At 39.5% G+C, this 49,539-nt stretch carries 69 protein-coding genes, 1 other RNA gene and 1 pseudogene; 61 read left to right on the top strand and 10 right to left on the bottom strand.

What is annotated here, in order from left to right; translation table 11 throughout:
- Positions 1 to 379 precede the first annotated feature (379 nt).
- Positions 380 to 1,108, bottom strand: coding sequence for a 23S rRNA (guanosine(2251)-2'-O)-methyltransferase RlmB (rlmB, locus tag FGQ53_RS03115; protein ID WP_000855742.1), 729 nt, complete (start codon positions 1,106 to 1,108; stop codon positions 380 to 382).
- Positions 1,109 to 1,152: 44 nt separating this feature from the next.
- A complete protein-coding gene (gene def / locus FGQ53_RS03120; protein WP_138335677.1) occupies positions 1,153 to 1,764 on the bottom strand; it encodes a peptide deformylase in 612 nt (203 codons plus the stop codon).
- A 326-nt stretch (positions 1,765 to 2,090) separates the two neighbouring features.
- Between def and FGQ53_RS03125 the strand changes: the two genes are divergently transcribed.
- The 4 genes from FGQ53_RS03125 to ssrA all read left to right on the top strand — a co-directional run bounded on the left by FGQ53_RS03125 (position 2,091) and on the right by ssrA (position 5,305).
- Positions 2,091 to 3,410, top strand: coding sequence for a CapA family protein (locus FGQ53_RS03125; RefSeq protein WP_138335679.1), 1,320 nt, complete (start codon positions 2,091 to 2,093; stop codon positions 3,408 to 3,410).
- A gap of 21 nt (positions 3,411 to 3,431) precedes the next feature.
- Entirely contained in the window at positions 3,432 to 4,259 is an 828-nt protein-coding gene (locus tag FGQ53_RS03130; RefSeq protein ID WP_138335681.1) for an HAD family hydrolase, read from the top strand.
- A gap of 1 nt (position 4,260) precedes the next feature.
- Positions 4,261 to 4,896, top strand: coding sequence for an SGNH/GDSL hydrolase family protein (locus tag FGQ53_RS03135; RefSeq protein ID WP_138335682.1), 636 nt, complete (start codon positions 4,261 to 4,263; stop codon positions 4,894 to 4,896).
- Between the two features lie 61 nt (positions 4,897 to 4,957).
- Positions 4,958 to 5,305: a transfer-messenger RNA gene (ssrA, locus tag FGQ53_RS03140) on the top strand.
- 152 nt (positions 5,306 to 5,457) lie between these two features.
- Here ssrA and FGQ53_RS03145 read toward each other — a convergent pair.
- On the bottom strand, positions 5,458 to 6,540 hold the full coding sequence (locus FGQ53_RS03145; protein ID WP_138335684.1) for a tyrosine-type recombinase/integrase: 1,083 nt from the start codon (positions 6,538 to 6,540) through the stop codon (positions 5,458 to 5,460).
- Positions 6,541 to 6,736: 196 nt separating this feature from the next.
- Between FGQ53_RS03145 and FGQ53_RS03150 the strand changes: the two genes are divergently transcribed.
- Both FGQ53_RS03150 and FGQ53_RS03155 read left to right on the top strand, forming a co-directional pair.
- On the top strand, positions 6,737 to 6,931 hold the full coding sequence (locus FGQ53_RS03150; protein WP_138335686.1) for a hypothetical protein: 195 nt from the start codon (positions 6,737 to 6,739) through the stop codon (positions 6,929 to 6,931).
- A 95-nt stretch (positions 6,932 to 7,026) separates the two neighbouring features.
- Positions 7,027 to 7,218 carry a hypothetical protein gene (locus FGQ53_RS03155; protein WP_138335688.1) on the top strand — a complete coding sequence of 64 codons (192 nt, stop codon included), beginning with the start codon at positions 7,027 to 7,029 and terminating at the stop codon, positions 7,216 to 7,218.
- Positions 7,219 to 7,395: 177 nt separating this feature from the next.
- On the opposite strand, the gene FGQ53_RS03160 is transcribed toward FGQ53_RS03155, so the two are convergent.
- Positions 7,396 to 8,184: a helix-turn-helix domain-containing protein gene (locus FGQ53_RS03160; RefSeq protein WP_138335690.1), complete on the bottom strand. Its 789-nt coding sequence runs from the start codon at positions 8,182 to 8,184 to the stop codon at positions 7,396 to 7,398.
- A 141-nt stretch (positions 8,185 to 8,325) separates the two neighbouring features.
- Here FGQ53_RS03160 and FGQ53_RS03165 point away from each other — a divergent pair, with 141 nt between their 5' ends.
- Positions 8,326 to 8,469, top strand: coding sequence for a hypothetical protein (locus tag FGQ53_RS03165; protein ID WP_138335692.1), 144 nt, complete (start codon positions 8,326 to 8,328; stop codon positions 8,467 to 8,469).
- 297 nt (positions 8,470 to 8,766) lie between these two features.
- Here the strand turns inward: FGQ53_RS03165 and FGQ53_RS03175 are convergent, their stop codons facing one another.
- Positions 8,767 to 9,009: a hypothetical protein gene (locus tag FGQ53_RS03175; protein ID WP_138335696.1), complete on the bottom strand. Its 243-nt coding sequence runs from the start codon at positions 9,007 to 9,009 to the stop codon at positions 8,767 to 8,769.
- Between the two features lie 146 nt (positions 9,010 to 9,155).
- On the opposite strand from FGQ53_RS03175, the gene FGQ53_RS03180 reads away from it, so the two are divergent.
- The 5 genes from FGQ53_RS03180 to FGQ53_RS03200 are packed head-to-tail and all read left to right on the top strand — an operon-like array spanning position 9,156 to position 11,146.
- Entirely contained in the window at positions 9,156 to 9,341 is a 186-nt protein-coding gene (locus FGQ53_RS03180; protein ID WP_138335698.1) for a helix-turn-helix domain-containing protein, read from the top strand.
- A 12-nt stretch (positions 9,342 to 9,353) separates the two neighbouring features.
- Entirely contained in the window at positions 9,354 to 9,542 is a 189-nt protein-coding gene (locus tag FGQ53_RS03185) for a helix-turn-helix transcriptional regulator (RefSeq protein WP_001161207.1), read from the top strand.
- Positions 9,543 to 9,583: 41 nt separating this feature from the next.
- A complete protein-coding gene (locus FGQ53_RS03190; RefSeq protein ID WP_138335700.1) occupies positions 9,584 to 10,459 on the top strand; it encodes a DUF3102 domain-containing protein in 876 nt (291 codons plus the stop codon).
- Complete coding sequence (locus tag FGQ53_RS03195) at positions 10,456 to 10,866, top strand: ORF6C domain-containing protein (protein WP_138335702.1); 411 nt, start codon at positions 10,456 to 10,458, stop codon at positions 10,864 to 10,866. Before FGQ53_RS03190 ends, FGQ53_RS03195 begins: the two co-directional genes overlap by 4 nt.
- A gap of 28 nt (positions 10,867 to 10,894) precedes the next feature.
- A complete protein-coding gene (locus tag FGQ53_RS03200) occupies positions 10,895 to 11,146 on the top strand; it encodes a hypothetical protein (protein WP_125852338.1) in 252 nt (83 codons plus the stop codon).
- On the opposite strand, the gene FGQ53_RS03205 is transcribed toward FGQ53_RS03200, so the two are convergent.
- Complete coding sequence (locus tag FGQ53_RS03205) at positions 11,081 to 11,881, bottom strand: TIGR02391 family protein (protein ID WP_125852336.1); 801 nt, start codon at positions 11,879 to 11,881, stop codon at positions 11,081 to 11,083. The two genes, FGQ53_RS03200 and FGQ53_RS03205, sit on opposite strands and share 66 nt — an antisense overlap.
- Before the next feature lie 99 nt (positions 11,882 to 11,980).
- Here FGQ53_RS03205 and FGQ53_RS03210 point away from each other — a divergent pair, with 99 nt between their 5' ends.
- The 27 genes from FGQ53_RS03210 (at position 11,981) to FGQ53_RS03330 (ending at position 23,413) form a co-directional block, all read left to right on the top strand.
- Positions 11,981 to 12,343: an ArsR/SmtB family transcription factor gene (locus tag FGQ53_RS03210; protein ID WP_138335704.1), complete on the top strand. Its 363-nt coding sequence runs from the start codon at positions 11,981 to 11,983 to the stop codon at positions 12,341 to 12,343.
- Between the two features lie 235 nt (positions 12,344 to 12,578).
- Positions 12,579 to 12,866: a hypothetical protein gene (locus FGQ53_RS03215; protein WP_138335706.1), complete on the top strand. Its 288-nt coding sequence runs from the start codon at positions 12,579 to 12,581 to the stop codon at positions 12,864 to 12,866.
- Between the two features lie 88 nt (positions 12,867 to 12,954).
- A complete protein-coding gene (locus tag FGQ53_RS03220; RefSeq protein WP_138335708.1) occupies positions 12,955 to 13,233 on the top strand; it encodes a hypothetical protein in 279 nt (92 codons plus the stop codon).
- A gap of 14 nt (positions 13,234 to 13,247) precedes the next feature.
- Positions 13,248 to 13,574 carry a hypothetical protein gene (locus FGQ53_RS03225; protein ID WP_138335710.1) on the top strand — a complete coding sequence of 109 codons (327 nt, stop codon included), beginning with the start codon at positions 13,248 to 13,250 and terminating at the stop codon, positions 13,572 to 13,574.
- A 16-nt stretch (positions 13,575 to 13,590) separates the two neighbouring features.
- A complete protein-coding gene (locus FGQ53_RS11715) occupies positions 13,591 to 13,734 on the top strand; it encodes a hypothetical protein (protein ID WP_171019066.1) in 144 nt (47 codons plus the stop codon).
- 105 nt (positions 13,735 to 13,839) lie between these two features.
- The gene (locus tag FGQ53_RS03230) at positions 13,840 to 14,019 is read left to right on the top strand and encodes a hypothetical protein (RefSeq protein ID WP_138335712.1); all 180 of its coding nucleotides are present in this window, start codon (positions 13,840 to 13,842) and stop codon (positions 14,017 to 14,019) included.
- Complete coding sequence (bet, locus tag FGQ53_RS03235; protein ID WP_138335714.1) at positions 14,016 to 14,768, top strand: phage recombination protein Bet; 753 nt, start codon at positions 14,016 to 14,018, stop codon at positions 14,766 to 14,768. The genes FGQ53_RS03230 and bet overlap by 4 nt, the downstream gene beginning before the upstream one ends.
- Before the next feature lie 9 nt (positions 14,769 to 14,777).
- Complete coding sequence (locus tag FGQ53_RS03240) at positions 14,778 to 15,830, top strand: DUF1351 domain-containing protein (protein ID WP_138335716.1); 1,053 nt, start codon at positions 14,778 to 14,780, stop codon at positions 15,828 to 15,830.
- Positions 15,831 to 15,832: 2 nt separating this feature from the next.
- Positions 15,833 to 16,102, top strand: a complete 270-nt coding sequence (locus FGQ53_RS03245; RefSeq protein WP_138335718.1) for a hypothetical protein — start codon at positions 15,833 to 15,835, stop codon at positions 16,100 to 16,102.
- Positions 16,103 to 16,113: 11 nt separating this feature from the next.
- Complete coding sequence (locus FGQ53_RS03250) at positions 16,114 to 16,437, top strand: hypothetical protein (protein WP_138335719.1); 324 nt, start codon at positions 16,114 to 16,116, stop codon at positions 16,435 to 16,437.
- Positions 16,430 to 16,765: a sporulation protein Cse60 gene (locus tag FGQ53_RS03255; RefSeq protein ID WP_138335721.1), complete on the top strand. Its 336-nt coding sequence runs from the start codon at positions 16,430 to 16,432 to the stop codon at positions 16,763 to 16,765. Before FGQ53_RS03250 ends, FGQ53_RS03255 begins: the two co-directional genes overlap by 8 nt.
- 93 nt (positions 16,766 to 16,858) lie before the next feature.
- Positions 16,859 to 17,281 (top strand): single-stranded DNA-binding protein, encoded by a 423-nt coding sequence (ssb, locus tag FGQ53_RS03260; RefSeq protein ID WP_138335723.1) that lies wholly within the window; start codon positions 16,859 to 16,861, stop codon positions 17,279 to 17,281.
- A gap of 9 nt (positions 17,282 to 17,290) precedes the next feature.
- Positions 17,291 to 18,091, top strand: a complete 801-nt coding sequence (locus FGQ53_RS03265) for a DNA methyltransferase (RefSeq protein WP_138335725.1) — start codon at positions 17,291 to 17,293, stop codon at positions 18,089 to 18,091.
- Complete coding sequence (locus tag FGQ53_RS03270; RefSeq protein ID WP_138335727.1) at positions 18,081 to 18,410, top strand: hypothetical protein; 330 nt, start codon at positions 18,081 to 18,083, stop codon at positions 18,408 to 18,410. Before FGQ53_RS03265 ends, FGQ53_RS03270 begins: the two co-directional genes overlap by 11 nt.
- Positions 18,407 to 18,856, top strand: coding sequence for a RusA family crossover junction endodeoxyribonuclease (locus tag FGQ53_RS03275; protein ID WP_138335729.1), 450 nt, complete (start codon positions 18,407 to 18,409; stop codon positions 18,854 to 18,856). The genes FGQ53_RS03270 and FGQ53_RS03275 overlap by 4 nt, the downstream gene beginning before the upstream one ends.
- Positions 18,834 to 19,337: a DUF1642 domain-containing protein gene (locus FGQ53_RS03280; RefSeq protein ID WP_138335731.1), complete on the top strand. Its 504-nt coding sequence runs from the start codon at positions 18,834 to 18,836 to the stop codon at positions 19,335 to 19,337. The genes FGQ53_RS03275 and FGQ53_RS03280 overlap by 23 nt, the downstream gene beginning before the upstream one ends.
- On the top strand, positions 19,337 to 19,594 hold the full coding sequence (locus tag FGQ53_RS03285; RefSeq protein ID WP_138335733.1) for a hypothetical protein: 258 nt from the start codon (positions 19,337 to 19,339) through the stop codon (positions 19,592 to 19,594). The genes FGQ53_RS03280 and FGQ53_RS03285 overlap by 1 nt, the downstream gene beginning before the upstream one ends.
- The gene (locus FGQ53_RS03290) at positions 19,594 to 19,881 is read left to right on the top strand and encodes a hypothetical protein (protein ID WP_138335735.1); all 288 of its coding nucleotides are present in this window, start codon (positions 19,594 to 19,596) and stop codon (positions 19,879 to 19,881) included. The genes FGQ53_RS03285 and FGQ53_RS03290 overlap by 1 nt, the downstream gene beginning before the upstream one ends.
- Positions 19,881 to 20,069 (top strand): topoisomerase, encoded by a 189-nt coding sequence (locus FGQ53_RS03295; protein ID WP_138335737.1) that lies wholly within the window; start codon positions 19,881 to 19,883, stop codon positions 20,067 to 20,069. Before FGQ53_RS03290 ends, FGQ53_RS03295 begins: the two co-directional genes overlap by 1 nt.
- Positions 20,066 to 20,239 (top strand): hypothetical protein, encoded by a 174-nt coding sequence (locus FGQ53_RS11720; RefSeq protein ID WP_171019067.1) that lies wholly within the window; start codon positions 20,066 to 20,068, stop codon positions 20,237 to 20,239. The genes FGQ53_RS03295 and FGQ53_RS11720 overlap by 4 nt, the downstream gene beginning before the upstream one ends.
- A gap of 166 nt (positions 20,240 to 20,405) precedes the next feature.
- A complete protein-coding gene (locus tag FGQ53_RS03300; protein ID WP_138335739.1) occupies positions 20,406 to 21,101 on the top strand; it encodes a DNA-methyltransferase in 696 nt (231 codons plus the stop codon).
- Between the two features lie 9 nt (positions 21,102 to 21,110).
- Complete coding sequence (locus FGQ53_RS03305) at positions 21,111 to 21,371, top strand: DUF1372 family protein (protein ID WP_138335741.1); 261 nt, start codon at positions 21,111 to 21,113, stop codon at positions 21,369 to 21,371.
- Positions 21,368 to 21,694 (top strand): hypothetical protein, encoded by a 327-nt coding sequence (locus tag FGQ53_RS03310; RefSeq protein WP_138335743.1) that lies wholly within the window; start codon positions 21,368 to 21,370, stop codon positions 21,692 to 21,694. Before FGQ53_RS03305 ends, FGQ53_RS03310 begins: the two co-directional genes overlap by 4 nt.
- The gene (locus FGQ53_RS03315) at positions 21,694 to 22,242 is read left to right on the top strand and encodes a hypothetical protein (protein WP_138335745.1); all 549 of its coding nucleotides are present in this window, start codon (positions 21,694 to 21,696) and stop codon (positions 22,240 to 22,242) included. Before FGQ53_RS03310 ends, FGQ53_RS03315 begins: the two co-directional genes overlap by 1 nt.
- 30 nt (positions 22,243 to 22,272) lie before the next feature.
- Entirely contained in the window at positions 22,273 to 22,671 is a 399-nt protein-coding gene (locus FGQ53_RS03320; RefSeq protein ID WP_138335747.1) for a YopX family protein, read from the top strand.
- Positions 22,668 to 22,916 carry a hypothetical protein gene (locus FGQ53_RS03325; protein WP_138335749.1) on the top strand — a complete coding sequence of 83 codons (249 nt, stop codon included), beginning with the start codon at positions 22,668 to 22,670 and terminating at the stop codon, positions 22,914 to 22,916. The genes FGQ53_RS03320 and FGQ53_RS03325 overlap by 4 nt, the downstream gene beginning before the upstream one ends.
- 74 nt (positions 22,917 to 22,990) lie before the next feature.
- Complete coding sequence (locus FGQ53_RS03330) at positions 22,991 to 23,413, top strand: DUF1492 domain-containing protein (RefSeq protein ID WP_138335751.1); 423 nt, start codon at positions 22,991 to 22,993, stop codon at positions 23,411 to 23,413.
- A gap of 465 nt (positions 23,414 to 23,878) precedes the next feature.
- On the opposite strand, the gene FGQ53_RS03335 is transcribed toward FGQ53_RS03330, so the two are convergent.
- Together FGQ53_RS03335 and FGQ53_RS03340 are read right to left on the bottom strand one after the other, a co-directional pair.
- Complete coding sequence (locus FGQ53_RS03335; RefSeq protein WP_138335753.1) at positions 23,879 to 24,256, bottom strand: type II toxin-antitoxin system HicB family antitoxin; 378 nt, start codon at positions 24,254 to 24,256, stop codon at positions 23,879 to 23,881.
- Positions 24,257 to 24,308: 52 nt separating this feature from the next.
- A complete protein-coding gene (locus tag FGQ53_RS03340; RefSeq protein WP_138335755.1) occupies positions 24,309 to 24,494 on the bottom strand; it encodes a type II toxin-antitoxin system HicA family toxin in 186 nt (61 codons plus the stop codon).
- Between the two features lie 99 nt (positions 24,495 to 24,593).
- On the opposite strand from FGQ53_RS03340, the gene FGQ53_RS03345 reads away from it, so the two are divergent.
- The 21 genes from FGQ53_RS03345 (at position 24,594) to FGQ53_RS03450 (ending at position 45,838) form a co-directional block, all read left to right on the top strand.
- Positions 24,594 to 24,929, top strand: a complete 336-nt coding sequence (locus tag FGQ53_RS03345) for an HNH endonuclease (protein WP_138335757.1) — start codon at positions 24,594 to 24,596, stop codon at positions 24,927 to 24,929.
- Between the two features lie 235 nt (positions 24,930 to 25,164).
- Positions 25,165 to 25,632 (top strand): phage terminase small subunit P27 family, encoded by a 468-nt coding sequence (locus FGQ53_RS03350; protein ID WP_138335759.1) that lies wholly within the window; start codon positions 25,165 to 25,167, stop codon positions 25,630 to 25,632.
- Positions 25,633 to 25,643: 11 nt separating this feature from the next.
- Positions 25,644 to 27,359 (top strand): terminase large subunit, encoded by a 1,716-nt coding sequence (locus tag FGQ53_RS03355; RefSeq protein WP_138335761.1) that lies wholly within the window; start codon positions 25,644 to 25,646, stop codon positions 27,357 to 27,359.
- Between the two features lie 205 nt (positions 27,360 to 27,564).
- The gene (locus FGQ53_RS03365) at positions 27,565 to 28,206 is read left to right on the top strand and encodes a DUF4352 domain-containing protein (protein ID WP_138335765.1); all 642 of its coding nucleotides are present in this window, start codon (positions 27,565 to 27,567) and stop codon (positions 28,204 to 28,206) included.
- A 59-nt stretch (positions 28,207 to 28,265) separates the two neighbouring features.
- Positions 28,266 to 29,495: a phage portal protein gene (locus FGQ53_RS03370; protein ID WP_138335767.1), complete on the top strand. Its 1,230-nt coding sequence runs from the start codon at positions 28,266 to 28,268 to the stop codon at positions 29,493 to 29,495.
- Positions 29,452 to 30,126, top strand: a complete 675-nt coding sequence (locus FGQ53_RS03375; RefSeq protein WP_138335769.1) for a head maturation protease, ClpP-related — start codon at positions 29,452 to 29,454, stop codon at positions 30,124 to 30,126. Before FGQ53_RS03370 ends, FGQ53_RS03375 begins: the two co-directional genes overlap by 44 nt.
- A gap of 36 nt (positions 30,127 to 30,162) precedes the next feature.
- Positions 30,163 to 31,332, top strand: coding sequence for a phage major capsid protein (locus tag FGQ53_RS03380; protein WP_138335770.1), 1,170 nt, complete (start codon positions 30,163 to 30,165; stop codon positions 31,330 to 31,332).
- 167 nt (positions 31,333 to 31,499) lie between these two features.
- Positions 31,500 to 31,814, top strand: coding sequence for a head-tail connector protein (locus tag FGQ53_RS03385; protein WP_138335772.1), 315 nt, complete (start codon positions 31,500 to 31,502; stop codon positions 31,812 to 31,814).
- Complete coding sequence (locus FGQ53_RS03390; protein ID WP_138335774.1) at positions 31,801 to 32,148, top strand: head-tail adaptor protein; 348 nt, start codon at positions 31,801 to 31,803, stop codon at positions 32,146 to 32,148. Before FGQ53_RS03385 ends, FGQ53_RS03390 begins: the two co-directional genes overlap by 14 nt.
- Positions 32,145 to 32,516, top strand: a complete 372-nt coding sequence (locus FGQ53_RS03395; RefSeq protein ID WP_138335776.1) for an HK97-gp10 family putative phage morphogenesis protein — start codon at positions 32,145 to 32,147, stop codon at positions 32,514 to 32,516. Before FGQ53_RS03390 ends, FGQ53_RS03395 begins: the two co-directional genes overlap by 4 nt.
- Positions 32,517 to 32,975, top strand: coding sequence for a hypothetical protein (locus FGQ53_RS03400; RefSeq protein ID WP_138335778.1), 459 nt, complete (start codon positions 32,517 to 32,519; stop codon positions 32,973 to 32,975). It begins immediately after the preceding gene.
- Positions 32,968 to 33,522 carry a major tail protein gene (locus FGQ53_RS03405; protein WP_138335780.1) on the top strand — a complete coding sequence of 185 codons (555 nt, stop codon included), beginning with the start codon at positions 32,968 to 32,970 and terminating at the stop codon, positions 33,520 to 33,522. Before FGQ53_RS03400 ends, FGQ53_RS03405 begins: the two co-directional genes overlap by 8 nt.
- 102 nt (positions 33,523 to 33,624) lie before the next feature.
- Positions 33,625 to 33,963, top strand: coding sequence for a hypothetical protein (locus FGQ53_RS03410; RefSeq protein ID WP_138335782.1), 339 nt, complete (start codon positions 33,625 to 33,627; stop codon positions 33,961 to 33,963).
- 203 nt (positions 33,964 to 34,166) lie between these two features.
- On the top strand, positions 34,167 to 38,555 hold the full coding sequence (locus FGQ53_RS03415) for a phage tail tape measure protein (RefSeq protein ID WP_138335784.1): 4,389 nt from the start codon (positions 34,167 to 34,169) through the stop codon (positions 38,553 to 38,555).
- Positions 38,555 to 39,256: a phage tail protein gene (locus FGQ53_RS03420; RefSeq protein WP_138335786.1), complete on the top strand. Its 702-nt coding sequence runs from the start codon at positions 38,555 to 38,557 to the stop codon at positions 39,254 to 39,256. The genes FGQ53_RS03415 and FGQ53_RS03420 overlap by 1 nt, the downstream gene beginning before the upstream one ends.
- On the top strand, positions 39,253 to 43,533 hold the full coding sequence (locus FGQ53_RS03425; RefSeq protein WP_138335788.1) for a phage tail spike protein: 4,281 nt from the start codon (positions 39,253 to 39,255) through the stop codon (positions 43,531 to 43,533). Before FGQ53_RS03420 ends, FGQ53_RS03425 begins: the two co-directional genes overlap by 4 nt.
- Positions 43,514 to 43,717 (top strand): hypothetical protein, encoded by a 204-nt coding sequence (locus FGQ53_RS03430; protein ID WP_138335789.1) that lies wholly within the window; start codon positions 43,514 to 43,516, stop codon positions 43,715 to 43,717. Before FGQ53_RS03425 ends, FGQ53_RS03430 begins: the two co-directional genes overlap by 20 nt.
- Before the next feature lie 2 nt (positions 43,718 to 43,719).
- Entirely contained in the window at positions 43,720 to 44,070 is a 351-nt protein-coding gene (locus FGQ53_RS03435; protein ID WP_138335791.1) for a hypothetical protein, read from the top strand.
- 9 nt (positions 44,071 to 44,079) lie between these two features.
- Entirely contained in the window at positions 44,080 to 44,496 is a 417-nt protein-coding gene (locus FGQ53_RS03440; protein ID WP_138335793.1) for a phage holin family protein, read from the top strand.
- A 3-nt stretch (positions 44,497 to 44,499) separates the two neighbouring features.
- Complete coding sequence (locus FGQ53_RS03445) at positions 44,500 to 44,832, top strand: phage holin (protein ID WP_138335795.1); 333 nt, start codon at positions 44,500 to 44,502, stop codon at positions 44,830 to 44,832.
- A gap of 4 nt (positions 44,833 to 44,836) precedes the next feature.
- Positions 44,837 to 45,838 (top strand): GH25 family lysozyme, encoded by a 1,002-nt coding sequence (locus FGQ53_RS03450; protein WP_138335797.1) that lies wholly within the window; start codon positions 44,837 to 44,839, stop codon positions 45,836 to 45,838.
- Between the two features lie 922 nt (positions 45,839 to 46,760).
- Here the strand turns inward: FGQ53_RS03450 and FGQ53_RS03460 are convergent.
- Both FGQ53_RS03460 and FGQ53_RS03465 read right to left on the bottom strand, forming a co-directional pair.
- Positions 46,761 to 47,108, bottom strand: a complete 348-nt coding sequence (locus FGQ53_RS03460; RefSeq protein ID WP_033685148.1) for a thiol reductase thioredoxin — start codon at positions 47,106 to 47,108, stop codon at positions 46,761 to 46,763.
- 110 nt (positions 47,109 to 47,218) lie between these two features.
- Positions 47,219 to 48,937 carry a phospho-sugar mutase gene (locus tag FGQ53_RS03465; protein WP_138335799.1) on the bottom strand — a complete coding sequence of 573 codons (1,719 nt, stop codon included), beginning with the start codon at positions 48,935 to 48,937 and terminating at the stop codon, positions 47,219 to 47,221.
- A gap of 255 nt (positions 48,938 to 49,192) precedes the next feature.
- Between FGQ53_RS03465 and FGQ53_RS03470 the strand changes: the two are divergent.
- Positions 49,193 to 49,539 (top strand): annotated as a pseudogene (locus tag FGQ53_RS03470) (IS5-like element IS1381A family transposase); the annotation flags it as partial.

Genomic DNA, 49,539 nt, shown 5'->3' on the forward strand with positions numbered 1-49,539 from the left:
AGAACTTTTTTACGAAAATCTATTGAATATGCCATAAGAATATTATACCACATTGTGTACTATTTTTGGTTCATTTTGCATATATTGAAGAAAAAATCTAGAATCTATGCAAAATGTAAGATGGCAACTGATCTCGTTTTTCGTAAATTAGAGAATATTTTTGGTGAACTCAGAGTGTGTGTTAGAGACAAGTAGGCCAGCGTAGTAGAGTTAGGATTCATCTTAATGAGCATGATGAGCATGGGGGTTACAAAATTGTCCAAGAATTCAATCTACAAATCAGCTATTTAAAAAGTACACAATGATTTCAGCTTGATTGTGAGAAAAGCTGGAATCATTGCGTGCTTTTAATTAGAAGTTGGTTTTTGCCCAGCCTCTTTTATAGTCTATTTCGGAAAACTTCATACATAAGAATGGCTGCAGCAACACTGGCATTGAGGCTTTGAACATGTCCATTCATCGGAATGGTAATCATTTCATCGACCTGTTTTTTGATGTTGCTAGAAATGCCTTTTCCTTCATTTCCGATGATGAGGGCGATTTTCCCTTTTGTATTCCACTTGTGGCAAGGAGTACCGTTCATATCCGTTCCAAAGGTCCAGAAGCCTTCATCCTTGAGTTTGTCCAGAGTTTGGCTCAGATTGGTCACTCGAGCGATTGGAACGTGCTCAATAGCACCTGTGGCCGTTTTGGCAACGACAGGAGTAACACCGACAGCACGGTGCTTGGGAATGATGACACCTGAAACATTGGTTGCATCGGCTGTTCTCAGGATGGATCCTAGGTTGTGAGGGTCAGTTAAGCCATCCAGAATCAATAGAAGTGGATTTTCTTCTTGGCGTGTTTTGGCAAGGATGTGATCCAGCTCACTATAGGCAAATTCGGATACTCGTAAAACAAAACCTTGGTGAACAGCACCTTCAGTCATCTCAGAGAGGGATTTTTTTGAAGTCCAAGAAATGGAGACTTTCTTTTCTGTAGCCAGTTCCTTGACTTTTTCAACATTCTTACCTCGGAGGTCTTCTTGGAGGTAGAGTTTGTTTCCTGTGTTTGCAAGTAGGGCTTCGGTAACGGCGTGGACGCCATAGACAATATCATTTGTTTTCATGCCTCTATTATAACACAAAACCCCGTCTTGCAACGGGATTTTCTTTATTCAAGAATTAGTAAACCATCTTTAACTTCAAATGGGTCTTTTTCATTGATACGATCGTAAAACATGATTCCGTTGATGTGGTCAATTTCATGCTGAACAACGATGGAGTTGTAACCTTTGAGCTTAATACGGTGTTTTTCGCCGTTCTTGTCAAAGTAGTCAACAGTAACGCGGGCATGGCGAACAACATAGCCAGGTACGTTGCGGTCAACAGAGAGGCAACCTTCTCCTTCGCCAAGAGCAGCGTCTTGAACAGAGTGAGAGACGATTTTTGGATTATACATAATAGCTTGTAAGTCGTAAGCTTCCTCTGGAGTTTCACCTTCTTCAACAATATTTGGTACTAAAACAGCGATAATGCGTTTTGAGATATCCAATTGGGGAGCAGCAAGTCCAACCCCACCTCGTAGCCCCATTTTTTCAGCCATGACAGGATCTTGGGAATGTTTGAGGAATTGCATCATCTTTTCACCAAGGATGATTTCCTGGTCAGACAAGGGGAAAGTGACTTCCTCAGCAACTGCGCGTAGAGTTGGATTCCCCTCGCGGATAATATCTTTCATATCAATTAAGTGAGCAGCTTTTGTAATACGTTCTATAGCAGACATTTTCTCTCCTTTCATTACCTCTACATGATATCACAAAATGACAAGAATTGAAAGTATTACAGCCTTTAGGATTTATAGAAAATAGATAGGAAGTTTAATTCATACTCAATGAAAATCAAAGAGCAAACTAGGAAGCTAGCCGTAGGTTGCTCAAAGCACTGCTTTGAGGTTGTAGATAGAACTGACGAAGTCGGTAACATATATACGGTAAGGCGACGCTGACGTGGTTTGAATTTGATTTTCGAAGAGTATCAATTGTGAAAGAATTACTTATCTGTGATATAATAAAAAGAAAAGGCTTGCATTAGAAAGTAGGGAGAATGAAGATGCAAAGAAGACAAGATAGACATAAACGTGGACCAGTTTTTCGCTTTGTGAAAGGTTTGGTCAACTTTTTTAGACGTTATCGTAAGTGGAGTAACAAGGGATTTGTGGCTATACTCTTGCTAGCGGTTACTTTATCAATGGGCTTGGTCCTATTCTTTGAAAGTTTCCAAGGAATTCCCTTAACCAGTCAAAAACGAGAAGCTATTTCTCAAGAAGGAACTAAGCAAAAGTCTCAGGAGCAGGAAGAGGAAAAAACTGCTAGAATTATGGCTCATGGTGATTTGCTTTATCATGATATTCTTTACTTTTCAGCAAAAAAGGATGATGGAACGTATGATTTTCATGAGAATTTTGAGTATGTTACTCCTTGGCTTAAGCAAGCAGACTTAGCTATTGGTGACTTTGAAGGAACCATTAATAAGGATCATTATTTAGCAGGTTATCCTCTCTTTAATGCTCCTGCTGAAGTTATGGATGCCATTAAGGATGCAGGTTATCATGTTCTAGATTTGGCTCATAATCATATTTTGGATTCGCAAATTGAGGGGGTTATTTCAACGGCAAATGCTATCGAAAAAGCTGGAATCACTCCAATCGGAGTTTATACGCACGAGCCACGTGATCAGGCTCCGCTGGTCATTAAGGAAGTGAATGGTATCAAGGTTGCGCTTTTGGCTTATTCTTATGGATTTAATGGAATTGAGCAAAATATTTCTCAAGAGGATTATAATCACTATCTTTCAGATTTAGATGAGAATAAAATGAAGTCTGAAATTGAACGGGCGGAAAAGGAAGCAGATATCACCATTATCATGCCACAAATGGGTGTTGAGTATCGCATAGAACCGACTGAAGAGCAAAAAGCTTTGTATCACAAGATGATTGATTGGGGAGCAGATATTATCTTTGGAGGGCATCCACACGTAGTTGAACCGTCTGAAATTGTTGAAAAAGATGGGGACAAGAAACTCATTATCTATTCAATGGGGAACTTCATTTCTAATCAACGAATTGAGACCATGCAAGGGGTAGAGAATGCTAAGTGGACTGAACGTGGCGTTCTCATGGATGTAACCATTAAGAAGAAGGATGGAAAAACAACTATCGGAACAGCTAAAGCTCATCCTACTTGGGTCAATCGAACACCAAAGGGAACCTTTTCACCAGAAGGCTATCCTTTATATCATTATCAAACCTATATCTTGGAAGATTTCATAGAGGGTGGCAGTCATCGTGATCAATTAGATGAAGCGACTAAGGAACGAATTGATACAGCCTACAAAGAAATGAATGAACATGTGGGATTGAAGTGGGATTAGCTTGAATCCAGAGGGAAGTAAATGGCTATTAAGGTAATTGCGACAGATATGGATGGGACCTTGCTGGATGCTAGAGGCCAGCTTGATCTCCCACGATTGGAAAAGATTTTAGATCAGTTGGATCAAAGGGGTGTTCGTTTTGTCATCGCGACGGGCAATGAAATTCACCGCATGAGGCAACTACTGGAGCACTTGGTGAATCGAGTGGTTATGGTTGTTGCCAATGGTGCTCGTATTTTTGAAAATAATGAACTGATTCAGGCCCAGACTTGGGATGATGCCATTGTCGATAAGGCTTTGGCTCATTTCAATTGTCGAGCGTGTCAGGACCAATTTGTTGTAACGGGGATGAAGGGTGGTTTTGTCAAAGAAGGTACGATTTTTACAGACCTTGAAAGTTTTATGACTCCAGAAATGATTGAAAAATTCTACCAACGGATGCAATTTGTGGACGAATTAACCTCTGACCTCTTTGGTGGTGTGCTCAAGATGAGCATGGTTGTTGGCGAGGAGCGTTTGAGTTCGGTCTTGGAAGAGATTAATGACCTCTTTGATGGCCGTGTCCGGGCTGTATCCAGTGGCTATGGTTGCATTGATATTCTCCAATCTGGGATTCATAAAGCATGGGGCTTGGAAAAATTACTCAAGCGCTGGGAATTAACCCCCCAACAAATTATGGCTTTTGGTGACAGTGAAAATGATGTTGAAATGCTTGAAATGGCTGGAATTGCCTATGCGATGGAAAATGCTGATGATAAGGCCAAAGCTGTGGCGACTGTTCTAGCGCCAGCCAATAGCCAAGGAGGAGTTTATCAAGTCTTGGAAAACTGGTTAGAAAAAGGAGAATGAAGTGGCAGTACAGTTATTAGAAAATTGGTTACTAAAGGAACAAGAAAAAATCCAAACCAAGTATCGTCACTTAAATCAGGTTTCCATTGTAGAGCCCGATATTCTCTTTATTGGGGACTCCATTGTTGAGTATTACCCTCTGCAGGAGCTGTTTGGGACTGCAAAGACGATTGTCAATCGAGGCATTCGAGGATATCAGACAGGGCTGTTGCTAGATAACCTTGATGCTCATCTTTATGGTGGGGCGTTAGATAAAATTGTCCTTTTAATTGGGACGAACGATATCGGAAAAGATGTGCCTTTGAATGATGCTCTCAATAATCTCGAAGCAATCATTCAATTCATTGCTCGCGATTACCCACTGACAGAGATTAAATTGCTTTCCATTTTGCCAGTCAATGAGGGAGAGGAGTACAAGCAGACAGTTTATATCCGCACGAATGAAAAAATTCAGAACTGGAATCAAGCCTATCAAGAGTTTGCTTCTGCCTATATGCAGGTGGAATTTGTGCCAGTTTTTGATAGTTTGACAGACCAAGCAGGCCAACTCAAAAAAGACTACACTACTGACGGACTGCACCTCAGTATTGCGGGTTATCAGGTTTTGTCAAAAGCCTTGAAAGACTATCTTTTTTAGTTAGTTGATTTCCTTTTTGCATTTTTGACTTAGATAAGGTATAATTGTTTTATTGTCTTTTGGGGTCGTTACGGATTCGACAGGCATTATGAGGCATATTTTGCGACTCGTGTGGCGACGTAAACGCTCAGTTAAATATAACTGCAAAAAATAACACTTCTTACGCTCTAGCTGCCTAAAAAACAGCAGGCGTGACCCGATTTGGATTGCTCGTGTTCAATGACAGGTCTTATTATTAGCGAGATACGATTAAGTCTTGTTTAGCGACTTGATAAGAGATTGATAGACTCGCAGTTTCTAGGCTTGAGTTATGTGTCGAGGGACTGTTAAAATAATACATAACCTATGGTTGTAGACAAATATGTTGGCAGGTGTTTGGACGTGGGTTCGACTCCCACCGGCTCCATTATTCCTTTGCATTCCTTTGCATTCTTTTGCATTCCTTGGTAAAACGTTGTTAAATCAACGTTTTTTGTTTTTGTCTTTGGTATTCCTTGGTATTCTTTTGCGAAAAAGACAGACCCTAAAACAGACCCTCTTTTTGAAGAAGGTCTGTCGTGTTTAAAAATCAATATAATTGGCAAAGCGTTCTCCGATGTCGTCCTTCGCTTGCTTGGTTATGTGAGTATAAACGTTCATGGTTGTCTTCAAGTCGGAATGCCCTAACCGATGTTGGACTTGCTTCAAAGTCATACCAGCGTCAAAACAAAGGCTAGCATGTGTATGTCTGAAACCGTGGATTTTAATTGGACGCAAGTCGCTGCCTTCCACAATTTTGATAAGCCACTTTCTGGGCAATGTGCTTGGAATTGGCTTTTTAAATTCATTTTCAAAAATGTATTTGGTGTTTGGATTTTGCTTTTTCCATTTTTTCAAAATACTTTTTGTCTTCTTGTCCAGACTGATTAGTCGATTACTGCTTACCGTTTTGGTGTTGCCTATCTCTTCGCCTGCAAAACCTCTTGTAATGGCCTTATTTATGTCCAGAGTATCATCTGTCCAGTCTTTCCATTCAAGGGCTAAAATTTCCCCTTTTCGTGCCCCTGTGAAGGCCAGAAGACGGAATAGAGTTATCTTCTCTAGATCCTTTGTCTTACTGACAAGTTTTAAGAATTCTTGAAGTTCGTCTTTGTTGTAAAAGTCGCTCTTGTTATCTGATTTCTTTCTTGTCGAGGTAATCACGCTATCAACTGGATTGGTTTCAATGTAGCCATGCCTGATTGCGTATTTAAAAACATTATTCATCAATCCTTTTAACTTACGACCATAGACTAATTTTCTAGACCATTCATTGGCCTGCTCTTGCATTTGAAGAGGAGTGATACTAGCTATTTTCCTATTGCCGAAAGCTGGATAGATGTGATTCTTAAAATTCCTAGATGTCTTGATGTATGTGCTTTCTTGCACTGTCTCAGAATAATCTTTAAGCCATTTTTTTGCGATTTCCTCAACCGTGATTTCTTTCCTTCTTTGCTCGCCACTCTCAATATCATCCTGAAGTTGAAGTAGTGCTGCCCTTGCTTTTGCCTTTGTGGCAAATCCTCTTCGTTTAATATACTTGTCTTTTCCATTTTCTTTTCCGACGTAAATTCTAAAACCAAAAGCCGTCTCTCCGTTTTTCTTTTTATAAGACTTAATTTCCATTGATTTTCACCTCATTTCTTGTTAAAATGGGTATAGTAAAGAGGGCTTTTTAATGCCTTTTACTATACAGAATTTCCTCACACTCAAAATTTGGCGATGGCGAGTGTGGGGATTTTTTTGAGTTGTTTCCAAAATGGAAACAGTTGCTTTTTGTTACTGTTAGTTGTACAATAGTGTTGAAAGGTGGGGCAATGATATGTTTTCTTTTTTTACTCACATCAATCAAAAGTGTCAAAAGATGGAGCAATCTAAAAAAGAAATGGAATTGCGCCACAATGAATTTGCTGATAGAGTCCGCATGGATATTAAAACAGGCGAGGGAGAACTCGATTTAAAAAGAGAGTGTTTTAATCAGCGCTACGGGCATCTATTTAGTCCTCGAAATAAATAGTAATAGGTCTTACTAGGTGGTCAGCCTTGCCTACCTTTACTAAACAGTTTGTTTTTGCTAAAATCAAATTAAGAAAGCAAAGAGGAGGAGTTAGTATGAAAAACATTCAAATCCTTTGGGGATATTTATTGTTGTATTCTATTTTTTCCCTCACTCTTTCTTTTTTAGACAGGAGTATTATTTTAATAACCTTTGTGATTTTTATTCTAGTCGTAAAAATCATCCCTCACTCTGATTCTCATCGGAATCCATTTGCGTTTGGGCTACGTTTTCGTAAGAGACATTAGGAGAGTCAACGCTTATTTTTTCGCTTTAGTCTGTAAAATTGGTTTTCTATTTGTCATTTTCCCCTGTTTTTGCACAATAGACCATGAAAAGATGGTTGCTATTGACATATTTAGCTTAAAAGTTTAGAATAGCTTTATAGGATTAGGTCAGGAAGCACACGTTGCCCTGACCTTTTTTTAATTCTCTCTGTATATACCCACGACTTCGCCGATGGTGCGAATATCGTTGCTTTCATCTAGATGTATATCAGCACATTCAGGGTTAAGGCTTTCTAAATACCCTTGACGCAGTTTCTTAACATAGTTAGCACCGTCTACTTGGAAGATGCCGATTGTGTTATAGTCAACTTGAGGTGTATTCTTTATAAATAGATAGTCGCCATTCTTTATCTTTGGCTCCATAGAGTTGCCGACGACATAAGCGATAGCGTCGTAGTCGTCTGGTATTTCATCTTCATAGAATGAAACTTCCATATCTAAATCGTCATCCTGCATCGAACCACTACCAGCAGAGACAACCCCAGTAACACGTCGGTAAGTCGTCTGTCTGTAGTCGTCCAGTCTGATGATAACTTCCGATACTTCGTTTATCTTCGTTTCTTCTTCGTTTTTTTGCTCATTCAGTTGCCTCTCGGCATAGGTCAGGACTTTGACCTGTCTTGGAGGTTTTAGTTGGTCGTAGATGGTTTGGATGGGGGATTTTGAGAGAAGATCTGGAGTAGCGTTGATTTGAATTTCTTGATCATCATCAAGCATATCAATTAAATCTTCTGCGGAAATTTGCATTCCTTTAGCAATTTTTTCTATTGTGTCATAAGATGGGACAATGGGCTTTTTCGATTTTGGATGTTCATTTTTTTCAAGCATAGAAATATATCCTTTTGTTAAATCAGATAATTCACAAAAAGCATCCATTGATAATTTATGCTCTGTTCTATATGATTTTAGCAATTCTCCTAACTTCATTTAAAAACCCCTTTCTATATATTGTTTAATCTATTATACATCTTTAAATAAAAAAAGTAAATTTTTTTGTTTAACACACTTGACATTTTATGTTTAACGTGTTAAACTATAATCAAGCTTAAGGAAAAGGAGGTAAGGCAAATGATGGAACACATCATAAAAAGCCTAGTAACCAAGGACACCACAACCGTCATCTTGGCACTAGGCTTAATCAGAGAAGCTCGTCTTTGGCATAAGCAGTACTTAGCTTACAAGCTCAAAGACAAAGAGCTTAAGAAAAAGTAGAGAAAGGGGCAGAAGCCCCAACCTCTACTTGATAGTGTACCATCATTTGCCGTGAAAAGCAATGGATGAAAATGTTGGATTGATAATCCTAGCAGGATTTGTGATTGTATCTTTCACTATTCGTAAGATAATGGAATACCGATGTGATAAAAAAGATAAGGAGTAGAAAAATGAAACCAAACCGATATCCGTATAGTGGAAAAAAAGGCCATACCTTAATAAAGGCAGACCCTGAGTTAGTTCAAAAAAAACTGATAGATTCAAAAAGTCTGACAACAACTTGGGATACAAATAAAATTAGTTGTCGCTCTTTAGAAGCCCAAGTTCTAGCATGGAATTTACCAAAGCAATAATGGCGCTTTTAGAAGTTGATTTTGACACATATTCAATAATGTTGACAATATGTTGAGCTTGTTCAGTATTAAGATTTAAATCTAACGAACTTAATTCAGATACAACGTATTCTACTAGTTGATTGTTTGAATCAAAATTTTGATCTATGTGTTTTGTTACAACTTCCATAAATTTATTAGAATCCATATTAAATCTCCTTTCTATTGAAATTTTGACTAAAACGGTGAGAGGTCCTAGTCAAGAATGATTATAACATAGATAGCAGAAAAACACAACATGTTGTTGATTAAATATATTTGTTTAACAACATATAGTGTTTTGGGGTGGTAAAAATGTGGGAACAATTAAACAGAATCATGCAAGAAAGAAATTTGAACGGACATCAATTATCTAAGATGTCTGGAGTCAATCGTAGTTTCTTTTCTGATTTGAAAAGCGGAAAGGTAAAATACCTTTCATGGCCTAATATATGCAAAATAGCTGATGCACTGGAAATCAGCATAGATGAATTAAGATAAGGGGGTGAGTGCGTGCAAGGAGAACGTTTAAGAAAATGGCGTGAAAAAGAGAAAATGTCTCAAGAGGAACTTGCAGAGAAGTCAAATGTTTCTCGAACAACAATACACTTGATTGAATCAGGTCAATCGTCAACAGTTAAAATTCGAACACTTCAAAAATTAGCAGTAGTTTTTAATAAGCAAGTGAAAGATTTTTTTTAAAGAAAATGTTTAACAAATTAAACAAAAAGAAAGGAGAACGAATGAATGAAATATCTTTATCAAACAATCTCAATCAGATTGAACTAGAAATCAATCATCACAAACAAATTGCAGGTCAGTCAATTTGGGAAATCGGAAGACGCCTAAATCATGTTAAGGAACATAATTTGGTACATGGACAGTTCGGACAATGGCTTGATAACATCAATATTTCACATAGTGAAGCTAGAAAGATGATGACCATAGCAAAACAACTTTCAAATCGTTCAACGTTGAACGATTTGGGAACATCAGCCCTTTATCTCATCGCAACACTTCCAGCGGAAGAGAAACAGGCTCAAATTAACAGGATTGAGCAAGGAGATAACCCAACGGTCAGAGAATTGCAAGATTTGAAGTTAAAATTTTCTGCAGCTAAAAGAAAAATACTGGAACTGCAAAAGGGGCAAGAACAGACTAAGGAAATCGTGAAAGAAGTTCCTGTTATGCCAGCAGACTACCAAGAAGCACTCCAGAATCACCAAAAACTAGAAGCCCGAGCCAAGTCGGCAGAGGAAAGGAATGCTTTTCTTGAAGCTCAATTAAAAGACCTCTACGACCAACGCGCAGAAGTGGATGAAAAATCAAATAAGTACGACGAATTGACAAAAGCCATCCAGCAATCCCAAGGGCAGTTGGACGACTACCAGAAAAAAATCGCTTCCTACAAGAATATCCTTAGCCTTATCCAGAAAGGGAATGATTTTCTTGCCAATATGGGCGGTCTTATCTACGCCGATGAAGAAAAAGTCTTACATACGGACGGTGTTGCTGGTCAGGAGTTCGACAGTTTCGTAAATCGAGGCATCCGATTCTTTACGGATTTACAAAAAATCAGAAATAAAGACAATCAAATCTTGGAAGGAGAAATTTTATGACGCATGAAATAGTTAAAAGCCAACCTAGCGAACTAACCCAAGAAGATATCTTGATTCAAGTTCTACAAACTCAAAAAGAATTGAAGCAAAATCAGGAAGTTTTAGCAGGGGATGTTGATTATTTAAAAAACGAGCAACCCGTCAATCCATCAATTTGTTTAGAGCTTGAAAATTTACGAAGAGTGAAAGTTATCAGGGCTCTTGGTGGTAAGGATAGTCAAGCTTATAAAGATCGCTCTTTTGCCAGCAAGGTCTTTCGTCAGGCTGCTAAAGACTTTAAAGAATTCTTTAGGATTCCACGGTATGACCTGCTGAAGAAAAAAGACGAAGAGAGGGCTTTTGATTACTGGAAGTCATGGGAACCATCACATAATACCAAGATGGAAATCAAGACCATGAATGGGTAAATGATAAGCAACTTAGAAGGGAGTAACCATGAACGAACTAGACGAAATTAAATTACTAAATCCAGTCACATTGCTTCAAAAATCGATTTTTAGACAAACTGAACACTTGTCAGACCAGTTAACAAAAAAGCTTCATCATTTAGAGGACTATAACAGTCCAATAGATGACGAAGCGCTGAAATTGGCGGCAGTGACAGCGGATTTCTATAAGTTACTAATCCAATCTCCGAGCATTGGAGCAGCCGTCAAGGAGATTGTGAGCGAGGGACATAAGAGTTAGAGCGGTTATGGCATCGTTTAAATCGTTAGGATTATAAAGTTTTAAACTATGAGCGTTTGTGTTTCGGTATAACTGTGCTATGGATAAAAGTAGGTGCTTTAAACCTTGATAAGCGCTTAGTTCTTCATCAGATTGTAATTTATTGCCATTTATGACAATAACGGGATTGTTCTTTTTGAAGCATTCTTCGATAAGTTTTCCAGAATCTAATGTAGAGCCTGTCATTTCTCTTATCCGATAAAATATTCCCTTGCTAGCCTCTAAGATTGCATGGAAATAGTTTTCTTGTAGTAATTCTTTGGAGCAATATTTTGAAACGAGAGGGTGTATGTCGCTGTCTTTCAATCGTTCTTCAAGGGTTTGGAGTCGCAACTTAGCATCTTTGAATGTTTGGACTTTTGTTATTTTTTGAACTTTTCCAGAATCGTCAAGTTCAAAACCTCTAAAAATCAGCGTTTTATTTATATTTTTCTTGAGAATTTCCCAATTTTCTGGTGCGTCAATATATTTACTCGGAACACAGATATACTCAACTGAGTCGAAGATTGGACGTAGGCTCCTTTGTTGGGAACAAGCAGCAATCAAGATAGCGCTTAGTCTGCGCCATTTAGTATATGTTGTATCTCCTACGGGCAAACCAAGAGTAGTTAACATGGTGGTGATTTGACTGCCTGTTATTTCATTACATAGAACCTGACAAATCAATTCAATATCTTGACTTTTTAACGATGACATAATTACTCTCCAATCGTTTTTATTTTGATTATACCACATTTGAAAAGGAGGAAGATGAATGTGCAAGCAAGGTTACAGAAAGGGGCTTAAATATGAGGTATGCAGTATATTCTAAGAAACACTCACGAAAATTACACGGCTATCAATAACACTTTCACTCAAGATAAGCAACTGAAACCAGCCACAATAGGGATTTTGGCAGTCATACTGACTAACAAGTCTGATTGGGTTGTGTATCCTGACGAGATTGCACGACGTCTAGGGATAAGTAGGCGCACGGTAGATGAGCACTTTAAACTTTTAGAGAAAGCTGGTTATCTCAAAGTATACCGCTTAGGACTAGGCAGAGGTAAAGGTGTCACAGTACACAGATTTTTTTCAGATATGCCTATCTCAGATGATTGCTTTGAGTATCTAAAAACTAATCTTGAAAAAGAGTTATCCACAGATGACGAAGTTTAAAAATACAGTTGGAAAATATTGCCATGTGTAAAATTGCCATGTGTAAAATTGCCATGTGTAAAATTGCCCTCTAATAAATACTAACTATACAACAAGTACTAACTTAATAATAATCTAAGCCTAACGGCACTAACTTAGTAATAAATACTAACTTACAACCAACTAATACTTCTCTAAATAAATAAAAGAGAGAAATTTAAAATTTAGGACTTTGCAAAATGGGAAAGGAGTACTCATGAAGCAATTAAAACTAAGCATTAAACCAAAGCAGGAACCTGCTGAAGGTCAATGTTTGCATTCGTCAGGCTACTCAATAAAAATCAATGACTGGGAGCTTGGTCGTGGAGTTACTAGCTTTAGACTAGAAATGCCTGCGAACGAAAAACCAAAAATCACTATTGATTTTACACCAGATGTTATTGAAACTAATGGCGTGGTTGTGGTTCCTCAAGTTTTAGAAGCGTTTGAGCAAGCTTACTCAGACTTTATTGCCAAAACTCAAAAACGAGAAGGAAAAATCTGATTAGAAGACAACAAAAAGCACCTGACGGCAATCAGGCGCATACTTAAATATTCAACATGATTATAACACGAAAGAGAGGAAATTGCCAATGGCTTTGGAATTGTTTGGAGAAGATTTCAAAAATGAATTGCTGGAAGAACTTGTCCAGTTGAATGTGAAAGCTATGACTGAAGCTAAACTACGAGTGGCAAGAGGCACGGACTGGGCTTCAATCAAAAAGGTCCAGGAACGAACAGGCTGGGGTCGCAAGAAAATCGAAGATTTCAGAGACGCAGGGAAATTCCGCTACCAGCAAAATGCTAAAGGCGGTAAATATTTATATGACTTGAACGACGTACTACGGTTTCAAAGTCAGTTAGCGAAATAAAGGAGAAAGAAAAAATGTTTGAACCACCATTAGTTAGCCAACTTTTAGGAACTGGCGCAGTGATTTTGGGATTTATCAGCGCAGGGATTCTAGCTCATCAGTTAGAAAAGCAAAAAGAGGAAGAAAGACGATTACAAGAAGAGTATGATACGCAAGTGGTTAGAGCTTGTAATGAATTGCTTGAAATGGGTCGTGAGATTGAAAGAGAACAAATCCGCAAGAATATCCGTCGGGAGTTCAAAGGTTTTACGTTTGATAATGAACCGCCTGTAGGATTGCGTCCTGAGCCGTTAGCTTTGCCAGAACCACGAAGAGTACGCTGTGCAAAGTATTTGGGATAGAGCAAAGGAGACGCTAATGACTAGAATTGAACTTGAAAACCGTGTGTGGCTTTTGGCCAATCATGAAGAAAAAAACGAATTGCTGAATCTCGGACTGACATCCAAAGCTAGATATGTGAAACGAGTTCTGGAACTCGGAAAGGTGTATGCTCATGTTTGATTATGACAGAGATATAATGCAACCGCCTGAAGAACGTGAAGAACTTGACCCAAGCGAGTATGTGGATATCGGATGCGGTCGACGTCGATATGTGGGTGATGAAATATGATTCAGGAACTGCACGCAGAAATCGATAACTGGCGAGCTGAATATATTCATCTTGGCCAAGAGCTGGGGCGAATCATCAACGAACAACAAGACGTTATTTTGAAATTACAAAACGAAAACAAGCGCTTAAAGCGTGAAAATTGGAATCTGAAGAAGACGAAAGGAAGAAAGAAATGACGAATAATCAATTAGCAACGAAGACAAAACGTGACATCACTATTGACCCAAGTTTACTGACCGGAGCAGACATCAAAAAGTATTTTGACCCACAAAACCTACTGACTGACAAACAAGTAGGTCGGGCGCTAGCCTTGTGTAAAGGTCGCAATCTTAACCCGTTTACTAACGAGGTCTACATTGTAGCTTGCAAAAACCGTAATGGAGGCACAGAGTTTAGCTTGATTGTCTCTAAAGAGGCGTTCTTAAAGCGTGCTGCTCAATGTAAAGATTATGAGGGCTTTGAGGCTGGAGTAGTGGCGGTAGATAGCGAGGGTGTTATGCATGAACGCAAAGGGGCAATCATGCTCCCAGGAGATACACTGATAGGTGGATGGGCCAGAGTGTACCGCAAAAATTTCAAGGTACCTGTGGAAATCTTTGTTAGTCGTGAGGAATATGACAAGAAACAAAGTACCTGGAACGCTATGCCAGCTACCATGATTAGAAAAACAGCTCTAGTAAATGCTCTTAGAGAGGCTTTCCCTGAGGATTTGGGAAACATGTACACAGAGGATGACGGTGGAGAAACATTTGACCGTATCAAAGACGTCACACCTCAAGAAAGCCGTGAGGATGTCGTAGCACGCAAGATGGCTCAGATTGAGCAATTTAACAAAGAGCAAGAGGCAAATCATGCAGGTCCCGAACCTGCTCAAACTGAGGAACCAATCCAGGGCGAGTTGCTAGACGGTGAACTTGAATATTAGGAGGACAACATGCAAGAATTACAGGTTATTGATGATAAGAAAATCAATAAAATTTATGAAATGATTACAACGGATGAGCTTACTAGAGAGTCTTTTGAAAAAGACCTCATAGAGGCTACTGAAAAGTACAAGGACTATATTCCTACAGCTAGTACTCTCAAAGATGACAAGGCAAAGCGAGCTGAATTTAATAAGCTAATTGAGTCTAAAAATCGTATCCGTATCGATACTAAAAACTTGCTATCAGAGACGGCTAACACATGGGATAGTTATGCAAAGTCAATTATTGAACCATTTGCAACCGTAGTTAGTGAATTTGATAAAGGTATCAAGGAAATCGAAGAACATCAAAGACAACTAAAAATAGATACGGTTAAGAGTTACATAGCCAACAAATCAGCTGAGTATATGCTGGACCCTCGTCTATTTGACGAGAAAGCCCTTGAGTACATCAAGGCAGGCGGTTTCATGGCTGACGGTGTGACACTCAAGAAAGTTACGATGAAGTCGCTTGATGACATGATTACATTTGAGTATCAGAAGCAAGAAGAGTACAAGAAAACTATCTCAGCAATCTCAGGACAATGTGCCGAGTACGGAATGACAGACCAGCCATATATTCGGATGTTGAAAGACATGACTTTGGTTGAAGTGTTGGAACAAATCAAGGCAGACTACGCTTTTGAAAAGCAAAAGGAAGAAGTGAGATTGGCTCAAGAGCGAGCTGAACGAGAACGTGAGGAACTTTTAGCTAAGCAACAAGAGCAAGCGTTAGAATCAACGGAGACCGCAAATTTTGACCCAGAGACGGGCGAAATCTTAGACGGTGGGCAATTATCCCAAAACAAACAAGAAGCTGTCAAAGGGGCTGAAAATGGCTTAAAACGATATACCCAAAAAATGACTTTGGAAGTGTATTTTGTAGACACAGCCGAAAAAGACCGTTTCAAGGCTGGTCTAAGTCAACTCGGATTTGATTTTAAAAAGAACTATCAAGTCAGTGGTTATCAACGTATTGAGCCATTGACTCAGGCTGAACTCAATGAGCAATGTGGGTGGTAAGTATGAGTAAACAAGTAAAAGATATACTAGAAACTCATGACACAGGCTGCCCACATGGTATTACATTCGCTATACATCAAGATAAAGATGAGTGTATTGCTTTGTTTGGTCGTTCTGGATGGCCTGGACTCAAACCTCGTTTTATTCGTTGGAATGAAAGTGTTGAAAACAGAACAATGTATCACACAGAAGAAGAGGTACAGAATGCGTATGTTGATAAAGTCAAAGTAGTTGAGGACGATTTTATCATAATTGAATTGTTGCCATTTTAGGAGATGAAACCATGGACATTAGAGAAATATCTGACAGCGTAGCCATCTACTCGGACGGCAAGAGATTACAGGTTATCCACAACCTAGGGGATGAGTTTATCCTAGATTTTAAGGTGGGAGAGGATAGCGTCTGGAACCTTGATGGCCAAGTCGTAGAAATTATTGACATGATTGAGCCTGTCTTTAAAGTTTGCGGTTTTTGCTCAAAAGCTGGAGAGGGTATGCAGCGCTTAAAACATGCTATGTACCACTTTGAAAGATTTGAGCAGTACATCAGAGACAATCAGGATGACCTGATTGTCTGGTGGCACAATCCAGGAGGGGAATATGATTAAAACCGTGTTTCTTTCATGTGATTATCCACATGATGAGGCGATTGATAATCAAATAAATAGCTGGCTTGCCGAAAATCCAGGCATTAAGTTGATTGACATCAAATTTCAATCAAATGTGTCTGCTGTCGCTGACAGTGGAGTAAGTGCTGAATATTGGCACACATCCGCCTTGATTATTTACAAAGTTCCCTCAGAGAACAATATAAGCAGTATCAATTCAAATGGTTTAGGTTTTATAATCAGCTGTGAGAAATGTGGCAGCTTATCAATAATCAAGGCAAAAGATGTAGGCCAAAATGTATGTTATGAATGCAAAGGAGAGAAATAATGAATGATTTTATCAAAGAGATTGGAATAGCTATCCTATGGATGTTTTTAGGCTATCTCTTGGGAGAGCGTAGCGCTAGAGGGGATAAGTCAGATGATTAACAACGTTACACTGGTTGGGAGGCTTGTAGCACCTCCTGATCTACGAAAAACGCCTAACAATGTATCTAGATTGCAGGGCACGCTTGCAGTCAATCGCAATTTCAAGAATGAAAATGGAGATCGTGAGGCTGATTTTATCAATTTTCAAGCGTGGAGAGGCACAGCTGACGTCATTGCTCAGTATTGCAGCAAGGGTTCACTTATCGGGATCATTGGACGTATACAAGTCAGAAGTTACGAGAAAGATGGTCAGCGTCGATATGTGACCGAGGTAGTAGCTGAGAGTGTCGCTCTACTAGAGAGTCGCAACAGTCAGCAGTCTCAAGGTCAAGGCAACACTTTCCAAAATGGAAACAGCTCACCTTTTGCCAATCCTAACCCATTTGACCTACCAGATGACGGCTTACCGTTTTAGGAGGTATAAATGTCAGATAAAAAAATGACCGTTTGGGCATTGTTTGACAGTGGGAATGGTAGCTATACAAAAGGCGTGAAAGCCCTGAATAGTTCGGGGGGGGCGAATATTGACATCTATCCAATCGGAATAGACATAGAAAACAAGAACGATCATTTTATAAATTTGAACCTTGCTGACTATGGGCGATTATTTGGAGACAACACGCTCTTTGATACGCTTGACAAGTTGCCAAAGCCTGATTTGATAATAGCTAGCCCACCATGTGAAAGCTGGAGTAATGCTAGTGCCATGTGCGAGGGTAACGCTTGCTGGAAACAAGAAGACCTCTCAGATAGCCTCTTTGCTCCACAAAGGGAGCCTAGCATGTTTACCATCAGGAACGCCTCTGACTATGAGAAAGTCTATATAAATTATCAGTATGACCGTCAATTTATGAAAAGGGTAAATGGGGAGCTTTGCGCTTTCAATACCATTGAGATCATCAAGCGGTATAACCCTAAATATTTCATCATAGAGAACCCAGCAAGTGGGCGCTTGTGGGAATACATTGAGGATGTTATGGATTTCAAACTCCCACACCTCAACCTCACACGCTACAACAATTATGACTACCCTTTGCAGAAACCTACAAAGTTTGCTAGTAATCTTGATTTGGGTCTTAAAAATGACATTATTAAGCCAGAAGTAGAGTGGGGAAAATTCTCTAAGTCATATAACGAACGGTCAAACATTCCACAAAACCTAGTAATAGAGATTTTTACTAAGGTTTACAATGAATTTTTACAGGAGAAAGAACATGGCAAGTAAAATCAATGTGACAGAACGTATTGCTATCATCATTGAGAAACAAAAAATAGAGGTCGTTACGACCCTAAACTATGATATGAGCATTAGCTTTGATAACAAAGACGCCGCACCCACACTAGATGAGAATGGTGACCTTTTTGAACCAGTCTACAAGTGCAAAGTTCAGGCAATTCCCAAAAATGATGTATTTTTCACCTCATTAACACGAGTCAAGAGCAACATCAAGACACTACAAGAGGTTAAGAAATTCTTTGAGTTCGTAAATGAAAACAGAGAAAATCTCTTTGAGATGGCAGGATTTAAGGGGGCTCTTGAATGAAATTGACCCTAAACATTGAGCCTAAACCTCAATCACGGCCAAGATTTGCAAGGCGTGGGAGTTTTACCACGACTTATGAAGACAAGGATATGAAATCCTGGCGCAATAACTGCCAGTTGCTGATTGCTAATCAGTACATGGGCCAGCCTGTTCTTGAGGGAGCTTTGAGGTCAAAGGTTAGATTTTATATCAAACCGCCTCAGTATATTTCTAAAGTCAAGAAGAACCAGCAAGCGTTACTGGATGAAGTTATTCCAGTAGACAAGAAGCCTGACATTGATAATTATGAAAAAGCGCTATATGACAGCATGTCAGGGATCGTATTCCAGGACGACGGTCAGATAGCTCTGCATGATGTAGGCAAGTTCTACAGCCTGAAGCCTAGAATTGAAGTAGAAATTGAGGAAATAAAGGAGTTGGAAGATGAATGTACAGCGATTAATTGAGAAGTATAAAAAACTTGAGGGTGTATGGGATGCTGAAGGAGCAGAATTAGCCCGTCAAATTTTTCTACAAGACTTGGAACAACTAGACGAACCGAAACCGGTCGAAGTTCCGCAGTTTGTGGCGGATTGGATTGAGGAAGCTAGAAAAGCCTGTAAAGACGTGGGAGACTTCTTCGAATTTAATTTCACGAACGATGAAGTCGGGAAATGGTTTATGCAAGAACAACCATTTGATTTAGTAGCTCGAGCTTGGCTTGACGGCTACGAGGTCGAGGAAGAGAAGCGGTATTATGTAAGGTTTAAATGGATTGAAGAATCATATAGTTACTTAACCTTGATTAAGCACCTTGACACTTGGACGTTAACGAATATAAAACTAGATAAAAAATTTCGTTCAGAACACACCCGAAAACAACTAGAAGACGCAGGCTTCGGCTGGGTGTTCGATTGTGAAGGAGTGGAAGTTGAGGAGGTGGAGTGATGATTATCAAGAATTATAAATATGATTTTTCGAGTGGCAGAATACGCTACACAATTGATGTAGATGGCTATGAAACAGCTATGGAGCATACAAAGACAGAATACGGAAGTGTCCAAAGAAATGATATTGATGATTTCTTAGTTTCAGTCGAGAATTACGACTTTCAAGAAGCTGAAGCGGTTGAAGAATTTGTTGATTTTCAAAGCCATTTGCTTATGTATGGAATTGATTTTGAATTGAGAAATGAGGTGGAGTGATGGTACAAACACTTGAAGAAGCAATAAAAACTGAAAACAAACGCATAAAAATCCCTGCGAAAATCAGACCGTTTGATGTAGGTTATCGAGTAGTAAACAAACACGGTCAAACGCTTGCCTTAAGAAATGGAGCAAGTATATTCGCTTTACCTTTGCTTGCTGAAAAAGCCATAAAGAAAGAGTTTGGGAAAAACGATCCAAACTTTGACATTGAAAAACATTTTGTTGAAGAGGTTGCTATTATCAATTTAAGTAAATTTCATAGTTATTTTGAGGAGGTGGAGTGATGTCATGTAGTGAAAATTTAAAAAAAGAAAAAGAATTGTCTGCTGCTATTTTTAATCTCAAGATGGAAGTCTTACAAAATGATGATAAATTGAGCAGTCAATCATTTAGCAACATCAAAAGGCAAGCAAGGGATCTATATCAATGCCTAGTATGGTTGCAGGATAATGCAGAGGAGTCAGGTAGATGAGTTATGATTTGGAAATCTTAGCGAAAATAGAGAGTGGAGATTATATTTGCATAGATGAACCTGAAAATAGATGGGGAACGGTTAGCGATGCTTTAGAAGTTTTAAAGTCGTTGAAAGAGTGTATTTTAGAACAGGATATTGATACGAAATATTTATATATGAGGTGGTAATATGAAACGACCAAACAGATACCCTTACACACGAAGTCAATGGGCTGAAGAAATCACAGTATTTCATACAAGTTACAATGGTTGCTTTAAGCTTAGGGTTTTAGAAAATCAAATAACAGGAGAAAGGGTGTAGCATGAAACGATTCATATTTAGGAGGTATAGCCAGTGGAAGTAGATAAAATTATAAAAAAAGATGTCTTAGAATTTATGGCAACAATCCCTGATAATAAAATTGATTTAATCGTAACAGACCCGCCTTATTTGATAAATTACAAAACAAATCGGAGGAAAGAAAAACATAAATTTTCAAACGTTATTGAAAATGATAACAATCCTGAATTGATAAAAGAGTATATAAAAGCGTGTTATCGAATTTTAAAAGATGATACGGCTATTTATATATTTTGTTCATTTGATAAAGTTGATTTTTTTAAAAAAGAAATTGAGAAATATTTCACGGTAAAAAATATTATTATTTGGAGAAAAAATAATCACACTGCAGGCGATTTGGAAGCGCAATTTGGAAAGCAGTACGAAATGATAATACTGGCGAACAAAGGACGAAAGAAATTTAATGGCGAGCGCCTAACAGATGTTTGGGATTTCAAGCGAGTCAGCTCAGATAAACTACTCCATCAAAATCAAAAACCTATCGAATTGATAAAAAGGTGCATTATAAAACACTCAAACATTGGAGATATTGTATTTGATGGATTTATGGGAAGTGGAACGACAGCGCTGGCAGCGTTAGAGCTAGATAGGCATTTTATAGGAACTGAAATAGATGACTATTATTTTGATATAGCAGAGGAGCGGATAAAAAACCACAACGCTCAATTAAGTTTATTTGATGAGGTATGAGGTGGAGTATTGAAACGATTCATAGCTATCTGGATTCTGGTCTCTGCTGGATTGAATATCTGGCAGATGGACAGGATTCGAGATTTGGAAGAGAAGAAGCCGATGGTTGTCTACAAAGCAGATAATCAAGGCGCTGAGATATTCGGTAAGGTCGTGGAAAAAGGACGACATGGGAAGTTGTATACTGTCACAATTCGTGATTACGGGGTGTTCGTGGTTACTAAGGAGCAGTATGAAAAGATTAGAGTTGGGGATGAAATAATGTTGTGAAGATTGCTGTTGAATTACCGAAACGACCAGCGATTTTGAAAGGTTTGAAACCAGACGAACGTATCAAACTGGACACGATGCATTTTAAACGTGCAGACGCTTATGTGGTAGATGATGCTCTATTTATCTACTGGCAAGCGACTTTTAAAACTTTTAAAAGTATCTGGTTTTATTTAGAGAATTTTAAGGCATATACGGCTTTTCAAGTCATACATGATTTGAATAGTTTTAACAATCCGACTTTTTCAGATATGATTTTCAAAATCTGGAAGGGACATGGCTTGCAGACTGGATATGTTGAAAATATTTTAAAGGAGTTGTAGTGGATATTGTAGATTTATATTTGGAGCATGGAGATTTTAGAACAGCTGTACGCTTGAGTGGTCTACCAATGCACGTTGCCCATATCAAATTACGTAAAGCTGGTGTCTTGAAGATTGCTGATAAAATCCAATTCGGCAGTAAAGGTGCTAAGTTAGGTGGACAAGCAGAACAGTTGTTTCAGACTCTAGTACCGGATGCTGTTGATGCCAATGCGCTTTTCAAGAAAAATAATCCTGTCTATGATTTTGTTTTTAAAAATATGACGATTGATGTGAAATATAGTTCGTTATATTCAGGCGGAAAGTCAAATCATTGGGGGATTAGGTGTAAAGGTGAGCAGGATTTCATAGTTGCATTTTTGGAAAGAGAACAAGGAGCAGGTATTGACAGTCCTTATTGCCTCTTGATTCCAATGGATTTTGTAGATATGAAGCAGATGCATATATCGCCTAATGGCAGTTGGTTCAAAGAGTTTCAAGTAGAACCAGAAGAGTTACGAGGAATTTTAAATGACTATGCAGAACTGAGAGAAATAGGACAATTTTGAGGATGAATACAAAGATAATGAGGTGAGATTATGAAACCAAAATTTAGAGCTTGGGATAAAGAGCGAAACGAAATGAATTATAAGGTCATGGTAGGCAATTGTGATACAGATGACGAAAACTGGACTTGTCCTATCATTTGGATTGAGGAGAGACAAGATTGGTTACATTTTGATGATTATGACTCTATCATGCAATCAACAGGCCTTTTGGATAAAAATGGCAAGGAGGTCTTTATCGGAGATATTATCAAATGCACAAGAGGGTGCCTTCACGAAGTCTATATAGAAAAAGAATATGGTGGTACGTATTTTGGAGGAATGCCAGCTGTATACCTCAAAGGATTGAGAGAAGGATATGCGTGGACTGAGCATGAAGAAATCGTCGGCAACATCTATGAAAACCCGGAGCTTTTGGAGGAGCAGAAATGAGACCAAAAAGATACCCGTATTCAGGAAGACAAGGATTGACCAGGACTGGCCTGCCAAGGTTTATACAACTTGGCAATATCGCCATTGATAGCAAATTCATTAACAATATTGAAACGTTTGAATGGGTAGGACCAAATGAAACGGTAATTCATCTAAGAATCCCTAAATTCTTTGCTTACGAAGAAAAACAAATTACGGTACAGTTGAAACTCGGGCAAGTGTTAAAAATCCTGAACCGTTACTAATACAAAAAAGCCAAGGCACTCTCTGCCTCAGCAATAATCTCAATAATATTATTATATCACAAAGGAGATAGAGAGTGAACAAGGCTAAAGAGCTCTTGAAAGAGTTGCAGGATCTGGATATGGACATTCAAAGCCGTATAGATGAAATCAAAGAACTTGAGGCTGGTTTGCTCTCAAGTCCGAAGTGGTCAGATGTTAAAGTCCAAGGTGGACAGACTAGAAAAGTTGATGATGTCTATACTCAGCTTGTCGTGATGAAAGAGGCTATAGAGCAAGATGCCAAGGAAGTTATTAATAGGAAAATTGAATTAGGTAGAATGATCAATAGGCTTAAAAATCCAAAAAGTAGGTCCGTCCTTAGAATGACTTACATTACTAAGATGTATGTTGATGATATTTGTGACAAAATGGAAATCAGCAGAACAACTTTCTATACTTGGCGGAATATGGCCATCTCTGAACTGAATGAGGTTTTGGAGAGAATGGAACTAAATTGAACTTTACAAAACTGTACGGGAAAAAATGATACTTGTTAGCACAGTTTTGTAATTCTGATAGAATGGTAGTATCAAGAATTGAAAAGAGAGGTCTCAGAATTGGTAGATGGTTACCTGTAATGCCAGGGGGCTGTGATGGCCTTGGAGGTTCGACCCCTCCCCTCTCCTTTGAGTGTTTGTGTCCCAGAATGGGGTAGGCAGTAGGCTTAGCATTCACATATTACTCATTAACTTAAAAATGGTTGCAGAAGCGACTGAACCTCGCATGGTTGCGTAGCTACTTATATCCTAGGTAAGTTATAAGCTAGGCGGTTTGATTCCGCTAGAGGTTGTAAAGACTACAAAAAATAAATCAGAAAATTGATTTCTAATTAACACGCAAGGTAGTAGTCGCCTTGTAAGAAGGTCACACATCGTGTGGCTTTTTTGATTGTTGAAATAAAAAAAGAGCTGCAAGAGCAACTCTTAAACTTGAAGTTTAGATTCGAGGGCCTCGGTGAGAACCTGAGAAAAATTGAGCTTCCTTTTTTCTGCAAGGTTATTCAACCATTCAGGGATAGTCACATTCTTACGAACTTTTTTGGAGTGATACTTACGTAGATAGGCATTCATATCAATACTAATCAAAGCGACCTCTGCGTCTGGGTTGTCAGCCTGAACTTGAGAAGTAGAACTTGCTCGAGGATATTCTTGATAGTCCTCAAGAACAAATCCAAGAACCTCAATAGCCATTTGATAGGCTTCGTTCATATCTTTTCCTTGCGTAATAGCTTCAGGAATATCTGGGAAAGTAACAGTGATGGCTGTATCGCCGTGTTTAAAAATAGCAGGGTAGAGTAACATAATGCATTCCTTTCTTATGTTTGGAGGTAAAGCAAGTCAAGAGACAAGCAGATTATTTCAAACCCGCTTGTTTCAAGATAGCATCTTCGGTACCTTTGTCTATGTCTTTGTTGTGCATTGGAACTGTTGTTTGGTGTCCTTTACCGTCTCGCATTTTTATGTGACTTCCACGTTGAGACACTTTGTAAAAACCGTTCTTCTTTAACAACTTAACCATTTGTTTAGGCGTCATCGGCATTTGCTTTACCTCACTTTCTATACTTATATTATACACAAAACAAAGATAGATGTCAAGGATAAATGCGCATAAAGTACACCGTTTTTTAGAAAGAGAAAGATGAAACCACAAAAACTTACAATACTTGGAGGGAGAAGAACCTCAGTAGACTATGATCAACGCAACGAAGAATATACTGAGTACAATCGCACTCGTTGGAAGTATGATAAGGATGTTAAGAGGTTTTATAATTCATCTATCTGGAAGCGAACAAGTAAGCAAGTGTTGCTTGAGTCTGATTATGTTTGTGCGATGTGTGGAGATGAAGCGACAATGACTGATCACATCATCAGCGTAAAGCAGGATTGGTCTAAGAGGTTAGATAGGAACAACCTACAAGCTAGTTGCAAGAAATGTAATGATAAGAAAGCAATCAAAGAGAAGTATTCTTTGTAAATTCGTTGTCAATTATATGTAAATCAAGCAGATTTTGAATGTCAGAAGACGGAAGAAAGTGAAGATTATACTAGATAATCAACAAACAATACGCTCTGTTTTATACGGAAATACCCCCTTTATTTTTAAACGGGGCTGTATAATGTTCGGGAATAGGAACGCCGCCCTCTTCTGTGCAAAAAATTCCCTTTTTAAAACTATGATAGCTGTAAAATTATGTGTAAAGGAGGAAGAAATGGGACGGAAAATGAAGGTTGTCGAAAGCAACAAAAAGCACATGACTAAAGAAGAGAAAATCGCTCGTAAAAGTATACAGGACAAGGCTTCTGACGGTTTGGATGCTTTGCAATTAACACCGCCAAAACACTTTGATCCGATTGCTAAAGCTGAGTACAAACGAGTCATTAACGATCTGCGAAAGCTACCCCTAAGAAATCTAGACAGAGCCGTTTTAGAGAGCTACTGCACTTGGTATGCAGTCTACAAAGAAATATCTCGTGGATTGCAGAAAGAGGGATATGTGGTTGAAACAGATAATGGTAAAGTCCTACCTAATAAAATGTTGTATAGTTTGGAACGTGCGACAACTAACTTAATAAAAGCAGCATCGCAGTTAGGTTTGACGGTGGATAGTCGTATGAAATTATATGTTCCACAAGTTGAAGAAAAGAAAGAGAGTATTTTTGATAAATTTGGTAGTTAGGAGGTGATTATGTGGAAGATGTAGCTTATCAATATGCTTTAAAAGTAGTAAATGGTGAAATAATAGCTAGTAAAAAGGTTTTAAGAGCTTGTAAGCGTCACTTGAGGGACTTGGAGCGTATGGATGACGAAGACTTTCCATATATTTATTTACCTGACAAAGCTAAAAATCCTATTGATTTTATCGAAATGCTACCTGATGTTAAGACAGGAAAGCCTTATCCGTTGGCTGATTTTCAAAAATTCATCTTGTCGAGTTTGTACGGATGGCGGAAAAAGTCCGATACATCGATAAGGAGATTTAAAAAAGCCTTAATCAGTTTGGCCAGAAAGAACGGAAAGACTATTCTCGTTGCAGGGATTGCCCTGTACGAGTTTTTATTTGGTCGGAACCCTGCAATGAGCCGTCAGCTGTTTTGTACAGCAAATGACCGTTCTCAGGCTCGTATAGCCTATGATATGATTCGTAAGCAGTTAGACGCTCTTAGGGCTCAGGATGAGGATATCAGGAAGGCTACGAAGATAGTTCGTGATGAACTCAGGAATTTAAACGACGAAAGCTATGTGCGAGCGTTAAGTCGTGAAACTGGGGCAGTCGATGGGTTTGAACCGTATGTTGGTATTTTAGATGAGTTCGCAGCATCAAAAACCAATGAGATGATTGAACTTCTCGAATCTGGTCAAGGTCAGTTGGATAACCCTTTGATTTTGATTATCTCAACAGCTGGAATGAACCTGAACGCTCCGATGCACACTATCGAATATCCATATATCGAGAAGATTTTAGATGGAGATGTGATAGATGATGGCTACTTTGCTTTTATCGCCGAACAAGATAATGAAGAAGAAATTGCAGACGAAGCCAACTGGATAAAATCCAATCCAATCCTTGAAGTTGAGGCTCTACGAGATAAGATGATGGATTATTTACGGAAACGTCGCAAAACATCACTTGAGACTGGGGCGGTCAATGAAGTTTTAATTAAAAATTTCAATATGTGGCGTCAATCATCAGAGGAATCATACATGGATAAAGAAAGCTGGGCAAAAGCTAAGATTGAAGTTCCTGATACTAGAAAGCGTAGAGTTTGGTTGGGTGTCGATGTTGGTAGGTCTAGCGACTTATTCTCTATTTCTCCTATGGTCATGATGGATGATTATTGGTATGCGGATAGCTTTTCTTTTGTGGCCACTAAATATGGCTTGATAGCAAAAGAGAAGAGAGACGGTGTTTCTTATACCAACCTGGAAAGGATGGGTGAGTGTGAGATAACCACGCTTGAAAGTGGGGTCATCGATGATGAACGTGTACTTGAGAAAATCGAGGAAATGGTCTATGAGAATGATTGGGAATTACAAGGTATATACTTTGACCCTTATCAATTTGGTTCGCTATTAACCATGATAGAGAAACGACACCCAGAATGGCCACTAGTCCAGATACCACAAACGACAATGGTATTGAATATGCCTACTAAGCAATTCCGTGATGATGTTCGTTTAGGGAAGATAAAGCATAGTGGAAACCAGTTGCTGACAATGGCGATAAACAACGCATATACTAGAGTCGATAATAACGGTATGAGGATTGATAAGAATAAAAATAGCAATAAAATCGACCCTCTGGACGCTCTTTTAGATGCGTATGCTGCTTGTTACTTGGAACCATTTGATGGAAGTGGTTATTGGACGAACGAGAAAATTTTGGAAGGAGGTTCGCTATTTTGAGATTATTGAACCATATTCACACAATATTGCTATTAGCTGGATTATCTTTCTTCATTTACGGTATTTTTTTGATAGGGGAAGTATATGGGTATATCTCTACAGGTATTATTCTATGCTTGCTTGCTTTATATATCGATAATACGAAATAACATTGAAAACTCCTCTAAAATTTGATAAAATAAATTAAATTTAGGAGGTGTCTAATATGACAAAGAAACCAGTTTATAAGCAACCACTGTTTTGGACTTCGATTGGATTTGGATTGCTCTCGCTTATCTTATCGATTTTACTTTTTGGAGTTGCATCTGATATTATTGAAATAGAAAACGCACTTGCTAAGCATAATGTATACTATAGTGCTAAGGATAAAGACATTTATTATAATGTGACTAATAGTGAACAGAATACGTCATCTTCTACAACACCATCGTCCTCTTCGGATTTATCTTCTGGTAAAGCCGAATCTGCCAATACACCGTCAACTAAAACTAAAAACAATCTAAAACTCGGAGATAGCGGTAAGTTTAGTGATGGTTCAAAAGCGACCGTTGATAAAGTGTATGATGCATCTGATGTAGAGATGAATGATGTGAAATCGGGTTATAAAAAGATAGCTATTGATGTAACTTTAGAAAACACAAAAGATAGCCCTCTGAGAGTTAATTTTCAATCGTTTAATGTATATGATTCAAAATCAGAAATAGGCGATTTCAATTCAAAGACATACTATAACAACATTCCTCAATCATTAGCAGCTGGAATGAAAGCTAGTGTTACTTTGTATTATACTGTCAAAAACGAAGGTCCTTACACTATATCCTATGGAGATAGTTTATGGAAAGAATAGAAGAAGCACCAATCGGTGCTTTTTTTATGCTCAAAAACAGAAAGGAGGTGAGAAAATAAATGACTTTTTTTCAATCTTTAGGTTCGTCAAAATTATCTTATGACGATTATATCTCTTCAGTCATCTCTGGTAATTCAAGTCCTGAATATACTGGTATATCTGCTTTAAAAAACAGTGATGTCTTGACTGCAGTATCTATCATAGCTGGAGATGTTGCTCGGTTTCCATTATTGAAAAAGGATTTAATGGGGAATATCGAACAAGATGAAGATATGAACTATCTACTGAATGTTAAATCCGCAAGCAATACATCAGCAAGGCAATGGAAATTTGCAATGACCGTCAATACAATCTTGACTGGCAATTCATTCTCTCGTATTCTACGTGATCCAATCAGTGGTAAGCCTCTAGAGTTTCGATTCTTTAGGCCGTCTGAAACGACTGTTGAAGAAACCAATAACCATGAATTGATTTATACTTTCCGTGACCGTCTGAATGGTAAGGAAATTGTATGTAAATCAGAAGATGTCATCCATTGGAAATTCTTTAGCCATGATACTATTCTTGGTAGGTCTCCGCTGTTGTCTTTAGGTGATGAAATCAGCTTGCAAAATGGCGGTCTGAACACCTTGATTAAATTCTTTAGAGATGGTTTCTCAAGTGGAATTATCAAACTAAAAGGCGCTCAGTTGAATGGCGAAGCTAGGCAAAAGGCTCGTATAGACTTTGAAAAGATGCGTGAAGGTTCAACTGGTGGCAGTCCTTTGGTATTTGACGATACACAGGAATATACACCACTTGAAATTGATACGAATGTCTTGCAGTTAATTACATCTAACAACTTTTCGACAGCTCAGATTGCCAAAGCTTTACGAGTGCCTAGTTTTAAATTGGGGGTAAACAGTCCTAACCAATCTGTCGCTCAATTGACGGAAGACTACGTTACCAACGACCTTCCGTTCTATTTTGATGCAATCACTAGTGAGTTAGTCTTGAAAGTGTTTGATGATGAAGAGCGTAGGAAGTATCGTGTTGATTTTGATACTCGTAGCGTGACTGGTAGAAACGTAGATGAGATTGTAAAACTTGTAAACAACCAAATCTTGACACCTAACCAAGCCTTGATTGAACTTGGTAAGGAACGTTCTACTGATCCAAACATGGACCGTTACCAGTCAAGTTTGAACTATGTCTTCTTAGATAAGAAAGAAGAATATCAAGCAATGAAAGGAGGTGAGACAAGGGATGCCAAAGAGAATCAAGATGAAAGGTCCACTGATTCCGAATAATAGTCAAGAAGCTTACGACTACTTTGGTTTGGAAGCAGTCAGTGCTAAAGCTATCACGGATTCTTTTCCAGATGACAAAAGCGATATCGTTTTGGAAGTTAATTCCAACGGTGGTCTTGTAACTGTTGGGAGTGAAATCTACACAGCCTTAAAAAGCTATCCAGGGAGCGTGACTGTTGAAGTAACAGGAATGGCAGCAAGCGCTGCTAGTGTTGCAATCATGGGAGCTGACAAAGTGCTTATCAGTCCAACGGCTCAGATTATGATTCACAAAGCGCTGTATGGTTATGTATCTGGTAATAGTGATGACTTAGACAAAGCTTCTAATGCACTGAAATCTAGCGACCAGGCTATCGTGAATGCCTATGCGGCTAAAACTGGATTGAGTGAAGAAGAAATTCTGAATATGATGAAGAATGAAACCTTCATGTCAGCTAGTGAAGCAGTTGAAAAAGGATTTGCTGATGAAGTGATGACCTTTGATGATATTGGTGCAGTAGCGAGCCTAGAAAATGGATTGTTACCACAAGCAGTTATTGATGACTTTTACGCTAACCGTAGCAAGCGTAAGTCTGAAATCCAAAATATGCTACGAGAAATTGAAAAAGAAGAATTACTCAGAGGGCTCTAGGCTCTCTTTTTTGTACCCAAAAGGAGAAAAAAAGGTATGTTTAAAGAAAAAATGAAAGAACTTAAAGCGCAGATTGCAAATATCGGTGCTGAAATTGTTAATAAGACAGATGAATTGAAATCTGTTTTGAACTCTGATGATCTTGAAAAAGCTCGTGAAATTCGTGCTGAAATTGAAGCACTAAAAGCGCAAGAAGTTGAAGCAAAAGCAAATTTGAAAACTTATGAAATTGCAGAAGAAGGCACTGGAGCGCATGCATCTGGCGAAAAACACGAAGTGAAAACAGAAGGTAAATCTTACCGTGAGTCTGTAAACGAATGGGTTCGCACTAAAGGTGCAGTTGCAGATGCTAACTTGAAACTTGAAGGGAAAGACCTTCTCATTCCTATGAATGAAGCAGTAAATCCAACGCAAGACGGATTGAAGAAGGTTGGAACTGAAAAAGTAACTAGCAAAGAAATCGTTACTACACCAATCCGTGAAGTTAAGACTGTTATCGACCTTAAACAATTCGTGACAGTTCATAAGGCGTCTAAAGGCGAAGGCTCATATCCTATTCTTAAACACGCAACATCTAAGATGGCAAGCGTTGAAGAGTTGGAAAAGAACCCTGCTCTTGCTAAACCAGAATTCACAGATGTGGCTTGGAAAGTTAAGACTTACCGTGGAGCTATCCCACTTTCTCAAGAAGCGATTGACGATGCAGATGTTGACTTGCTTGCTATTGTTGCTGAAGCGGCTAACCAAATCAAAGTTAACACTACAAATGATGTAATCGGTACTATTTTGAAAACCTTTGAAGAAAAACAAGCAGCAGACTTGGATGCAATCAAGGCTATTTTGAATGTTGACCTTGACCCAGCTTACAACGTTTCATTCGTAGTTTCTCAAAGCTTCTACCAAAAATTGGACACTTTGAAAGACAAGAATGGACGCTACTTGCTCCAAGACTCTATTGTTTCTGCATCAGGTAAAGCCTTCCTTGGACACCCAGTATTCGTAGTTGCTGATACAATGCTTGGTGTAGCTGGTGAAGCTAAAGCCTTTATCGGTGATGTACAACGTGCTGTACTCTTTGCTGACCGTCAAGAATTGGGTCTTCGCTGGACTGACAATGAAATCTACGGTCAATACTTGCAAGCGGTTGTTCGCTTCGACGTTAAAAAAGCAGATGCAAAAGCAGGTTACTTCGTAACTATGCCCTAAGGCTCCCCCAGCTAATGGGGGTGTCACACGGTCAGAAGTAGCATTATCAGTACCAACCACAAGTAGCACCAAACAAGAAATCATGGCTTACTTAGATAGCAAAGGGATTTCTTACGCAGCGACTCAAACTAAAGAGCAACTACTAGCCTTGATTGGAGGTTAGAGCCATGGAGCCTGAAAAGAATGGTTTTCTAGAAGAAGTTAAGTTGTATTGTAAAATCGACTATGACTTTGAAGATGAGTTACTACTTGAACTTATTGAGTCAGCTAGAGAGCAGATTTGTTTCGCTATTGATAGCAAACTGCAACCAAAGGACCTAGAGTCCTATGCGAAGTTCCGTCTAGCTGTCAAAAAGCAAGTTAAAGAAGAGTATGAACATCGTGGGATGTCAGCAGATACCATGCGCTATCCATTAGCAAATGGTGTTCTGAACATTATCCATCAACTTCGAACAAGGAGGGAAGTCAATGCGGACACGTAATATGAATGTTCGCATTACTTTTTTTCAAAGAGTAGGTGGACAAAATGAAGATGGAGAGGTGCTAGATTTCGAAAGAAAAGACTTGTATACTTGCTGGGCAGAAGTGTCTAAAACCTCTATCAAAGACTTTCGCGAAAATGCAACGGTCACGAAAGCTAGTGGGTTGTCAGAGCACAAAGACGCTAAAACATTCTTAATTCGTCATCGACCAAAACTGCCTTTTGACAATTCTTGTTTTGTAGATTTTGATGGTAATGAGTATCAAATCATTGCTATTGAACGTGACTATGCTAGCAAGGAAATCGATTTAATCAAGGGAGTGATGGTGTCATGACGAAAGGGTTGGATCTTTGTCTTGATAATCTTACGAAGCTAGAAGCTAAAGCACCAAGAGTTGCTCGCGAAGCTGTCACAGAGGTGGCTCAAGAGTTCAAGAAAGAGCTTGAAGTAAATACTCCTGTTTCTGACGAGCTAACACTCACTCGATTGAAAGAAGATATAAGAATCAGTAATTTCAAAGGGGGAGGAGATGCTCCCTCAAAAGATATTGGTTATGGTCGGTCGACTGGTTGGCGTGCTAAGTTCCCGGACAGCGGAACGATCTATCAGAAATCGCAGGATTTCGAGGAAAAGACTATCAATGCAGTTACTCCTCGAGCAAAGGAAATATACAAACAAAAAATAAGGGAGGTGTTAAAATAAATGATTGCTGAAACCGAAGCTTACAAACTTTTGGTAGCTGATGAAGAGTTGAATCGGCTGTTTAATCAGTTCAGAGGCAAGGAGTTCCCGGGAGGATACAAACAAGGTATCTTCACTTACGATATTCCTGAGAAACCAACGAACATGAAGCAAAAAGAACTCGCTCCATTTGCAAGAATTTATTCGACGTATGAAGCACCTCACAAGTATGCAGATGACGAAATTATCTCAATGGAACAACGTATCACAGTAAACTTTTGGTGTAAGAATGCTAAGCAAGCAGATCAGATTGCCAAAAAAATGGATACGGTACTAGAAAGTGGCGGATTTGAACGCTACACAGCGAACGAGAAACCTCGATATATGGATAGCGATATTGGATTATTAATGAATGTCCGGAAATATCGCTTTTTTGATTGGAGTGATCTCGAAGAAGAAAGGAAAGAAATAAATGTCTAAAGTTAAATTTGGTTTACGTGGTTTTGAATATGGGGTTTTGAACGATAAAAACATTGTGTCAGGAGATACTAAAAAAATCCCTGGAATTAAATCAGCGAAGTTGGATATCACAAACGAATTGAACACTATCCCAGCAGATGATGGACCTTACGTAGTATTGTCTTCTGGTATTACTGGAACAACCCTTGAAGTGTCATGGCTTGATTTAGGTAGTGATGCGCGTAAAGATTTTTACGGTATCACAGTTGAAAACGGTGTCGAAAAATACAGTAAGAAGATGACACCAAACGATGTCGCTTGCTTGTTCCGCACGACTGGCGATGACGGTAAGGGTATTTGGGTCGGTCTTCTTAAAGGTAAGTTCTCTCTTCCGGGGATGGAATTGGAAACTAAAGACGGTTCACCGGATCCGAAAAACGATACGGTATCTGGAAGCTTCGTTGCTCGTGGAGACGAAGAAGAAGGACTTGTAATTGTAGTTGGTCGTGAAGACAACACACAATTCCAAGAAGCTGAATTCCGTAAGCTCGTCTTCCCAAAGGGATAAGCGGTGCTATTCCATCTACGGAAGTCACCGCTGAAACAAACAGAACAGAAGAATAAGAAATAGGCTTGGTTATTCCAAGCCTTTATTTTTAAGGAGTAAATAATGTTTGAAATTAAATTTAAAAAAGGTGGGGTTCTAAAAGAGTTCTCTAAAGACTACGTAAACGTAGAAGATAATCTTCTGGCGTTAGAACACCAAGTTCGTCAAACTGCTTTGTATGAAAAGAAGGAAGATTTGCTAAATCCTGCCAAACATCGCGAGTTGAACGAAGCGTATCTTGATATGTTCGTGAAAATGTACGGTGAGCAGTTTGATGCAGATGATCTGAAGAGTGCAAGTGTTGAAACACTCGAAATTCTGAACGAACTATACCTGGCAGCGCTCGGTGGAAAGCAAGAAGAAAAAGAGACCGCTGAGGGAAAAAAGAAGAAAAAGGGTTAAGCCCTAAAGAGGCTCAAACCAATTTATTAGTTTGGGTTCAATCGCTAATGAGTCAAGGATATACAATCCATGACATTAAAAGCATGCGACTTTCAGATTTTGATTTGATGGTGCAGGCTTTAGAAATCAAAGAAAACAAAGAGGAAGAAGAGACGACCCTTGACAAGGCCTTTCCATTCCTTTTTGGGTAGAAAGGAGAATGAATGGCAAGTAATATTGGTGAATTAGTCGCTACCGCTACCTTGGATGTCGCTCCTTTTCAATCGAGTGTCGGGAGGTTGAAGACCTATCTAAAAGGTGTCGATAATTCCCTGAAAGCGATGGAGAACAACTTTAAGGGCGCTGGCAAGAATGTCACTAACTTAAAGAGTCTTTTATCGCAAACTGGTTCAGCTCTAGGCTCTTACCAAAAATTGCTAAGTTCGCAAAGCGAACGATATAACCAACTAAAAGCAAGCATTGGAGATGTTTCTACCGCAACAGCTGAACAAAAACAAAAGTTAGTTGAAGCAGGTGCTGGTATGACTGCGACGGCTGCTAAAGTGGCCGAATTGCAAAATCGCTACGAAGAGTTAGCGAAATCTATGCGTCAAGCTTATATCGATGATAGTGCCTTTACTAAATTCGGAAATAGCGCTCAAGAGTTGGGTAATAAATTCAAAAACGTTGGTGAAAGCGTATCTGGTTTTGGTTCTGCTTTAACCAAGGGTGTAACTGCCCCTATTGTAGCTGGGGCAGGAATAGCTTTGAAGGCTGCAATTGATTATGAAAGTGCGTTTGCTGGTGTTAAAAAGACAGTAGACGGAACACCTCAACAATTTGAAAAACTCAGCGCTAGTATTCGGAATATGGCTAAAGAAATGCCAGCTAGTGCTACGGAAATTGCAAGCGTAGCGGAAGCAGCAGGGCAGTTGGGTGTACCAATTGGGTCGATTGAAGGTTTTACTAAGACCATGATTAACCTTGGTGTATCCACCAACTTGAGTGCCGAAGAAGCTGCGACATCTATTTCTAAAATCGGGAATATCATGCAGGTATCAGGAGATGATTTAGATACTTGGTCAGCTAAGTTTGGTGCAACCGTCGTTGGTTTGGGGAATAACTTTGCCACAACTGAAAGCGATATTGTTAACATGGCCAATCGTCTTGCAGCATCAGGTAAAATAGCTGGATTGACTACGCCTGAAATCTTAGGTCTATCAACTGCAATGAGTTCGGTCGGTATTGAAGCTGAAGCAGGAGGTACTGCAATGACTCAAACTCTGACTGCTATTTCAAAAGCAGTGTCAGAGGGTGGAAATGACTTAAGACTTTATGCTGAAACTGCAGGAACAACTGCTGATAAGTTCGCAGAAAAGTGGAGAACTAAACCTGCTGAGGCTTTGCAAGATTTCATTAGAGGTCTCGGTAAAGCAAAAGAACAAGGTAAAGATACTAACAAGATTTTAGATGAGCTTGGTCTAACAGGTATCCGACAATCTAATATGTTAAAATCTTTGGGTCTTGCAGCGGAAACAATGGGCAAGGCAGTTGGATTGGCAAATAGCGAATGGGAAAAAGGTACTGCATTAACAGACGAAGCGAACAAACGCTATGAAACGATGCAATCTAAACTCCAAATGCTTAAGAACCAATTGACAGATGTGGCGATTGAATTTGGAGGTCCGTTATTAGACGCACTAAAAGATGGATTAGAAGCGGCAAAACCTTGGATAAGTACATTAGCCGATTTGGCTAAACAATTCAGTTCTATGTCAAGAGAACAACAACAGAACATCATTAAATGGGGATTGATGGCAGCAGCCGTAGGACCTGCAATAAAATTGTTAGGTGGTGGCATATCTACTATTGGTGGTCTGATTAAAGTCATAGGCGGTCTATCTAGAGGAATTGGTATTTTAAGCGGTTCTTTAAAATACCTTAAAGATTTAGGTGGCGTGGCAAGCGGGCTGAAAGCAGTAGCTGGTTCAGCTGGTGCAGTGGAAACTGCAGCAGCAGGCGCAGCGTCCAACGCAGGAGCGTTATCTGGCGCGTTTGGCGCTTTAGCAAATCCTATCGGGCTACTGGTAGGTGGTAGTGCTTTGCTTGCAGCAGGCTTGGTTTATCTAGGTAACAAAAAAGATGAAGCTCGGATTAAGACTGAGGAGTTTGGTTCTCAGTTGAGTGATACTGCTACCAAAGATTTAAGAGATTTCCAAACAAAAGTAGACGAAACAAGTACAGCAATTGCTAACTTCGGGACTCATGCTGGAGATGCTGAGAAGGTATCTGAATCCTTTAGGAAACTTCATGAAGAGGTTGCTTCAGGAGCAGAAAAAGCTAGTCAGCGTATGGAAGAGCTAGCTAAGAAGTTGGGGTTTAGCGATGAAGAAATTGCTAAAATGAGAGCAAAAAATGACCAAGTTGTTTCAAATACTGATGCAATGGCTAATCAGGTTAGCGAAATTTATAAACGCCATAACGGAGACGCTAGTAAGTTTTCTCAAGAAGAAAAAGAAATCGTCTTAAATAACCAAAAAGAGATGATTAAAGCCAGAATTTCTATGATGGAATTATCTGGCGAACAACAAAAGGCTGCGCTTCAGGCTCTGAATGGAGAGATTGGTAGTTTAAATGAGACGCAATTGAAACATACAAGAGATGTGTTGAAGAAGGCTCTGGACGAAGAAAATCAGTTATACAAAACATCAAAAGATGGATTGAAACAACTATTGGACGGTAAGTTTATAGACCAAGAGACGTATAACCAAAAACTACAAACTCTGACAGACAATCATAACCAAACCATGCAAACTTTAGGTACTAAGTATTACCAAGTTATGAAAGCAATGGATGAAGAGTGGAAAACTCGGACTCGTTCAAACATTGGTAACAATTACTGGGAAGAAGCTAAAAAGGTTCTGGAAGAATATGGCCTATCCTATGAAGAAATCGGCAAGAAAGCTGCAGAAGCTTCTCAAAAGGTAGGAGATTCAAATAGCATCCTTGCTAAATATACTAATGATATGAGCAAGGAAGTGAAAGAGGCTAACGATGCATGGTCGTTGCTGGTTGGGAATATCAATGAAAATGGTAATTTCGAAGTTAAATCCAACGTAAAAGAAGTGATTGGAGAAGCAACTCAATCTGCTGAAGGTTGGGCGCAATTGCAATTCATTGCCAAGAACGCCGACTTAAATTCAAATGCTCGTGTGACTATCGCTGAGGCTCTTGTCGAATCCGATAAATGGAAAGACATGACTCTCGAAGAGAAACAAGTAATCGTCAAGAACCAAGCTGGGTTACAAGCTATTTTTGATAGTGAGGAAAACCTCAAGATTTGGAATAGTATGCCAGCAGAAGTAAAACAACTTCTATTGGATAAAACAGACGTGATGAACAATGCGGAAATTGCTTCGCAAACTCTTAAAAATTATGACGCTCAAACTCCTAAAATTAAAGAACTATTAGCAAATGATAAAAATTTCAGAGATGCGGTATCTCGTTCTGCAGAAACTTTGAAAAATTGGAATGCTACGACTCTATTTACAAAAGATTTGAAACTAGATCCTACAAATGTTTTGAATAATGGGCAATTGTCAATAGATAAAATCATGGCTTGGAATCTATCTAATCCAGATACTAAATCATTAAATGCTACAGATAACACGGGCGGAGCAGTAGCAAGCGCGCAAGCAAGTGTGGACTCACCTACTCAAACATCGCCTATCAGCATCAACGCTACTGATGACACCGGAGGCGCTTCGCAATCGGCAAGCGCTAGTGTAAATGCTCCTTATCAATTATCCCCGATTGGAATCAATGCGTTAGATTTAACTGGGAATCCTTCTTCTACAGCGAGTGCAGGAGTCAACGCTGTTAAGCAGAATTCCCCAATTGATATCAATGCAACGAATAAGACGCAGGGCGAGGCTAATGCTGCAAGCAACGCAGTCAATGCAGTTAAGCAGAATGGTCCGATAAATATCAATGCACAAAACAAAACAGGTGGAGTAATCAGTAGCGTATGGGCATCTTTAAGCTCTTTGCCAGCGTTTAAGTTTATTGATATCATCACACGACACTTTACTGAGCGGCACGCCAAGGGTACGGATAATCACCCTGGCGGTCTTGCGACAGTCAATGACCAACGAGGGACCTTGTATAAAGAGTTGGTTACATTGCCGGACGGAACTTCATTTATTCCGCAAGGCCGTAACGTTACTTTACCACTTCCGCCTGGAACCAAGGTCATGAGAGCTGGTAAAACGCGTAGTTTGATGAATCGCTTGGGCATTCCGAATTATGAAAAAGGTATTGGATTTGAAGATACTAAAATTTCTCATCTAACCCGGCGTTTTCAAGAAATCAATACTAGAAACAGAATCTATAACTATTCGAAATCTTCATCCTCCACTAGCAATTTTGACAATCATTCAGACAGCAATAGCGGTCAAGCAATTGTGACTGAATTGGTTAGCTTAAAAGCAAGCGTGGAGGATTTGCTTGGCAAATTATTAGATAAGGATTCCAATACTTACCTAGATGGTCAAGTAATCGCAGAGAACTCTTATCGCTATCAAGGAAATATTATGAGAAGGGAGGGGATTTAATGGCGAATTATTTAAAAGTGAATGATTTTTCAACAACCGGTTTTAAAAACTGCGTAGTAACTGATTTTGGCACAATTCATTCTGCCAATCCTCGTTTCTCGGAGCAATTGAAGTTGTATGGGATGAATGGGAGTTACAACCAGGAAGAAGGGACTTTTGATAATTATGAGAGAACCATTCGGGTGTTTTTCGAACGATTTTCAAATTTAGCAACCTTGGTTGAAAAGTTTCAACCAGTTGGAAATCGTTTAGAGTTTAGCTACCAGCCTGATTCATTATTCTATGCCGATCTCTTAGATACCGAAATCGTTCCCAAAGGTATGTATGGTTGGGAATTGGCAATCAAGTTAGATATGCAACCATTCAGATATCAGAAGAGCGTAGATCATGTGGTTCTTACTGCATCTGGTACAATCAACAATCTTGGAACAATCTATTCAGAGCCTATCATCGAAATCGAGGGAGATGGTGACGTCTCTCTTACGATTGGCCGTAAGACTATGTACCTAGCGATTAAGACCAAGGCTACGATTGATTGTAGACAAGGCAAGCAAAACATCTATAACGCTAATGGCGCAGTTCAGAATACGCTTCGGAAACGTGGAGGGTTCTTAGAAATCCCGACTGGTAAGGTTGGTGTTTCATTCACTGGAACCGTCCGTAAGATTACTATTCGACCGAATTGGAGGTATAAGATTTGATTTATTTAACAAATGGAAATATGCCTCTGAATGCTGCCTATTCTGATGAAATTGTTCAAGAGGATAATAGTACCTACCAATTGAGCTTCCGATTTCCGACCTCGGATTCCTTATGGGAGCAGTTGAAGGAGGAAACGTTCCTAACGGCTGATGACCTTCACGGTGAACAGGATTTTGTCATTTTCGAGGTAGAGAAGAAGCATGGCTATATTCAAGTCTATGCGAATCAAGTATTCACCCTCTTGAACAACTACGTGGTCAATCCAATCTCTTTGGATAGACAGACTGGTTCGACTGCCTTGAGTCGCTTTGCAGGTAGTATCACTCGTAACAATCCATTCTCGTTCTTCTCTGATATTGAAGATAGACACACCTTTAATATCGATTCTAAGAATGCCATGGAGGCGTTTGCGAAAGATAAACACTCTATTATTGGTCAATGGGGTGGCGACCTCGTGCGTCATGGATACCAGGTTCGACTGTTGAAAAATGGCGGTTCAGAAAATGAATCGCTTTTTATGTACAAAAAAAACCTGTCTAGCTATCAGCACAAGACCTCTACCAAGTCTTTGAAAACTCGAATCACCTTTAAGACTACCGTCAAAGGTGAGGGAGAGAAAGTGCCTGATCGTACGTTCACTGTTACTATCGATAGTCCACTCATTAACAAATACAGTCAAATCTACGAAGATGTGATTGAGGTTAATGACCAGGATGTGAAGGATGAAGCAAGCCTACGCAAGTATGGTGAGCAGTATTATAGAACATCGCTTTGCGACATGATGGAAGATAGCCTTGAGATTGAGGTTGTCTGTCAGAGTGACGTGTCTGTTCAGATGTTCGATGTCGTGAGTATCTTCCACGAGCGTTACAATCTCGACGTGCGCAAGAAGATTACTAAGTACACTTACTCGCCGATGGCCAAGAAGCTGAAATCTATCGGATTCGGTCAATTTCAGTCTGGACTTGCAAATGCGATTGGAAATGCAGTGAGTGATGCAGTCAAGGGAGAGGCACAACAACTTCAAGACGATTTTGAAAGGCAGTTAGCAAGAGAGCTCAAGAATGCTGACCTTACTTTTGACCGGCAAAAAGAAGAGTTGATCAATCAATTCACAGATGGTCTCAACGCTACCAAAGCCAGAGCTGAAGAAGTTAAGAGAGAACTCTCTGATACGATTGACCAGCGCTTTGACAGTTTTGACAATGGGCCTCTACAAGAAGCCAAGCGCAGAGCTGAAGAAGCCTTGCGAAGCGCTGGCGCAAGTACCTTGCTTGCTCAAGAAGCGAAGCGGATTGGGTTGGATTCTGTTGCCAAACTTGAAGAATTCAAGAAACAGGCTACGAGCGCCCAGACGGCCTTGTCGGGTGATTTGGATGTATTGAAACAGAAAGTCACAAGCGAGGTCAATCAAGCTTCAGAGTACCGCAGAACGACCACAGAGGCTCTTAGTCGCATGACTGGCCAGATGGACGGATTTGCGACCAAATCAGAAGTTAAGCAAGGCATTGATGGATTGACTCAAGCCTTTGCTAAGATAAAGGTTGGTAGTCGTAACTATGCTGAAGACTACGACTTTTCACGAGGTCTCTGGATATACTCTCAAGGTGACAGTAGTCCTGTTGATTGGAAAATCATCAACGGCGAATACAACGTCAAAGGCACGACTAACACTTGGAAACAGATGCAAATCCACTCAAAAGAGGGTAGTCGATCTTCGTGGAAGAGTTCGACAGCTCTTCTTGAGTTGGGAATTGGCGAGACTTACACCCTCTCATTTCAAGGGATTTGCTACTCTGGTTCTCCAAACGTCTGGGTATCCTTAAGGGCTAATCGGACAGCGCCTGGCAATCCTGAAATCATGAATGGTAATTTCAATCTCACGTCCAGCTGGCAGACTTATCAAGTTACTATCCCAGCGCTGACCAAGCCTGATAATTTCGATTTCTGGCGAATTATCCTCGGTTATAACGAGATCGGCCATGTGGCATTTCGTAAAGTCGAGCTAACTAGGAGCTCTACTCGTATAGATGCAGGCCCTGCTCCTGAAGATGGTAAGACGGACCTGGTCGTTGCCAAATCTGAATTTGAGAAGACTGCTGAAGGTCTGTCTGCTAAGATGACGGCAGTTGAGCGTTACGTCAATCAAGATGGCCAGCGACAAGAGAGCTTGCAACGCTATGCTCGTGAGGAAAGCGCGAAACAAGCGACGGCAGTTCGTGAGCAGATATCTAGAGACTACGTTGGGAAATCAGCTTATCAAGAGGATGTAAGAGGTCTTGAACGTCGATTTAGTGCAATAAGCACGCAGACGAACAACGACATCGCTTCAAAGATTGCTCAGTACAAGCAGACGGTTGATGGGCAATTTGCAAACATCTCATCTCAGATTTCTGGCAAGGTCAATCAGACGGACTTCCAGCGAGTGCAAGAGACTAGCAAGCTGTACGAACGCATCATCGGTCGTAGTGAGTCTGATGTCGCTGATAAAGTCGCTCGTATGGCTATGACCAATCAGCTGTTCCAGGTAGAGGTGGCTAAGGCTGCAAAAGGTGGTCGAAATTATATCAGAAATGGTCAATTTAAGAACGGTTCAAAAAATTGGCTTGAATATCAATCTGTCAATTTTGGCTTGTACTTCAATTACCAGCATTCCCAAGCCCCCAATAACCGCAATCGTCCAGGGGCTCATTTTTTTCACGACTCACAAAATGTCGCAGATTTCTTTGGTTTGCAACAGGCTTTTGCTTTTGAAGGTGTTCGAGGAGAAAAAGTGAGTGTATCTCTCCTTGTCTCAAAAGACGGTGATGATACCTACAGTGGTCTGAGAGTCGCTTTGCATTACATCAAAAATAAAAACATTGTTGGACAAGAGTGGCAAGGAATTCCAAGCGCGCAAATAACTTCGAAGTACAAGCGTTTCACATTTACGTTTACTCTATCTGATGATGTTGACCAAATGAATTTGATGCTATTTGGCGAAAAAGGAAAGACCATCAATCTCTATGTGACAGATGTTCAGCTTGAGAGAGGTTCTATAGCAACGGATTACAAAGAAAGTCCTGATGATACCGACGAAGCGATTCGCTCTGTCCAAACTCAACTAGCTGGCTCGTGGGCTGTTCAGAACATCAATTCAGCTGGAGATATCATCTCTGGAATCAATCTGGGCGCTAACGGTCATAATCGACTTGACGGGAAATTGACTCACATTACTGGCGAGACCTTGATTGAAAGAGCTGTCATCAAGTCTGCTATGGTTGATAAGCTGAAGACGGCCAATTTTGAAGCTGGTTCGGTGACTACTGTAGTTTTAGACGCTGAAGCGGTCACGGCTGAAAAATTGAAAGTTGACCAGGCTTTCTTTAATAAATTTGTCGCAAACGAAGCTTACTTGAAACAACTATTTGCCAAGCAAGCCTTTATCAACCGCGTTCAGAGTGTTGCGATTGATGCAAGTCAGGTTCGTTCAGGTATTTTAAGCGGTGACCGAATCTACGGCGGAACGATTCGAGGGACCAACATCTATGGAGGAACCTTAACAGGCCACACTAAAATTCAACTAGGTTCTTACGGTTCGTTTGATACTGTCAATGGTGGTCTGCAGATTAACGTGCCTCGCGATTACAATGCTAAAGACGGGCTGGGAGTCCAGTTCATTGGTTCTTACGGTCGTGGAGAGAATGTCCCTTACGGTCTTTTCATTTACAAAGACTCGGATTTTACTACTGGTGGTTACGCAAGCAAAAGTGATGACTTTCTATTAACAGTAGAGGGATACATCAAAGCGAACGGAATAGGCTGGCTAAAAACAGGTTTAGGAAAAGTCGGAAGCGTATCGACAGGAACACTAGCTTTCTGGAATTCTACCGTCGCATTGGATTTCGCTCCAAGCGATATTTATTATACGTACGGCGGTCAAGCGTATGGCTTGTGGGCAATTATTAAGCAAAATTTCTCAGATAGACGTCTGAAAGAAAACATCGTTGATTGCAAGCATAAGGCTATTGATTATATCCAGCAATTCCAGTTCAAGGAATACGATTGGAAGAAGCAAGAGGATAGACCACGACAAGCACACACGAAGATTGGTTTGATCGCTCAAGAGGTTCAAGCAGTGGATTCTACGCTTGTTTACGAGAACGGAGACACGTTGAATTTGGATAATCTCAGATTGACTAATATAGCACTTAAAGCAATTCAGGAACTTGCTCTTGAAAATAAAACATTAACACACAGATTGGAGAATTTAGAAAATGAACGAAGAACAACTTAACCAGGTTCTGGAAATGACAATTGATGACATGTTAGTTGACTCAAAGACATCAATGCTTAGATATAATCTGTTGAAGATTCAACTTAGGGAAAAAGAAGCAGAGAATCAAAGACTTCAAGCACGAGTAGAGGAGCTGGAAGCTCTGCTTGATGAACAAACTAAACCAGCTGAAGAAGGAGAATAAACATGGCAGAAACAACTCAAAACACAGACAACTTGCTAGATCTTACGAAAATCACAGAACCATTTGACCTTGCGACCGCTTTGCACTACATGAAAGAAAATGGGGAATTCATTCGTTGCAAGAATGCAAACAACGACTTCTATATGTATCATGATATTCAAAAACGTCCTGTGATCGTAAATGGTCGTCGTCAATTTAAGGATGTTGAAACCGTTTGGGCGTTCAATCAGTGGGGGGGTACAACCACAACTATCAACGTAGCCGATCTATTTAATCAGGAATTTTACATCATGAAATTTGATGCAGAGGGCAATCCTGACTGGACGGATCCAACGGTAAAACCTAAAGAATAAGAGGTGTGTATGCAAATCGAAATTTTTAATTTTTTAAGAAGCGTCGTCCAGACTGAAGACGGCCTGGTCTTGTACGCTCTAGCTTTGATTGTCTCAATGGAAATCATCGATTTCTTGACAGGGACAATTGCTGCTATCGCAAACCCTGACATCGAGTATAAGAGTAAAATCGGCATTTACGGACTTCTTCGAAAAATTTCAGGGGTTCTCTTATTAATGATCCTTATCCCAATGTCTGTCCTATTGCCTGAGAAGACAGGTTTCGCTTTCTTGTACTCGATTTATCTCGGGTACATCGCATTTACATTTCAATCGCTCATTGAAAATTACCGCAAATTAAAAGGAAACGTTACTCTTTTTCAGCCAATTTTAAAAGCATTTCAGCGCTTGTTTGAAAAAGACGAAGATAAAAACAAAGGAGAATAACACATGCAACAAATCAATGAAATTATCGCAAATGGAGCAATCAGTATCCTTGTCATTTTGGCAGGCGTCGCAGTCAAATCGGTCAAAGATTTTTTGATTAAAAAAGGCGGAGAAAAGACCATCAAGATTGTCGAAATCTTGGCCAAGAACGCGGTCAATGCTGTGGAACAGGTCGCATCTGAAACTGGCTATAAAGGTGAAGAAAAGCTGGAGCAAGCACGTACTAAAATCCGTGCTGAGCTGACCAAATACAACATTAGCATGACAGACAAGGGTCTAGACACTTTTGTTGAGTCAGCAGTTAAACAGATGAATGATAGCTGGAAGGGAGAATAAACAAATGAAAAAAAACGACTTATTCATCGATGTATCTTCACATAACGGCTATAATATTGAGGGTATTATAGAAGATATAGGAACGACTAACACTATTATCAAGATTTCAGAAGGTACGACATACATTAACCCTTGCTTGTCTGCTCAGGTGGAACAATCAAACCCTATCGGATTCTACCATTTTGCGTGGTTTGGTGGAGACGTGGAAGAAGCAGAAAGAGAAGCACGCTACTTCCTTGATAATGTACCTCAAAAAGTAAAATACTTGTGTCTTGATTACGAGGATCACGCAAGCGGAGATAAACAGGCAAATACAGATGCATGTATTCGCTTTATGGAAATCCTCAAAGAAAATGGCTATGAGCCAATCTATTACAGCTACAAGCCATTCACGCTAAATAATATTGACTATCAGCAAATCCTTGCAGAGTTCCCAAATAGTCTTTGGATCGCTGGGTATGGGCTAAATGATGGTACAGCTAACTTTGAATATTTTCCATCAATGGATGGGATTCGATGGTGGCAATACTCTTCAAATCCGTACGACAAAAACATTGTTTTACTAGATGACGAAGAAGCTAAGCCCAAATGGAAAAGAAATGATACTGGATGGTGGTGGGAGGAGTCAGATGGTTCTTATCCGACAGACCGCTGGAAGAAAATCAATGGGGAGTGGTTCCGATTTGATAATCGTGGCTATTGCCTAATCAATCGTTGGTTTAATGATGGTAAAGACTGGTTCTATCTTGACAAGCGTGGTGCTATGGTCACAGGCTGGATGTACATTGGTAATTACTGGTATTACTTCAAGTCAGATGGGCGCATGGCTAAAGGTTGGGTGAAATACCGTGAAACTTGGTACTATCTTGATGAAAAGAATGGAGATATGAAATCAAATCAATTCATTAAATCAGGAAATGGCTGGTACTACCTCAAACCAGATGGCACGATGGCAGACAAGCCAGAATTTACAGTTGAGCCAGATGGCTTGATTACCACTAAATAATTTTTAAAAAATAAAACGAAAGGAAAACTTTTCTAAAATTGTGTATCTACCGCAGGCTCAGGCTTGCGGTTTTTTTGTTTGCTCTGGAATACGCTTGATAATCGCTTGAAATTCCTAAAAAACCTTTATAGATATAGGGCTAGGGGTGTTCTTTTTCGCTTGAATATTTTTATTTTGCTCTGAAATTGACTTGTTAAAGTCAACAATTAGCTTTATAAAGCGCTTGGTTGCCAATTTTGTTGACGTTAACAAAACTGGATCTTGTATTTCTAGTTTGCAAAAACACGCATTTTGAACGATTAGAAACAAAAATCTCAATCCTATTGTTCAAAAAAGCGTTTTCTCGAAGAATAGGGAGGGGGATCGTGGCGCATTATTGTCAAAAACGCCATTTTGTTAATAATAGTTCCCTTTAATTCTTCGATTATTGTCAAAAACGGTGTTTTGTTAAAATCAATATTTTTGATGAAGATTTTTTGAAATAGAAGTAGAAAATTGTGGTATAATGCAAGTAGATTTTAATACAGGATTGAGCCGTGATTTACGCGGTTTTTTGGGAAAACATGACCTAAAACAGACCCTAAAATCGCTATGAGTTGATTTAACAATCTTTCCAAGACTCCCACCGGCTCCATTATTCCTTTGCATTCTTTTGCATTCCTTGGTAAAACGTTGTTAAATCAACGTTTTTTGTTTTTGTCTTTCAGTCCGTCTCACACATAACGGACTAATATAGTAGATTGAAATAAGATGTGAACAAACTGATTAGGAAAGTCAAATTAATTTCTAGAAATGTTTTAGTAGTCACGGCGTCCTATTCTAGCGTCAATCCATTATAGTCACACACTAAAACGCATAATGTAAAGGTTTTTGCACCTTACATTATGCGTTTTTGTGATTTTAAAACTTGTTAGCTGATTTTTTACAATCCTGCAAATTCTTTGATTTCTTGTGCTGACATTGAAGAGTCGCAACGGACATTGATTTGTCCATCTGCGATATGGACAAAGCCTGGTACAGTTGGGATTCCGTAGCGTGAGCGGAATGCTTGCAACTCATTTAGTTGGCTTGCTTCTTCACTGTTGATGAAGTAGATGTGAGCTTTAGTTTCAGCTACGACACCTGCCAATGTACCTGCAAATTTACGGCAGTAAGGGCAAGTTTTGCGACCAATAAAGAAGGTTGCAGTTTCTTTCTTATCAAGAGCTTCTTGCGCACGCGCAACTGTAGTGACTTCAAGGTCTTTGATATTATCTAAAAATTGTTCCATGAGATTACCTCGCTTTCATTGATAAGTCTAGTATGCCATAAAGTTTCTAAAATTGCTTAGATTTGATACGAAAAAAGATGAGATTGGTTGGTCTCATCTTTTGTAGTGCTTTATTTTACAAAAGCATTGATTTCTGCTTCTATATTAGCAATCTTAGCTTGTGATTCTTCGTTGGTTTCACCTACAACTGCAATGTAGAATTTGATTTTTGGTTCTGTCCCTGAAGGGCGAACGGCAATCCATGAACCGTCAGCAAGTGTGTATTTCAACACATCACTTGGAGGAGTTGTCAAGTTTGTAACAGTGCCGTCAGCAGCAGTAGCTGTTTGAGCTTTGAAGTCTTCTACGACAGTGATAGCTGTTGCATTCCATTCTTTTGGAGCATTGTTACGGAATTTAGCCATAATCGCTTTGATTTGTTCAGCACCATCGACACCTGAAAGGGTAACAGAGATAGTTTTTTCTGCGTAGTAGCCGTACTCTTTGTAGATTTCTTCGATACCATCAGCAAGTGTCAAACCGCGTGAACGGTAGTAGGCAGCAAGTTCAGCAACGACTAGAACAGCTTGGATAGCATCTTTATCACGTACGAATGGTTTAATCAAGTAACCGAAGCTTTCTTCAAATCCCATCATGTAAGTATGGTTGTGTTTTTCTTCGAATTCTTGGATTTTCTCAGCGATAAATTTGAAACCTGTCAAAACGTTGAACATAGTTGCGCCGTAGCTTTCAGCAATCTTCGTTACCAAGTCAGTTGATACGATAGATTTGCAGAGAGCTGCATTTTCTGGAAGAGTTCCAGCGTTTTTGTGGGCTTCCAAGATGTATTTAGCCATGATAGCACCGATTTGGTTACCTGAAAGGTTGAGGTAGCTACCATCTTTTTGAAGAACTTCAACACCAACACGGTCAGCATCAGGGTCAGTTGCCACAAGAACATCAGCACCAACTTGACGGCCGAGTTCTTCAGCAAGGGCAAAGGCTGCTTGATTTTCGGGATTTGGAGATTTAACAGTTGAGAAGTCTGGATCTGGAGTTGCTTGTGCTTCAACGACTTGAACAGAGTCAAATCCTGCTTGAGCAAGAGCACGACGGGCCAACATTTCACCAGTACCATGAAGTGGTGTGTAGACAATTTTCATGTCTTTACCAAATTCTTCAATCAAGGCTGGGTTGATGTTTACGTCCTTAACTTCTTTGAGGTATTCAACATCGACAGCTTCGCCGATAACTTCAATCAAGCCAGAAGCTTTTTCAGCTTCCACATCAGCAACTTCAACTGCAAATGGATTTTCGATTGCACGGATATAAGTAGTCAAAGCGTCTGCATCGTGTGGAGGCATTTGTCCACCGTCTTCACCGTAAACCTTGTATCCGTTAAATGGTGCAGGGTTGTGGCTGGCTGTGACCATGATACCTGCGAAACAGTTGAGGTGACGAACTGCAAATGACAGTTCTGGAGTTGGACGAAGGCTTTCAAATACGTAAGATTTGATGCCGTGTTTAGCAAGAACTGCCGCAGATTCAAAAGCAAACTCAGGTGAGAAGTGACGGCTATCGTAGGCAATTGCCACACCACGTTCTTTGTCGTTTCCCCCTTTTGACTCAATCAAACGAGCCAATCCTTCAGTAGCTTGACGAACAACGTAGATGTTGATGCGGTTTGTACCTGCACCGATCAAGCCGCGCATACCTGCAGTACCAAATTCAAGATTGGTGTAGAAAGCATCTTCTTTTGTTTTTTCGTCCATGTTTTCTAAATCTTGACGAAGATAGTTGGGAAGACCGGCAAAATCGACCCATTTTTGATAATTTTCTTGGTAAGTCATAGAGTATCTCCTTTATCTATTGCTTTAATCACTTTCATTATATCACGATTTGATATTTTAGTAAAACGTTAGCATAACTTAAAATGTAGGAAATTTACTTTTATTTCATTGTAGAAGAATAGTTAAATACATTTGTTTTATACCAATTTTCTAATGATAATTGATTTAGATTAATCTATTTAAGATTGGAGGTGATGTTTTACTAGGTTTTCTCCTATAGACTTCCTGCGAAACAAAACATGGTACAATAGTTCTATGAATTATGAAGCAAGCAAACAATTAACTGATGTACGATTTAAGCGCCTTGTTGGTGTTCAGCGCACTACTTTTGAAGAGATGTTAGCTGTGTTAAAACAGCTTATCAACATAAACACGCAAAAGGTGGACGAACTCCCAAGTTAAGCTTAGAAGATCTCCTCATGGCTACTCTTCAATACATGCGAGAATACCGCACTTATGAACAAATTGCGGCTGATTTTGGCATTCACGAAAGCAACTTAATCCGTCGGAGTCAATGGGTTGAATCAACTCTTATTCAAAGTGGTTTTACGATTTCAAAAACTCATCTTAGTGCTGAGGATACGGTGATTGTGGATGCAACA

The sequence above is a fragment of the Streptococcus mitis genome (assembly GCF_005844455.1).
In the GTDB taxonomy this organism is placed as follows: domain Bacteria; phylum Bacillota; class Bacilli; order Lactobacillales; family Streptococcaceae; genus Streptococcus; species Streptococcus mitis_BF.

What these genes read in the sequence shown, in the direction of transcription:
- FGQ53_RS03175 (WP_138335696.1), bottom strand. Translation starts at nt 9,009, where the DNA reads ATGGATTCTAATAAATTTATGGAAGTTGTAACAAAACACATAGATCAA.
- FGQ53_RS11715 (WP_171019066.1), top strand. Translation starts at nt 13,591, where the DNA reads ATGACTAGAATTGAACTTGAAAACCGTGTGTGGCTTTTGGCCAATCAT.
- FGQ53_RS03130 (WP_138335681.1), top strand. Translation starts at nt 3,432, where the DNA reads ATGGCTATTAAGGTAATTGCGACAGATATGGATGGGACCTTGCTGGAT.
- FGQ53_RS03370 (WP_138335767.1), top strand. Translation starts at nt 28,266, where the DNA reads ATGACTTTTTTTCAATCTTTAGGTTCGTCAAAATTATCTTATGACGAT.
- FGQ53_RS03160 (WP_138335690.1), bottom strand. Translation starts at nt 8,184, where the DNA reads ATGAAGTTAGGAGAATTGCTAAAATCATATAGAACAGAGCATAAATTA.
- FGQ53_RS03280 (WP_138335731.1), top strand. Translation starts at nt 18,834, where the DNA reads ATGAATGTACAGCGATTAATTGAGAAGTATAAAAAACTTGAGGGTGTA.
- FGQ53_RS03225 (WP_138335710.1), top strand. Translation starts at nt 13,248, where the DNA reads ATGTTTGAACCACCATTAGTTAGCCAACTTTTAGGAACTGGCGCAGTG.
- def (WP_138335677.1), bottom strand. Translation starts at nt 1,764, where the DNA reads ATGTCTGCTATAGAACGTATTACAAAAGCTGCTCACTTAATTGATATG.
- FGQ53_RS03385 (WP_138335772.1), top strand. Translation starts at nt 31,500, where the DNA reads ATGGAGCCTGAAAAGAATGGTTTTCTAGAAGAAGTTAAGTTGTATTGT.
- FGQ53_RS03390 (WP_138335774.1), top strand. Translation starts at nt 31,801, where the DNA reads ATGCGGACACGTAATATGAATGTTCGCATTACTTTTTTTCAAAGAGTA.
- FGQ53_RS03230 (WP_138335712.1), top strand. Translation starts at nt 13,840, where the DNA reads ATGATTCAGGAACTGCACGCAGAAATCGATAACTGGCGAGCTGAATAT.
- FGQ53_RS03395 (WP_138335776.1), top strand. Translation starts at nt 32,145, where the DNA reads ATGACGAAAGGGTTGGATCTTTGTCTTGATAATCTTACGAAGCTAGAA.
- FGQ53_RS03445 (WP_138335795.1), top strand. Translation starts at nt 44,500, where the DNA reads ATGCAACAAATCAATGAAATTATCGCAAATGGAGCAATCAGTATCCTT.
- FGQ53_RS03350 (WP_138335759.1), top strand. Translation starts at nt 25,165, where the DNA reads ATGGGACGGAAAATGAAGGTTGTCGAAAGCAACAAAAAGCACATGACT.
- FGQ53_RS03465 (WP_138335799.1), bottom strand. Translation starts at nt 48,937, where the DNA reads ATGACTTACCAAGAAAATTATCAAAAATGGGTCGATTTTGCCGGTCTT.
- FGQ53_RS03195 (WP_138335702.1), top strand. Translation starts at nt 10,456, where the DNA reads ATGACGCATGAAATAGTTAAAAGCCAACCTAGCGAACTAACCCAAGAA.
- FGQ53_RS03200 (WP_125852338.1), top strand. Translation starts at nt 10,895, where the DNA reads ATGAACGAACTAGACGAAATTAAATTACTAAATCCAGTCACATTGCTT.
- FGQ53_RS03450 (WP_138335797.1), top strand. Translation starts at nt 44,837, where the DNA reads ATGAAAAAAAACGACTTATTCATCGATGTATCTTCACATAACGGCTAT.
- FGQ53_RS03205 (WP_125852336.1), bottom strand. Translation starts at nt 11,881, where the DNA reads ATGTCATCGTTAAAAAGTCAAGATATTGAATTGATTTGTCAGGTTCTA.
- FGQ53_RS03345 (WP_138335757.1), top strand. Translation starts at nt 24,594, where the DNA reads ATGAAACCACAAAAACTTACAATACTTGGAGGGAGAAGAACCTCAGTA.
- ssb (WP_138335723.1), top strand. Translation starts at nt 16,859, where the DNA reads ATGATTAACAACGTTACACTGGTTGGGAGGCTTGTAGCACCTCCTGAT.
- FGQ53_RS03290 (WP_138335735.1), top strand. Translation starts at nt 19,594, where the DNA reads ATGGTACAAACACTTGAAGAAGCAATAAAAACTGAAAACAAACGCATA.
- FGQ53_RS03150 (WP_138335686.1), top strand. Translation starts at nt 6,737, where the DNA reads ATGTTTTCTTTTTTTACTCACATCAATCAAAAGTGTCAAAAGATGGAG.
- FGQ53_RS03275 (WP_138335729.1), top strand. Translation starts at nt 18,407, where the DNA reads ATGAAATTGACCCTAAACATTGAGCCTAAACCTCAATCACGGCCAAGA.
- rlmB (WP_000855742.1), bottom strand. Translation starts at nt 1,108, where the DNA reads ATGAAAACAAATGATATTGTCTATGGCGTCCACGCCGTTACCGAAGCC.
- FGQ53_RS03215 (WP_138335706.1), top strand. Translation starts at nt 12,579, where the DNA reads ATGAAGCAATTAAAACTAAGCATTAAACCAAAGCAGGAACCTGCTGAA.
- FGQ53_RS03285 (WP_138335733.1), top strand. Translation starts at nt 19,337, where the DNA reads ATGATTATCAAGAATTATAAATATGATTTTTCGAGTGGCAGAATACGC.
- FGQ53_RS03190 (WP_138335700.1), top strand. Translation starts at nt 9,584, where the DNA reads ATGAATGAAATATCTTTATCAAACAATCTCAATCAGATTGAACTAGAA.
- FGQ53_RS03255 (WP_138335721.1), top strand. Translation starts at nt 16,430, where the DNA reads ATGATTAAAACCGTGTTTCTTTCATGTGATTATCCACATGATGAGGCG.
- FGQ53_RS03335 (WP_138335753.1), bottom strand. Translation starts at nt 24,256, where the DNA reads ATGTTACTCTACCCTGCTATTTTTAAACACGGCGATACAGCCATCACT.
- FGQ53_RS03180 (WP_138335698.1), top strand. Translation starts at nt 9,156, where the DNA reads ATGTGGGAACAATTAAACAGAATCATGCAAGAAAGAAATTTGAACGGA.
- FGQ53_RS03270 (WP_138335727.1), top strand. Translation starts at nt 18,081, where the DNA reads ATGGCAAGTAAAATCAATGTGACAGAACGTATTGCTATCATCATTGAG.
- FGQ53_RS03245 (WP_138335718.1), top strand. Translation starts at nt 15,833, where the DNA reads ATGAGTAAACAAGTAAAAGATATACTAGAAACTCATGACACAGGCTGC.
- FGQ53_RS03410 (WP_138335782.1), top strand. Translation starts at nt 33,625, where the DNA reads ATGTTTGAAATTAAATTTAAAAAAGGTGGGGTTCTAAAAGAGTTCTCT.
- FGQ53_RS03265 (WP_138335725.1), top strand. Translation starts at nt 17,291, where the DNA reads ATGTCAGATAAAAAAATGACCGTTTGGGCATTGTTTGACAGTGGGAAT.
- FGQ53_RS03420 (WP_138335786.1), top strand. Translation starts at nt 38,555, where the DNA reads ATGGCGAATTATTTAAAAGTGAATGATTTTTCAACAACCGGTTTTAAA.
- FGQ53_RS03155 (WP_138335688.1), top strand. Translation starts at nt 7,027, where the DNA reads ATGAAAAACATTCAAATCCTTTGGGGATATTTATTGTTGTATTCTATT.
- FGQ53_RS03460 (WP_033685148.1), bottom strand. Translation starts at nt 47,108, where the DNA reads ATGGAACAATTTTTAGATAATATCAAAGACCTTGAAGTCACTACAGTT.
- FGQ53_RS03320 (WP_138335747.1), top strand. Translation starts at nt 22,273, where the DNA reads ATGAAACCAAAATTTAGAGCTTGGGATAAAGAGCGAAACGAAATGAAT.
- FGQ53_RS03430 (WP_138335789.1), top strand. Translation starts at nt 43,514, where the DNA reads ATGAACGAAGAACAACTTAACCAGGTTCTGGAAATGACAATTGATGAC.
- FGQ53_RS03440 (WP_138335793.1), top strand. Translation starts at nt 44,080, where the DNA reads ATGCAAATCGAAATTTTTAATTTTTTAAGAAGCGTCGTCCAGACTGAA.
- FGQ53_RS11720 (WP_171019067.1), top strand. Translation starts at nt 20,066, where the DNA reads ATGAGTTATGATTTGGAAATCTTAGCGAAAATAGAGAGTGGAGATTAT.
- FGQ53_RS03240 (WP_138335716.1), top strand. Translation starts at nt 14,778, where the DNA reads ATGCAAGAATTACAGGTTATTGATGATAAGAAAATCAATAAAATTTAT.
- FGQ53_RS03220 (WP_138335708.1), top strand. Translation starts at nt 12,955, where the DNA reads ATGGCTTTGGAATTGTTTGGAGAAGATTTCAAAAATGAATTGCTGGAA.
- FGQ53_RS03365 (WP_138335765.1), top strand. Translation starts at nt 27,565, where the DNA reads ATGACAAAGAAACCAGTTTATAAGCAACCACTGTTTTGGACTTCGATT.
- bet (WP_138335714.1), top strand. Translation starts at nt 14,016, where the DNA reads ATGACGAATAATCAATTAGCAACGAAGACAAAACGTGACATCACTATT.
- FGQ53_RS03415 (WP_138335784.1), top strand. Translation starts at nt 34,167, where the DNA reads ATGGCAAGTAATATTGGTGAATTAGTCGCTACCGCTACCTTGGATGTC.
- FGQ53_RS03325 (WP_138335749.1), top strand. Translation starts at nt 22,668, where the DNA reads ATGAGACCAAAAAGATACCCGTATTCAGGAAGACAAGGATTGACCAGG.
- FGQ53_RS03405 (WP_138335780.1), top strand. Translation starts at nt 32,968, where the DNA reads ATGTCTAAAGTTAAATTTGGTTTACGTGGTTTTGAATATGGGGTTTTG.
- FGQ53_RS03400 (WP_138335778.1), top strand. Translation starts at nt 32,517, where the DNA reads ATGATTGCTGAAACCGAAGCTTACAAACTTTTGGTAGCTGATGAAGAG.
- FGQ53_RS03210 (WP_138335704.1), top strand. Translation starts at nt 11,981, where the DNA reads ATGCAGTATATTCTAAGAAACACTCACGAAAATTACACGGCTATCAAT.
- FGQ53_RS03340 (WP_138335755.1), bottom strand. Translation starts at nt 24,494, where the DNA reads ATGCCGATGACGCCTAAACAAATGGTTAAGTTGTTAAAGAAGAACGGT.
- FGQ53_RS03125 (WP_138335679.1), top strand. Translation starts at nt 2,091, where the DNA reads ATGCAAAGAAGACAAGATAGACATAAACGTGGACCAGTTTTTCGCTTT.
- FGQ53_RS03250 (WP_138335719.1), top strand. Translation starts at nt 16,114, where the DNA reads ATGGACATTAGAGAAATATCTGACAGCGTAGCCATCTACTCGGACGGC.
- FGQ53_RS03380 (WP_138335770.1), top strand. Translation starts at nt 30,163, where the DNA reads ATGTTTAAAGAAAAAATGAAAGAACTTAAAGCGCAGATTGCAAATATC.
- FGQ53_RS03145 (WP_138335684.1), bottom strand. Translation starts at nt 6,540, where the DNA reads ATGGAAATTAAGTCTTATAAAAAGAAAAACGGAGAGACGGCTTTTGGT.
- FGQ53_RS03295 (WP_138335737.1), top strand. Translation starts at nt 19,881, where the DNA reads ATGTCATGTAGTGAAAATTTAAAAAAAGAAAAAGAATTGTCTGCTGCT.
- FGQ53_RS03375 (WP_138335769.1), top strand. Translation starts at nt 29,452, where the DNA reads ATGCCAAAGAGAATCAAGATGAAAGGTCCACTGATTCCGAATAATAGT.
- FGQ53_RS03165 (WP_138335692.1), top strand. Translation starts at nt 8,326, where the DNA reads ATGATGGAACACATCATAAAAAGCCTAGTAACCAAGGACACCACAACC.
- FGQ53_RS03435 (WP_138335791.1), top strand. Translation starts at nt 43,720, where the DNA reads ATGGCAGAAACAACTCAAAACACAGACAACTTGCTAGATCTTACGAAA.